Source organism: Streptomyces sp. NPDC001544, from assembly GCF_042894285.1.
Taxonomy (GTDB): Bacteria; Actinomycetota; Actinomycetes; order Streptomycetales; family Streptomycetaceae; genus Streptomyces.
The window spans coordinates 1-54128 of the sequence record NZ_JBIAVN010000025.1 but is presented as its reverse complement, the minus strand read 5'-3'; the positions used below and the strand labels follow the sequence as shown (position 1 = coordinate 54128).

At 70.8% G+C, this 54128-nt stretch carries 58 protein-coding genes, 1 pseudogene and 1 riboswitch (1 of these 60 running past the window's edge); of the genes and pseudogenes, 30 read left to right on the top strand and 29 right to left on the bottom strand.

All coding sequences use genetic code 11. The features are described from left to right. From aroA to ACFY0F_RS36890, 3 genes are all read right to left on the bottom strand, one after another. On the bottom strand, window positions 1-545 hold the beginning of the coding sequence (gene aroA, locus ACFY0F_RS36900) for a 3-phosphoshikimate 1-carboxyvinyltransferase (protein ID WP_388804745.1). 805 nt of this gene lie to the left of the window's left edge; 545 of the gene's 1350 nt are visible here — the first part of the coding sequence; its start codon is at window positions 543-545; its stop codon lies beyond the left edge, outside the window. A 64-nt stretch (window positions 546-609) separates the two neighbouring features. Next, a complete protein-coding gene (locus tag ACFY0F_RS36895) occupies window positions 610-1332 on the bottom strand; it encodes a M50 family metallopeptidase (protein WP_388804743.1) in 723 nt (240 codons plus the stop codon). Between the two features lie 202 nt (window positions 1333-1534). Next, a complete protein-coding gene (locus ACFY0F_RS36890; RefSeq protein ID WP_388804740.1) occupies window positions 1535-1996 on the bottom strand; it encodes a LuxR C-terminal-related transcriptional regulator in 462 nt (153 codons plus the stop codon). 74 nt (window positions 1997-2070) lie between these two features. Here ACFY0F_RS36890 and ACFY0F_RS36885 point away from each other — a divergent pair, with 74 nt between their 5' ends. The 13 genes from ACFY0F_RS36885 (at window position 2071) to ACFY0F_RS36825 (ending at window position 14545) form a co-directional block, all read left to right on the top strand. After that, window positions 2071-2391, top strand: a complete 321-nt coding sequence (locus tag ACFY0F_RS36885) for an AzlD domain-containing protein (RefSeq protein WP_388804738.1) — start codon at window positions 2071-2073, stop codon at window positions 2389-2391. 40 nt (window positions 2392-2431) lie between these two features. Further along, window positions 2432-3262, top strand: a complete 831-nt coding sequence (locus ACFY0F_RS36880; protein WP_388804735.1) for a carbon-nitrogen hydrolase family protein — start codon at window positions 2432-2434, stop codon at window positions 3260-3262. Between the two features lie 209 nt (window positions 3263-3471). Then, a complete protein-coding gene (locus ACFY0F_RS36875; protein ID WP_388804732.1) occupies window positions 3472-3975 on the top strand; it encodes a 4'-phosphopantetheinyl transferase family protein in 504 nt (167 codons plus the stop codon). Between the two features lie 173 nt (window positions 3976-4148). Further along, complete coding sequence (locus tag ACFY0F_RS36870; protein WP_388804729.1) at window positions 4149-4964, top strand: SOS response-associated peptidase; 816 nt, start codon at window positions 4149-4151, stop codon at window positions 4962-4964. A gap of 442 nt (window positions 4965-5406) precedes the next feature. Then, a complete protein-coding gene (locus ACFY0F_RS36865; protein WP_388804726.1) occupies window positions 5407-6036 on the top strand; it encodes an alpha/beta family hydrolase in 630 nt (209 codons plus the stop codon). 256 nt (window positions 6037-6292) lie between these two features. Then, complete coding sequence (sigR, locus tag ACFY0F_RS36860) at window positions 6293-6976, top strand: RNA polymerase sigma factor SigR (RefSeq protein WP_388804723.1); 684 nt, start codon at window positions 6293-6295, stop codon at window positions 6974-6976. Then, on the top strand, window positions 6973-7284 hold the full coding sequence (rsrA, locus tag ACFY0F_RS36855; protein ID WP_388804720.1) for a mycothiol system anti-sigma-R factor: 312 nt from the start codon (window positions 6973-6975) through the stop codon (window positions 7282-7284). The genes sigR and rsrA overlap by 4 nt, the downstream gene beginning before the upstream one ends. Before the next feature lie 154 nt (window positions 7285-7438). Next, complete coding sequence (locus ACFY0F_RS36850; protein ID WP_388804717.1) at window positions 7439-8755, top strand: HD-GYP domain-containing protein; 1317 nt, start codon at window positions 7439-7441, stop codon at window positions 8753-8755. Then, the gene (locus ACFY0F_RS36845; protein WP_388804714.1) at window positions 8752-10002 is read left to right on the top strand and encodes an HD-GYP domain-containing protein; all 1251 of its coding nucleotides are present in this window, start codon (window positions 8752-8754) and stop codon (window positions 10000-10002) included. The genes ACFY0F_RS36850 and ACFY0F_RS36845 overlap by 4 nt, the downstream gene beginning before the upstream one ends. A 100-nt stretch (window positions 10003-10102) precedes the next feature. Then, the gene (locus ACFY0F_RS36840) at window positions 10103-11107 is read left to right on the top strand and encodes a tetratricopeptide repeat protein (protein WP_388804711.1); all 1005 of its coding nucleotides are present in this window, start codon (window positions 10103-10105) and stop codon (window positions 11105-11107) included. A 90-nt stretch (window positions 11108-11197) separates the two neighbouring features. Beyond that, window positions 11198-11848: a peptide deformylase gene (def, locus tag ACFY0F_RS36835; RefSeq protein ID WP_388804708.1), complete on the top strand. Its 651-nt coding sequence runs from the start codon at window positions 11198-11200 to the stop codon at window positions 11846-11848. A 244-nt stretch (window positions 11849-12092) separates the two neighbouring features. Next, window positions 12093-13178: an epi-isozizaene synthase gene (cyc1, locus tag ACFY0F_RS36830; RefSeq protein WP_388804705.1), complete on the top strand. Its 1086-nt coding sequence runs from the start codon at window positions 12093-12095 to the stop codon at window positions 13176-13178. Beyond that, window positions 13175-14545 carry a cytochrome P450 gene (locus ACFY0F_RS36825; protein WP_388804702.1) on the top strand — a complete coding sequence of 457 codons (1371 nt, stop codon included), beginning with the start codon at window positions 13175-13177 and terminating at the stop codon, window positions 14543-14545. The genes cyc1 and ACFY0F_RS36825 overlap by 4 nt, the downstream gene beginning before the upstream one ends. A 79-nt stretch (window positions 14546-14624) precedes the next feature. Here ACFY0F_RS36825 and ACFY0F_RS36820 read toward each other — a convergent pair whose 3' ends face one another. From ACFY0F_RS36820 to nagB, 7 genes are all read right to left on the bottom strand, one after another. Further along, window positions 14625-15638, bottom strand: coding sequence for a ribonucleotide-diphosphate reductase subunit beta (locus tag ACFY0F_RS36820; RefSeq protein ID WP_388804699.1), 1014 nt, complete (start codon window positions 15636-15638; stop codon window positions 14625-14627). Then, window positions 15638-18031 carry a ribonucleoside-diphosphate reductase subunit alpha gene (locus tag ACFY0F_RS36815; RefSeq protein ID WP_388804696.1) on the bottom strand — a complete coding sequence of 798 codons (2394 nt, stop codon included), beginning with the start codon at window positions 18029-18031 and terminating at the stop codon, window positions 15638-15640. The genes ACFY0F_RS36820 and ACFY0F_RS36815 overlap by 1 nt, the downstream gene beginning before the upstream one ends. Before the next feature lie 142 nt (window positions 18032-18173). After that, window positions 18174-18262, bottom strand: a riboswitch (cobalamin riboswitch). Window positions 18263-18339: 77 nt separating this feature from the next. Next, on the bottom strand, window positions 18340-18846 hold the full coding sequence (locus tag ACFY0F_RS36810) for a GNAT family N-acetyltransferase (RefSeq protein WP_388804693.1): 507 nt from the start codon (window positions 18844-18846) through the stop codon (window positions 18340-18342). A 73-nt stretch (window positions 18847-18919) separates the two neighbouring features. Further along, window positions 18920-20548 carry a monocarboxylate uptake permease MctP gene (mctP, locus tag ACFY0F_RS36805; RefSeq protein ID WP_388804690.1) on the bottom strand — a complete coding sequence of 543 codons (1629 nt, stop codon included), beginning with the start codon at window positions 20546-20548 and terminating at the stop codon, window positions 18920-18922. After that, window positions 20545-20811: a DUF3311 domain-containing protein gene (locus ACFY0F_RS36800; RefSeq protein ID WP_388804687.1), complete on the bottom strand. Its 267-nt coding sequence runs from the start codon at window positions 20809-20811 to the stop codon at window positions 20545-20547. Before ACFY0F_RS36800 ends, mctP begins: the two co-directional genes overlap by 4 nt. A 137-nt stretch (window positions 20812-20948) precedes the next feature. Beyond that, complete coding sequence (locus ACFY0F_RS36795; protein WP_388804684.1) at window positions 20949-21713, bottom strand: GntR family transcriptional regulator; 765 nt, start codon at window positions 21711-21713, stop codon at window positions 20949-20951. Between the two features lie 166 nt (window positions 21714-21879). Further along, window positions 21880-22665 carry a glucosamine-6-phosphate deaminase gene (gene nagB, locus ACFY0F_RS36790; RefSeq protein WP_388804681.1) on the bottom strand — a complete coding sequence of 262 codons (786 nt, stop codon included), beginning with the start codon at window positions 22663-22665 and terminating at the stop codon, window positions 21880-21882. Between the two features lie 482 nt (window positions 22666-23147). On the opposite strand from nagB, the gene ACFY0F_RS36785 reads away from it, so the two are divergent. Continuing rightward, window positions 23148-24614 carry a sensor histidine kinase gene (locus tag ACFY0F_RS36785; RefSeq protein WP_388804817.1) on the top strand — a complete coding sequence of 489 codons (1467 nt, stop codon included), beginning with the start codon at window positions 23148-23150 and terminating at the stop codon, window positions 24612-24614. Between the two features lie 201 nt (window positions 24615-24815). Here ACFY0F_RS36785 and ACFY0F_RS36780 read toward each other — a convergent pair whose 3' ends face one another. Further along, window positions 24816-25073 carry a WhiB family transcriptional regulator gene (locus ACFY0F_RS36780; protein WP_016639615.1) on the bottom strand — a complete coding sequence of 86 codons (258 nt, stop codon included), beginning with the start codon at window positions 25071-25073 and terminating at the stop codon, window positions 24816-24818. Window positions 25074-25393: 320 nt separating this feature from the next. Continuing rightward, window positions 25394-26362: a diacylglycerol/lipid kinase family protein gene (locus ACFY0F_RS36775; RefSeq protein WP_388804678.1), complete on the bottom strand. Its 969-nt coding sequence runs from the start codon at window positions 26360-26362 to the stop codon at window positions 25394-25396. Between the two features lie 116 nt (window positions 26363-26478). Between ACFY0F_RS36775 and ACFY0F_RS36770 the strand changes: the two genes are divergently transcribed. Next, window positions 26479-26928 (top strand): hypothetical protein, encoded by a 450-nt coding sequence (locus ACFY0F_RS36770; RefSeq protein WP_388804674.1) that lies wholly within the window; start codon window positions 26479-26481, stop codon window positions 26926-26928. Between the two features lie 42 nt (window positions 26929-26970). Here ACFY0F_RS36770 and ACFY0F_RS36765 read toward each other — a convergent pair whose 3' ends face one another. From ACFY0F_RS36765 to ACFY0F_RS36755, 3 genes are all read right to left on the bottom strand, one after another. Beyond that, on the bottom strand, window positions 26971-28089 hold the full coding sequence (locus ACFY0F_RS36765; protein ID WP_388804672.1) for an RNA polymerase sigma factor SigF: 1119 nt from the start codon (window positions 28087-28089) through the stop codon (window positions 26971-26973). Continuing rightward, window positions 28086-28499: an anti-sigma factor gene (locus tag ACFY0F_RS36760; protein ID WP_006136266.1), complete on the bottom strand. Its 414-nt coding sequence runs from the start codon at window positions 28497-28499 to the stop codon at window positions 28086-28088. Before ACFY0F_RS36760 ends, ACFY0F_RS36765 begins: the two co-directional genes overlap by 4 nt. A gap of 262 nt (window positions 28500-28761) precedes the next feature. After that, window positions 28762-29022 (bottom strand): UBP-type zinc finger domain-containing protein, encoded by a 261-nt coding sequence (locus ACFY0F_RS36755; protein WP_388804669.1) that lies wholly within the window; start codon window positions 29020-29022, stop codon window positions 28762-28764. A 61-nt stretch (window positions 29023-29083) separates the two neighbouring features. Between ACFY0F_RS36755 and ACFY0F_RS36750 the strand changes: the two genes are divergently transcribed. Next, window positions 29084-30679, top strand: a complete 1596-nt coding sequence (locus ACFY0F_RS36750; protein ID WP_388804666.1) for a Na+/H+ antiporter — start codon at window positions 29084-29086, stop codon at window positions 30677-30679. Window positions 30680-30683: 4 nt separating this feature from the next. On the opposite strand, the gene ACFY0F_RS36745 is transcribed toward ACFY0F_RS36750, so the two are convergent. Further along, on the bottom strand, window positions 30684-31586 hold the full coding sequence (locus tag ACFY0F_RS36745) for a 1-aminocyclopropane-1-carboxylate deaminase/D-cysteine desulfhydrase (protein ID WP_388804663.1): 903 nt from the start codon (window positions 31584-31586) through the stop codon (window positions 30684-30686). A 33-nt stretch (window positions 31587-31619) separates the two neighbouring features. Next, window positions 31620-32213: an N-acetylmuramoyl-L-alanine amidase gene (locus ACFY0F_RS36740; protein ID WP_388804660.1), complete on the bottom strand. Its 594-nt coding sequence runs from the start codon at window positions 32211-32213 to the stop codon at window positions 31620-31622. 291 nt (window positions 32214-32504) lie between these two features. On the opposite strand from ACFY0F_RS36740, the gene ACFY0F_RS36735 reads away from it, so the two are divergent. The 5 genes and pseudogenes from ACFY0F_RS36735 (at window position 32505) to ACFY0F_RS36715 (ending at window position 36346) form a co-directional block, all read left to right on the top strand. Then, window positions 32505-33911, top strand: coding sequence for a family 2B encapsulin nanocompartment shell protein (locus ACFY0F_RS36735; protein WP_388804657.1), 1407 nt, complete (start codon window positions 32505-32507; stop codon window positions 33909-33911). 112 nt (window positions 33912-34023) lie between these two features. Beyond that, the gene (locus ACFY0F_RS36730; protein ID WP_388804655.1) at window positions 34024-35169 is read left to right on the top strand and encodes a family 2 encapsulin nanocompartment cargo protein polyprenyl transferase; all 1146 of its coding nucleotides are present in this window, start codon (window positions 34024-34026) and stop codon (window positions 35167-35169) included. Between the two features lie 182 nt (window positions 35170-35351). Next, window positions 35352-35759, top strand: a pseudogene (locus tag ACFY0F_RS36725) (dihydrofolate reductase family protein); the annotation flags it as partial. Window positions 35760-35785: 26 nt separating this feature from the next. Further along, window positions 35786-36004 carry a hypothetical protein gene (locus tag ACFY0F_RS36720; RefSeq protein ID WP_388804653.1) on the top strand — a complete coding sequence of 73 codons (219 nt, stop codon included), beginning with the start codon at window positions 35786-35788 and terminating at the stop codon, window positions 36002-36004. A gap of 9 nt (window positions 36005-36013) precedes the next feature. Continuing rightward, a complete protein-coding gene (locus tag ACFY0F_RS36715; RefSeq protein WP_388804652.1) occupies window positions 36014-36346 on the top strand; it encodes a DUF952 domain-containing protein in 333 nt (110 codons plus the stop codon). A gap of 57 nt (window positions 36347-36403) precedes the next feature. Here ACFY0F_RS36715 and ACFY0F_RS36710 read toward each other — a convergent pair whose 3' ends face one another. The 5 genes from ACFY0F_RS36710 to ACFY0F_RS36690 form a co-directional block, all read right to left on the bottom strand. Beyond that, window positions 36404-36820, bottom strand: a complete 417-nt coding sequence (locus ACFY0F_RS36710; protein WP_388804651.1) for a VOC family protein — start codon at window positions 36818-36820, stop codon at window positions 36404-36406. A gap of 37 nt (window positions 36821-36857) precedes the next feature. After that, a complete protein-coding gene (locus ACFY0F_RS36705) occupies window positions 36858-38186 on the bottom strand; it encodes a Clp protease N-terminal domain-containing protein (protein ID WP_388804649.1) in 1329 nt (442 codons plus the stop codon). Further along, window positions 38186-39496, bottom strand: a complete 1311-nt coding sequence (locus ACFY0F_RS36700; protein ID WP_388804647.1) for a tetratricopeptide repeat protein — start codon at window positions 39494-39496, stop codon at window positions 38186-38188. The genes ACFY0F_RS36705 and ACFY0F_RS36700 overlap by 1 nt, the downstream gene beginning before the upstream one ends. Window position 39497: 1 nt before the next feature. Continuing rightward, complete coding sequence (locus ACFY0F_RS36695) at window positions 39498-39872, bottom strand: hypothetical protein (RefSeq protein ID WP_388804645.1); 375 nt, start codon at window positions 39870-39872, stop codon at window positions 39498-39500. Between the two features lie 84 nt (window positions 39873-39956). Next, window positions 39957-40355, bottom strand: coding sequence for a helix-turn-helix domain-containing protein (locus tag ACFY0F_RS36690; protein WP_388804643.1), 399 nt, complete (start codon window positions 40353-40355; stop codon window positions 39957-39959). A 104-nt stretch (window positions 40356-40459) separates the two neighbouring features. On the opposite strand from ACFY0F_RS36690, the gene ACFY0F_RS36685 reads away from it, so the two are divergent. From ACFY0F_RS36685 to ppk2, 3 genes are read left to right on the top strand one after another with little or no spacing between them, the layout of a single operon-like run. Then, on the top strand, window positions 40460-41614 hold the full coding sequence (locus ACFY0F_RS36685; RefSeq protein ID WP_388804641.1) for an anion permease: 1155 nt from the start codon (window positions 40460-40462) through the stop codon (window positions 41612-41614). Window positions 41615-41629: 15 nt separating this feature from the next. Next, the gene (locus ACFY0F_RS36680; RefSeq protein WP_388804639.1) at window positions 41630-41863 is read left to right on the top strand and encodes a hypothetical protein; all 234 of its coding nucleotides are present in this window, start codon (window positions 41630-41632) and stop codon (window positions 41861-41863) included. Between the two features lie 40 nt (window positions 41864-41903). Beyond that, window positions 41904-42806: a polyphosphate kinase 2 gene (gene ppk2 / locus ACFY0F_RS36675; RefSeq protein WP_388804636.1), complete on the top strand. Its 903-nt coding sequence runs from the start codon at window positions 41904-41906 to the stop codon at window positions 42804-42806. Window positions 42807-42885: 79 nt separating this feature from the next. Here the strand turns inward: ppk2 and sodN are convergent, their stop codons facing one another. Beyond that, entirely contained in the window at window positions 42886-43281 is a 396-nt protein-coding gene (gene sodN, locus ACFY0F_RS36670; RefSeq protein WP_388804633.1) for a superoxide dismutase, Ni, read from the bottom strand. 145 nt (window positions 43282-43426) lie between these two features. Between sodN and sodX the strand changes: the two genes are divergently transcribed. After that, the gene (gene sodX, locus ACFY0F_RS36665) at window positions 43427-43861 is read left to right on the top strand and encodes a nickel-type superoxide dismutase maturation protease (protein WP_388804814.1); all 435 of its coding nucleotides are present in this window, start codon (window positions 43427-43429) and stop codon (window positions 43859-43861) included. Here the strand turns inward: sodX and ACFY0F_RS36660 are convergent. Then, window positions 43765-44394 (bottom strand): CGNR zinc finger domain-containing protein, encoded by a 630-nt coding sequence (locus ACFY0F_RS36660; RefSeq protein ID WP_388804631.1) that lies wholly within the window; start codon window positions 44392-44394, stop codon window positions 43765-43767. The genes sodX and ACFY0F_RS36660 overlap by 97 nt on opposite strands. A 107-nt stretch (window positions 44395-44501) precedes the next feature. On the opposite strand from ACFY0F_RS36660, the gene ACFY0F_RS36655 reads away from it, so the two are divergent. Continuing rightward, window positions 44502-45260 (top strand): class I SAM-dependent methyltransferase, encoded by a 759-nt coding sequence (locus ACFY0F_RS36655; RefSeq protein WP_388804628.1) that lies wholly within the window; start codon window positions 44502-44504, stop codon window positions 45258-45260. Window positions 45261-45338: 78 nt separating this feature from the next. On the opposite strand, the gene ACFY0F_RS36650 is transcribed toward ACFY0F_RS36655, so the two are convergent. From ACFY0F_RS36650 to ACFY0F_RS36640, 3 genes are read right to left on the bottom strand one after another with little or no spacing between them, the layout of a single operon-like run. Continuing rightward, the gene (locus ACFY0F_RS36650) at window positions 45339-46139 is read right to left on the bottom strand and encodes an amino acid ABC transporter ATP-binding protein (RefSeq protein WP_388804626.1); all 801 of its coding nucleotides are present in this window, start codon (window positions 46137-46139) and stop codon (window positions 45339-45341) included. Beyond that, window positions 46136-47065, bottom strand: a complete 930-nt coding sequence (locus ACFY0F_RS36645) for an amino acid ABC transporter permease (protein WP_388804623.1) — start codon at window positions 47063-47065, stop codon at window positions 46136-46138. Before ACFY0F_RS36645 ends, ACFY0F_RS36650 begins: the two co-directional genes overlap by 4 nt. 30 nt (window positions 47066-47095) lie before the next feature. After that, window positions 47096-48064, bottom strand: coding sequence for an ABC transporter substrate-binding protein (locus tag ACFY0F_RS36640; RefSeq protein ID WP_388804620.1), 969 nt, complete (start codon window positions 48062-48064; stop codon window positions 47096-47098). 505 nt (window positions 48065-48569) lie between these two features. Between ACFY0F_RS36640 and ACFY0F_RS36635 the strand changes: the two genes are divergently transcribed. The 4 genes from ACFY0F_RS36635 to ACFY0F_RS36620 all read left to right on the top strand — a co-directional run bounded on the left by ACFY0F_RS36635 (window position 48570) and on the right by ACFY0F_RS36620 (window position 51774). Further along, window positions 48570-49793 carry an NADP-dependent malic enzyme gene (locus ACFY0F_RS36635; RefSeq protein ID WP_388804617.1) on the top strand — a complete coding sequence of 408 codons (1224 nt, stop codon included), beginning with the start codon at window positions 48570-48572 and terminating at the stop codon, window positions 49791-49793. Between the two features lie 139 nt (window positions 49794-49932). After that, a complete protein-coding gene (locus ACFY0F_RS36630; protein ID WP_388804614.1) occupies window positions 49933-50898 on the top strand; it encodes a zinc-binding dehydrogenase in 966 nt (321 codons plus the stop codon). 109 nt (window positions 50899-51007) lie between these two features. Next, entirely contained in the window at window positions 51008-51217 is a 210-nt protein-coding gene (locus ACFY0F_RS36625) for a helix-turn-helix domain-containing protein (protein ID WP_040248424.1), read from the top strand. Further along, complete coding sequence (locus ACFY0F_RS36620) at window positions 51217-51774, top strand: Clp protease N-terminal domain-containing protein (protein ID WP_388804611.1); 558 nt, start codon at window positions 51217-51219, stop codon at window positions 51772-51774. The genes ACFY0F_RS36625 and ACFY0F_RS36620 overlap by 1 nt, the downstream gene beginning before the upstream one ends. A gap of 31 nt (window positions 51775-51805) precedes the next feature. On the opposite strand, the gene ACFY0F_RS36615 is transcribed toward ACFY0F_RS36620, so the two are convergent. Further along, on the bottom strand, window positions 51806-52849 hold the full coding sequence (locus ACFY0F_RS36615) for a helix-turn-helix transcriptional regulator (protein WP_388804608.1): 1044 nt from the start codon (window positions 52847-52849) through the stop codon (window positions 51806-51808). Between the two features lies 1 nt (window position 52850). Then, window positions 52851-53807, bottom strand: coding sequence for a DUF4097 domain-containing protein (locus ACFY0F_RS36610; protein ID WP_388804605.1), 957 nt, complete (start codon window positions 53805-53807; stop codon window positions 52851-52853). Window positions 53808-54128: the final 321 nt, after the last annotated feature.

Here is a 54128-nt window from a genome sequence, read left to right as displayed (position 1 = left end):
TCGATCGAGACCGGACCGCCGTCCAGCGCGCCGCCGCCGTGCACGGTCAGCGGCAGCGCCCCCCGGCCGTCGTCGTCGATCCGGGCGCCGAGGACACGCAGGGCGTCGATCACACCGTGCAGAGGGCGCTCGTACGACCTCGGGTCGCCGTCGAACCGGACGGGGCCGTCGGCCAGCGCGGCGACCGGCGGCAGGAAGCGCATGACGGTGCCGGCGTTGCCGACGTCGACCGTGGCCGGTCCGTGCAGGCCCGTCGGGAGCACACGCCAGGCCTCGCCCGTGCCGTCCGGGCCGCCCCCGGGAGCCGAGCTGGACGACACGGTCTCCTCGATCTCCACGCCCATCGCGCGCAGGGCGCCCGCCATCAGCAGAGTGTCGCGGGAACGCAGCGGGCGGCGCAGCCAGCCGGGCTCGGAGGCGAGGGCGGCGAGCACGAGGGCGCGGTTGGTGACCGACTTGGACCCGGGCACGTGGACCGTCGCGTCGACGGCTCCGCTCGCGTGCGGGGCGGGCCAGAGGTCGGTGTGTACGGGGTTAACGGCCATGGCCCCACTTTAGTGGCGGTCGGCCCTGCCGGTTTCGGTCAGGCGGCCCGGGGGCCCGGGGCGGTCACAGGCCGAGCAGCCACCGACCCCCGCCGATCAGCGCACTCAGCGACACCACGTGGAACAGGAACAGCCACAGGCCTGCCGGGACGTGGGTCAGCCGCGACAACTGGTCGGCGTCCGAGTCGCCCGCGCCGCCCCGGGACCGTTTCGCCTGCAGTTCGAAGGCCGGGCGGACCCCGCCGAACAGCAGGAACCACACCACCGCGTACGCGAACGCCGCCTGCACCTGGGGCCCGGCCAGCCAGGACACCAGCAGGAAGGTGCCCCCGGTCACGATCACGGTGAGCGCCCCGTAGGCGTTGCGGATCATCACCAGCATCGCCACCAGCAGGGCGGTCGCCACCCACAGCAGCAGCGTGATGTGCCCGGCGGCCAGCAGGGCCGCGCCGCCCAGGCCCAGCAGCGGGGGAGCGGTGTAGCCCGAGGCGGCGGTGAGGATCATGCCGATGCCGTGCGGTTTGCCCCGGCTCAGGGTGAGCCCGCTGGTGTCGGAGTGCAGCCGTATGCCGGTGAGCTGCCGCCCGGTGAGCAGGGCGACGAGTCCGTGACCGCCCTCGTGGGCGATCGTGATCGCGTTCCGGGAGACGCGCCACAGGGTGTGCGGGACGACCACCGCGAGCGCCGCGCCCAAGGTGGCGAGCACCACCCACAGATCGGGATCGGGCTGGGTGCCGATGAGACGGTCCCAGAGGTCGGGCAGCGCGGTGGCGGCGGTGCTCTGCATGTTCGGCGGTCGCTCCCTTTCCCGGTGCGGAGTGAGGCAGTGTGGCACGTCTGTGCGGACGGTGTCTGAGACGCCGACGCAGCAGCGATCGTTCCGGGAGGGAATCGGCAGGTCACAGAGCTGGAGCCCCGGAGTCGTCCGGGGCTCCGGCGTTGTCCGTGCCGACTGTGGGCCGACCTGGAGGCGCCTGTGGGGCCGAGGATCAGCTCAGGACCTCGGGGGCACTCCGTTCGTTCTGCCGGTGGCCGGAGGTGTCGGGCCGTGAGGGCAGGGGGGCCAGCCCCTGCGGAGTGTCGGGAAGCGGTCGGTTGAGCAGGTCGTGCTGCGAGATGAGGTAGCCGGCGTGGAGCCGGTTCCGCGCGCCTATCCGGTTCATGATCTGTGCGACGTGTCGCTGGCAGCTGCGCAGGGACAGTCCGAGGCGTGCGGCGATGCGCCGGTCCTCCTCGCCGGTGACCAGGAGGCGCATGATGCTGTGCCTGACGTCCTCCGAGGCCTCCCGGACCTCCAGGTGGTCGTAGGCGATGCGGAACGGAGTGGCGGCGACCCAGGCGCGTTCGAACGCGGCCACGGCGAAGTCGACGATGCCGGGATCGCTGACCAGCGTCGCGCCGCCGGACCGGTCGTCCAGCGGCACGAGCACATGACGCCGATCGAAGATCATGAGCTGGGGGAACACCGGCCGCACGAGGAGCCGGACTAGCTGAACGAGGACAAGCTGCAGGAGGAGAACCTGGCATGACGATGGCGTTGTTGATTCTGGGCATGGGCCTGTGCAGCTTCCTGCCGCGCTATCTGCCCCTGGTTCTCCTCGCCGACCGGGAGATGCCCGCGGTGGCCAAGTCCCTGCTGGGCTACACCCCGCCGGCGGTGCTGGCCGCACTGGTCGTCCCGGAGATGCTGATGCCCGGCGGACACGCCGTGCAGCTGAGCGTGTCGAACCCCTACCTCATCGGTGGCGGCGTGACCTTCGTCGCCGGCCTGTGCTCGAAGAAGTTCCTGCTGGTGACCGCGATCGGCATCACCGCCTTCTATCTGAGCCGCTGGCTGCTCGGCTGACCGAACCCTCCCCACGACCACGATCACCTTGGAGTCGAACATGACCAGCACCGAAACGTCCTTGCGTGCCCCGCTGCGGGTGGCGGTCGCGCAGACGCAGGCCCGGCCGGGCGACACCCTGCACAACGCCACCGAGGCGGCGGCGATCATCGTCCGCGCGGCGGACGCCGGGGTCCGGGTCGTCCAGTTCCCGGAGCTCTCCCTCACCGGGTACGAGCCCGGATGGCTCACCGCGCACCTCCCCGCCGGTGCCCTGTCCCTGGACGGCCCCGAACTGACCGCGGTCCGTGAGGCGTGCCGGACCACCGGTGTCACCGCTGTGGTCGGCGCCCCGACCCCCGCGGGCACGAAGTCGGCGATCTCGGCGATCGCCGTCGCGGGAGACGGCGGGATCCTGGCCGACTACCGCAAGAGCCGGCTGGAGGAGCACGAGCGACGGCTGTTCGTGCCGGGCACCGGGAGCCGCATGCTCACCGTGGACGGCTGGCGGCTGGCCCTGGGCGTCTGCTACGACGCCAGCTTCCCCGAGCACCCCCGGGCCGCGGCGCGCGCCGGCGCGGATGCCTATCTGTGCGGCGGCGCGTTCGTCCGGGGGGACTCCGACCACCGCCGTTCGGTGTACTTCCCGGCCCGTGCCCTGGAGAACACGTTCTATGTGCTGTTCTCCAACTTCGTCGGCCCCCAGGGACCCTGGGACTTCTGCGGCCGCAGCGCGGTCTACGGACCGGACGGCCGCACCCTGGCGGAAGCGGGCGACCGGCAGGCGGAGCTCGTCGTGACCGACCTCGACGACTCGGCGCTGGTCGAGACCCGTCGCGGCCTGACCATGCTCCGCGACCTGGAGTGTGCCGCGGGTGCGTGTGTGGTGTGACGTCGACAGCCGGTCCGGTCTCCCCGTTCACCGTGCCGGAGGACCTCGGGGACGCGCCCGCTCCACGGCTGCCTGCCGCAGGGCGCCCGGTCGTTCGGCTCGTGGACGCGGACGAGAGCTCCGCGGCCGCCGCCCGGCACGCACCACGGCTCCTGGGCCCCGACGAGTGGGCCCGGGCCGTCTCTCTGCGCAGCGGTGCGGATCGTGAGGTGTACGTCACCGCCCATGTCGCCCTGCGCATCCTGCTGGCGCGGCTGCTGAGGCGTCATCCCGGTGATCTGCCGTTGGAGCGAGAAGCCTGCCACGGGTGCGGCGCACCTCACGGTCGGCCGGTGGTGCGGGGAGGACGGCCGCATTTCTCGCTCTCGTACAACGGACGCCTGGTCCTTGTCGCCCTCGCTGTCGAACCCGTCGGTGTCGACATCGAGCAGATCCCTTCGCGTCAGGTGGTGGAGCAGACCAGCGGCGCACTGCACCCCGCCGAGCGCCAGGAGCTGGACGCGCTTTCCGAGGCCTGCAGACCTCGGGCGTTCGCCGAGATATGGACCCGCAAAGAGGCCTATCTGAAAATGCTGGGCACCGGGCTCCTGCGGGACACCTGCCTTGCCCGGGTGGGAACGGGGCGACCGGGAAGTACGGGTGTCGCCGGGGCGCGACTGGCGTCCGTGCCCGTGCCGTCCGGCTATGCGGCGGCCTTGTGCCTTCCTTCCTGATCATCCGGGCCGCCCGCCGGTCCGGGCGGGCGCCCGGACCGCTACGCTACGGGGCTGGGTGGTCTGCGGTCGGTCGCCTCACGGACTGCGACACCGCGACGACGCGACCGCGCCCGATCGGGTCTGCCACTCTTGGGTCACCGATGGGGCGCAGGTCGGAGGGGTGGTCCCGTATGTGCGGACGGTATGCGGCGAGTCGTAGGCCCGAGGATCTCGCGGGCATCTTCGAGATCGAGAAGTGGGAGTCCGAGGAGGCCCTGGAACCGGACTACAACGTGGCCCCGACCAAGGAGGTCCACGTGGTCCTGGACCGCCCTTTGAAGGACGCGGACGACCGGCGCCCGGTTCGTCAGTTGCGCAGGCTCAAGTGGGGCCTGGTCCCCTCCTGGGCCAAGTCGCCCGAGGGCGGCGCGCGGATGATCAACGCGCGCGCGGAGACCGTGCACGAGAAGCCGTCCTACCGTCGCGCCTTCGCCGCCCGGCGCTGCATCGTGCCCGCCGACGGCTACTACGAGTGGGTCACCGGCACGCAGGAGCGGGACCTGGAGGTCGAGGGGAAGAAGAAGCGTCCGCGCAAGCAGCCGTACTTCGTGCTGCCCGCCGACGGGTCGGTCTTCGCCATGGCCGGGCTGTACGAGTTCTGGCGGGACAAGACCCTGCCCGACGACCATCCGCGGGCCTGGTGGGCGACGTGCTCGGTGATCACCACGGAGGCGGAGACGACGCCGCTGGCCGTGGCGCCGGCCGAGGGGCCGCGGTCGCTGGCGGACATTCACCCCCGGATGCCGCTGATGCTCACGGCGGACCGGTGGGACGCGTGGCTGGATCCGTCCCGTACCGATGTCGAGGATCTGCGGTCGTTGCTGGCGCCGCCTCCTGCGGGGCTGATGCGGGCGTATCCCGTCTCGACCGCGGTCAGCAACGTGCGCAACAACGGTGCCGAGCTGCTCAAGGAGCTGGACGGGCCGGAGGTGGGGACGCTGTTCTGACCGGGGCTCGACGGGCGCCCGGGGCCGGTGCCGGGGCGGAGGGCTGCGCGGCCCGGCGCGACGAGGTGCCGCTGCGCCCACCCGTGCCGCCCCAGCGGCACGACTGCCCGCGGCTGCGCCGGCATGGGGCTGCCCGTGGCTGAGGCGGCGCGTGGCTGCGGCGGCATGGGGTTGCCCGGGGCTGCGGCGGCGCGTGGCTGCGGCGGCATGGGGCTGCCCGCCGCCCCGGCGGCACGACTGCCCGCGGCTGCGGCGGCGCGTGGCTGAGGCGGCGCGTGGCTGCGGCGGCATGGGGTTGCCCGGGGCTGCGGCGGCGCGTGGCTGCCCGGGGTTGCAGTGGCACGTGGTTGCCCGTGGCTGCGGCGGCATGGGGCTGCCCGCCGCCCCGGTGGCACGACTGCCCGCGGCTGCCCGTGGCTGCGGTGGCCGATACCGTGCATTCGTGACCCTTACCGAGACCGTCGAGACCGATGCCGGGACCGCACGTGTCACCTGGCGCCCGGCCGAGAAGCCGAGGCTCGTGCTGGCCGTCAGCCACGGGGCGGGCGGTGGCGTGGAGGCCCGTGACCTCCAGGCACTCGCCGGGGTCCTCCCGGGCCACGGAGTGACCGTCGCGCTCGTCGAGCAGCCCTGGCGGGTGGCGGGCAGGAAGGTGGCGCCCGCGCCGAAGACGCTCGACGTGGGATGGCGCGGAATCTGGCCCGTGCTCGGCAAGCCGGGGCTGCCGGTGGTCTCCGGCGGGAGGAGCGCCGGGGCGCGCGTCGCGTGCCGTACGGCGGTCGAGCTCGGCGCGCACGCCGTCCTCGCGCTGAGCTTCCCGCTGCATCCGCCGGGCCGGCCCGAGAAGTCCCGGGCCGACGAACTGCTGGGCGCCGGGGTGCCCACGCTCGTCGTGCAGGGCGGCAACGATCCGTTCGGGAAGCCGGAGGAGTTCCCCGAGGGGACGGACATCGTCGAGGTGCCGTACGGCGATCACGGCTTCGCCGTGCCCAAGCGGGCGGAGATCGGTCAGGAGCGCGCACTGGAGATCATCACCGACGCGGTGGCGGAGTGGAGCTCGTCACTCGGCTGACCGCCGGGAATGCCGGGCCGCCCCTCGCTGTTGTGGCCGACAGAAGTGCTGAGGTACCAGCACGGATGTCGTAGGAGAGGAAGTCCGCCGCATGGGTTCGACCTACTGCCCGAGCCGCAGCAGCCGCGCCGACCTGGAGTGGACAGTGCTGCACGCGGCGAAGGCCGCTCCTATTCGAGCGGCGGCAGGCACCGGTCGTCGTCTATCCTCCGAATCGAGTGGGTCCGGTTTCGGCCTCACGCACGATCTTGAGGAGGTGGGTCCGGTCACTGGGACGGACGCAGGGACCGACAACGGCCAGGCGGAACTGCCCGAGGGCCGGGGCGACGGCGCGGAGTCGACCGCGGAGCGCAGCGCGCGCTTCGAACGGGACGCGCTCGAATTCCTCGACCAGATGTACTCGGCGGCCCTGCGCATGACGCGCAATCCGGCCGACGCCGAGGACCTGGTGCAGGAGACGTACGCCAAGGCGTACGCGTCCTTCCACCAGTTCCGCGAGGGCACCAATCTCAAGGCCTGGCTGTACCGGATCCTCACGAACACCTTCATCAACTCCTACCGCAAGAAGCAGCGCGAGCCCCAGCGCAGCGCCGCGGAGGAGATCGAGGACTGGCAGCTCGCCCGTGCCGAGTCGCACATGTCGACGGGTCTGCGCTCCGCCGAGTCGCAGGCGCTCGACCACCTGCCGGACTCGGACGTGAAGGAAGCGCTGCAGGCGATCCCCGAGGAATTCCGCATCGCCGTCTACCTCGCGGACGTAGAGGGCTTTGCGTACAAGGAGATCGCGGACATCATGGGGACACCCATCGGTACGGTGATGTCCCGGCTGCACCGGGGTCGCCGCCAACTGCGCGGCATGCTCGAGGACTACGCCCGCGATCGTGGGCTGGTTCCGGCCGGCGCCGGGGAGTCGAACGAAGCGAAAGGCTCGGGCTCATGAGCTGCGGAGAGCCGCACGAGACTGACTGCAGTGAGGTACTCGAACACCTGTATGAGTTCCTCGACAGTGAGATGCCGGACGTCGATCGCGACAAGTTCCAGCAGCACTTCAAGGAGTGCTCGCCGTGCCTGGAGAAGTACGGACTCGAACAGGCCGTGAAGAAGCTGGTCAAGCGCTGCTGCGGGCATGACGACGTGCCGACCGACCTGCGTGCCAAGGTCATGGGCCGGATCGAGCTGATCCGCTCCGGCCAGGCGGTGCCCGAGCACGACGTGACGGCCGCACCGGTCACCGGACAGGAATCCTGAACCGCTCCTGACCCCCGGTACCCTCGGCACCCCTGGGTATCCCTCGGTCATCACCCGAACGTGCTAATCCCCGGGTCATGAACCCTCGTACCCCCCGGCGACCGCCCTAGGCTCCAGAAGCCTGGAAGGGCGTCGGGGGAGGGGTCGAGGGGTCATGGAGGCGGTTCCCGCACGGACACGCGGCTACGTGGCCTGTGTCACCCTGCTCGCGCTGCTCTGTCTGCGGCCGCTGCCCTCGCTCCCGACCCCCTGGGGGGCCCTCGCCCTGCTCGCCACGGTGTACGCCGCCTGCGAGCAGGCCGTCCGGCGCCGTTTCGCGGGCACGTTCCACCCCGTCTACCCCGTCCTGCTCGCCGGGGCGTTCCTGCTGCCCCCGCCCGCCGCCGCGCTCGTACCGCTGCCGGGCGCCCTGCTGGCCCGAGTGGAGCAGCGGCCCGGAGGCGTGCGGCGGGTCTGGCGGGCCGCGCGACTGACGCTCGCCGTGTGGGGCGCGGCCTGGGTGCACCGGGCGCTGGGCGGCGGTGACGCGGTCGCGGCCTCGGACTTCCCGTACGCCCTGCTGCCCGCCGTGGCCGCCGTCCCGGTGTTCTGCCTGGTGCTGGCCGCGCTCGACGGCGGGATGCTCGCCGTCACGGAGCGGTTGCCGGCGCGCCGGGCCTGGCGGGGGCTGCTGGCACGCTCCCTGGCACCGCTCGGGGTGCACGGGCTGGCCGGGCTGATGATGGCGGTGCTGTGGCGCAGCCCGTACGGGCCGGTCGCCGCGCTGCTCGTGCTGCTGCCGATGTACGTCTCCTGGTGGGTGTTCGCCCAGTACCACCGCGAACGCGCCGCGCACCAGGCCACCATCCGCGCGCTGGTGCAGGCCGTCGACATCAAGGACGGCTACACCCGCGGGCACAGCGAGCGCGTCGGACAGGCCTCCGTGCTGATCGCCCGCGAGCTGGGCATGGCCGACGAACGCGTCGAGGTGCTGCGCTTCGCCGGGATCCTGCACGACGTCGGCAAACTCGGCGTGCCCACGCGCCTGCTCCGCAAGGACGGACCGCTCACTCCCGAGGAGCGGCGGATCATCGAGCTGCACCCGGAGTACGGCCACGAGATGGTGCGCGGCATCTCCTTCCTCGGCGAGGCGCGCGCGGCGATCCTGCACCACCACGAGCGCATGGACGGCAGCGGATACCCCTATGGGCTGGTGGGCGGCCAGATCCCGGAGTGCGCCCGGGTCGTCGCCGTCGCGGACGCCTTCGACGCGATGACCTCCACCCGGTCCTACAGCAGGGCCCGTCCGGTCCAGGCCGCCGTGGCGGAGCTCCAGCGGTGTGCGGGCACGCAGTTCGACCCCCGGATGGTCACCGCGCTGGTCCGGGCCCTGGGGCGGCACGGCTGGCACCCCGCCGTGACCGCCGACGAACCGGAGTGCGCCACGGCACCGCCCGGCCCCGTCGACGGCCGGACCGGAGCGCGGCGATGACCGCGTTGCGCCTCATCCACGCCTCGGCCGCCCTCGTCGCCGCCGCCTCCCTCGCCGACACGCTCTGGACGGGCCTCGACGAACGCGGCGCAGCCCTCGCCTTCGGTGTCCTCGTCACGGTCGGCGAACTCAGCCGCTGGACCGGCGCCCAGGTGCGGGAGGCCGCCCCCCTCGGCGCCGCCGGTGCGCTGGCGTACGCCCTGCTCGGGGAGGACGCGGGACACGCCGCCCGGCACGACGCGCCCCAGGTCGTCGCCGTCGTCCTCGCCGCCTCCCTGCTGGGCAGCGTGCCGCACGTCTGGAGCGGGCGGACCCCGACCCTCGACCACCTGGCCCGCCGGGTCCTCACCGTCGGCTTCGCCGCCGTCTGCTTCCAACCCCTGTACCGCCGGGGCGTGTTCGAGAGCTGGGGCGGACCTGCCTACGCCCTGCTGCTGCTCGCGCTGCTCTCGCTCACCGCGCTGTGCGACGCCGTGCTGGCCGCCGCGCTGGCGCACTCCCGCAGCCGGTGGCCGTTCGGCCCGCTCCTCAGGGACGAACTGCGGGGACTCGTCGGCATCGGGTCCGCCGTGTGCGCGACCGGGGCGGTGATCGCCCTCGGGGTCGCCGTCGCGGGGCTGTGGGCGCTGCCCGTCTTCTGCCTGCCCCTGCTGCTCACCCAGCAGTCGCTGCGGCGCTACGCGGCCGTGCGCGCCACCTACCGGCAGACCATCGCCTCGCTCGCCCGGGCCACCGAGATAGCCGGCTACACCCCGGCCGGGCACGCCCACCGGGTCGCCGCGCTCAGCCGCGCCGTCGGCCGCGACCTGGGGCTGACCCGACCCGAGCTGACCGTGCTGGAGTACGCGGCGCTCATGCACGACATCGGCCAACTCAGCCTCGTCGACCCGGTGCCGGCCGGGGCCACCGCCGTGCTGCCCGCCGAGGAGCAGCGGCGCATCGCCCTGCTCGGCGGGGCCGTCGTACGGCAGACCGGGGTGGACGCGGCGGTCGCCGTGGTCGTGGAACGGCAGGCCGACCCCTGTCCGGAGCAGCCGCTCGCCGCGCGGATCGTCCGGGCCGTCAACGCCTACGAGGAGAAGGTGCGCGACGCCGGGCCCGGTGGCCCGCTGCAGGCGCTGGAGGAACTACGGCTCGGCACGGCCGGGGAGTACGCGCCCGAGGTCGTCGAGTCGCTCGCGCGCGTGCTCTGCAATCGAGGGGGCGGCGCGTCTGACCCTGCCCCGGGCTGGGTAACCCATGGGTAATGAGCGCCCGTCCCTGCGTACGTGGTTGGATGCGAGGGAGAGGGTGTCCGGGGGCAGCGGCCAGCCCACTGCGCGGAACTGGAACTGGCAGGCGGGAATCGTGAGGATCTTCGGCAAGGGACGGCACCGGCCCTCCGCCTCCTGGCGGCAGGCCACCGACCGGGCGTTCACGCTGATCGGCGACGGCCGGTACGAGGACGCGGGCGAGCTGCTGACGCGCGCCGCCGATCTGGAGCCCTGGCTGTCGGAGTCCTGGTTCAACCTCGCCCTGCTGCACAAGTTCCGGCACGACTGGGAGCAGGCCCGGGCGGCGGGCCTCAGGGCGGTGGCGCTGCTCGAGAAGGAGACCGGGGCGCCCGACTGGTGGAACGTGGGTATCGCCGCCACCGCTCTGCAGGACTGGCCGTTGGCCCGGCGGGCCTGGCAGGCCTACGGTCTCAAGGTGCCCGGTGGCACCTCCCGGCCGAAGGCCGGGTCGGGGGCCGGTGCCGGGGAGCCGCTCGGGATGGACCTGGGCAGTGCGGCCGTACGGCTGTCACCGGAGGGCGAGGCCGAGGTCGTGTGGGGCCGCAGGCTCGATCCGGCGCGGATCGAGGTGCTGTCCATCCCGCTTCCCTCGTCCGGACGGCGCTGGGGCGAGGTCGTGCTCCACGACGGGGTGCCGCACGGTGAGCGGACCACGGCCGCCGGGCACGCCTACCCCGTGTTCGACGAGATCGAGTTGTGGGCGCCCTCGCCCGTGCCCACCTGGGTGGTCCTGCTGGAGGCCGCCACCGAGGCAGACCGGGACGCCCTGGAGCAGCTCGCCGCCGACGCCGGCTTCGCGGCGGAGGACTGGTCCTCGTCCGTGCGGCTGCTGTGCCGGATGTGCTCCGAGTCCCGGATGCCCTCCGACGAGGGCGACGGCGTCCACCTCGACCCGCACGACCACAGCGAGCCGGGGCACCCCGGTCCGCTGGGCCACCGTACGGACGGGCAGCTGTGGGTGCCGGAGCGGGAGTGCGGCGTCGCCGCGCCCGCCTCGCTGGTGAGGGGGCTGCTGGACGGCTGGGTGGCGGACAGCCCGGACTCCCGGGACTGGCGGGATCTGGAAGAGGTCTGCTGAGCGTTCGGCATACCCTGTATCAGCACCACACCTCTGTTTCGACCCCGGCGGTCTCGGCCCCGGTTTTTGCAAGGAAGGCGTACGTCGGTCATGGCGCAGCAGGACACCGATCAGCAGCACGGAGGCGTGCTCCCCGTCGACGAGGAGGGCTTCGTCGTCGACACGGAGGACTGCGAGGAGCGCGAGACCGCCTGGCGTGAGCGCGGCACCTCGCGGCCGATCACGGTCGTCGGCAACCCGGTGCTGCACAAGGAGTGCAAGGACGTCACCGAGTTCGGCGAGGAGCTCCAGCAGCTGGTCGCGGACATGTTCGCCAGCCAGCGCACCGCCGAGGGCGTGGGCCTGGCCGCCAACCAGATCGGCGTCGATCTGAAGGTCTTCGTCTACGACTGCCAGGACGACGAGGGTGTGCGGCACGTCGGTGTGGTGTGCAACCCGAAGCTGGTGGACCTGCCGGCCGACCGGCGCCGTCTGGACGACAGCAACGAGGGCTGCCTGTCCGTCCCCACGGCCTACGCGCCGCTCGCGCGGCCCGACTACGCCGAGGTGACCGGGCAGGACGAGAAGGGCAACCCGGTCAAGGTGCGCGGCACCGGCTACTTCGCACGCTGTTTGCAGCACGAGACCGATCACCTGTACGGCTACCTCTACATCGATCGTCTGTCCAAGCGGGAACGGAAGGACGCCCTGCGGCAGATGGCCGAGAACGAGCCACGCTATCCCGTGGTCGCCAACGACTGAGACCGTGCTCCGGACGTACGGGAACCGTACGAGAGCAGCGACGACGCCCGGTCGGGATCTTCCCGCCCGGGCGTCGTTCGTTTGTTCGTCGCAAGATTTCCGGCATCTTTGGGTGGTGAGTGGAGTAAATCCGTTCCCAGACCGGTCAGTTGTGGTGCTGAATGGAAGTGCGGGGATACGCAACGGCGCACGCCTGGTATCGCCGGAGGGGCGTGCGTTCCTGGCGGCTGAGAGGGGCTTGTTCGTGCATGCTTTCCCACACAGCACCACATCGACACCGACGGCGCTCGCGGTTCCACCCTCGCTCGCCCTTCCGGTGATCGAGGACGCGTTTACCCGGCATCTGCACCCGTATTGGCCAAAGCTTCAGGAGAAGACCCGCCTGTGGCTGCTGGAAAAACGGCTCATGCCGGCCGACAAGGTGGCGGAATATGCCGACGGACTGTGCTACACCGACCTCATGGCGGGCTACTACCTCGGTGCCTCCGACGAGGTGCTCCAGGCCATAGCCGACTACTCCGCGTGGTTCTTCGTCTGGGACGACCGCCACGACCGTGACATCGTCCACGGCCGCGCGAGCGCCTGGCGGCGGCTCCGGTCCCAGCTCCACTCGGCCCTCGACCGTCCCGGGCGCCACCTGCGCCACCCGGACCCCGTGGTGGCGGGGTTCGCGGACAGCGTGCTGCGGCTCTACTCGTTCCTGCCGAGCACCTGGAACGGACGGTTCGCCCGGCACTTCCACGCGGTGATCGAGGCGTACGACCGGGAGTTCCGCAACCGCACCGAGGGCCGCATCCCCCGGGTCGAGGAGTACCTCGCCCTGCGGCGCCTGACGTTCGCCCACTGGATATGGACGGACCTGCTGGAACCCAGCGCGGGACGCGAACTCCCGGACGCCGTCAGGAAAGACCCGGCATACCGGCGCCCGGCCCTGCTGAGTCAGGAATTCGCCGCGTGGTACAACGACCTCTGCTCGCTGCCGAAGGAAATCGCGGGCGACGAGGTGCACAACCTCGGCATCAGCCTGATCACCCATCAGGGAATGACCCTGGAAGAAGCCATAAAGGAAATCAGGCGGCGCGTCGAGGAATGCGTCACCGAATTCCTGACGGCCGAGCGGACCGCCTTACGGTTCGCCGACGACCTCGACGACGGCACCCTGCGCGGAAAGGAACTCGGCGTCACCGTGCGCGCCTGCCTCGGCAACATGCGGAACTGGTTCGCCTCCGTCTACTGGTTCCACCACGAGTCCGGCCGGTACATGGTCGACAGCTGGGACGACCGGTCCACGCCCCCGTACGTAGACAACGAAACGGCAGGTGAGAAATGACCGTCGAATCCGTGCGCCCCGCGGCACCCGAGGCGTCCGAGCCGAACGAGCCGCCCCTCGCCGGGGGCGCCGTCCCGATGCTCGGCCACGGCTGGAAGCTGGTCCGAGATCCGCTGGCCTTCATGGCCCGACTACGCGACCACGGCGACGTCGTACGCCTGAAACTGGGCCCCAAGACGGTGTACGCCGTCACCACGCCCGAACTCACCGGCGCGCTGGCGCTCAGCAACGACTACATCATCGCCGGGCCGCTGTGGGAGTCCCTGGAAGGGCTGCTCGGCCACCAGGGCGTGGCCACCGCCAACGGCTCCCTGCACCGCCGTCAGCGGCGCACCGTCCAGCCCGCCTTCCGGCTCGACGCCATCCCCGCGTACGGGCCGGTCATGGAGGAGGAGGCGCACGCGCTCACCGAGCGCTGGCGGCCCGGTGAGACCCTCGACTGCACCTCGGAGTCCTTCCGGGTCGCCGTGCGCGTCGCGGCCCGGTGCCTGCTGCACGGCGAGTACATGGACGAGCGGGCCGAGCGGCTGTGCACCGCCCTCGCCACCGTCTTCCGCGGCATGTACCGCCGGATGGTCGTCCCGCTCGGCCCGCTCTACCGGCTGCCGCTGCCGGCCAACCGGGAATTCAACCGGGCTCTGGCCGATTTGCATCTGCTGGTCGACGAGATCATCGCCGAACGCCGGGCATCCGGTCAAAAGCCGGACGATTTGCTGACGGCATTGCTGGAGGCGGAGGACGAAAACGGCGACCCCATCGGAGAACAGGAGATCCACGACCAGGTGGTCGCGATACTCACGCCCGGCAGCGAAACAGTCGCCTCCACGATCATGTGGCTCCTCCAGATCCTCGCCACACACCCGGAACAAGCCGCCAGGGTCCGCGCCGAGGTCGAATCCGTGACCGGCGGCCGGCCGGTGGGATTCGAGGACGTGCGCAGGCTGACCCACACGAACAATCTCGTCGTCGAAACGATGCGTTTGCGCCCCGCCGTATGGATATTGACACGGCGCGCGGTGACCGAAACCACGCTCGGCGCCTATCGCATTCCGGCCGGGGCGGACATCGTCTACAGCCCCTACGCCATCCAGCGCGACGCGCGTTCGTACCCGGACCACCTCGCGTTCGACCCCGACCGCTGGCTGCCGGACCGCGCCAAGGACGTGCCGAAGTACGCGATGAGCCCGTTCGGCGTCGGCAACCGCAAGTGCCCCAGCGACCACTTCTCCATGGCCCAGCTGACCCTGATCACCGCCGCCGTGTCGGCGAAGTACCGTTTCGAGCAGGTCGGCGGGTCGAACGACGCCACGCGGGTGGGCATCACGCTCCGCCCGAACCGGCTGCTGGTGCGACCCGTGCGCTGGTGACCGGGTGAGGTGACCGGGTGAGGTGACCGGGTGAGACGCCGCCACCGGCGGCGTCTCACGGACTACCGGCCGGGGCGGCTCAGAAGTCCTCGTCCAGGTCGACGGTGCCCTCCACCGCCACCTGGTACGCCGACGGACGCCGCTCGAAGAAGTTGGTCAGCTCCTGGACACCCTGGAGCTCCATGAAGGAGAAGGGGTTCTCCGAGCCGTACACCGGGGCGAAGCCGAGGCGCGTCAGACGCTGGTCGGCGACGCACTCCAGGTACTGCCGCATCGAGTCGGTGTTCATGCCCGGGAGGCCGTCACCGCACAGGTCGCGCGCGAACTGCAGCTCGGCCTCGACGGCCTCCCGCAGCATGTCGGTGACCTGCTGCCGGAGCTCGTCGTCGAAGAGGTCCGGCTCCTCCTTGCGCACGGTGTCCACGACGTCGAACGCGAACGACATGTGCATCGTCTCGTCGCGGAAGACCCAGTTGGTGCCGGTCGCCAGGCCGTGCAGCAGACCCCGGCTGCGGAACCAGTAGACGTACGCGAAGGCGCCGTAGAAGAACAGGCCCTCGATGCACGCGGCGAAGCAGATGAGGTTCAGCAGGAAGCGACGGCGGTCCGCCCTGGACTCCAGACGCTCCAGCTTCTCGACCTCGTTGATCCACTTGAAGCAGAACCCGGCCTTCTCGCGGATGGAGGGGATGTTCTCCACGGCCGCGAAGGCGGCGGCGCGGTCCTCCGGATCGGGCAGATAGGTGTCCAGCAGGGTCAGGTAGAACTGGACGTGCACGGCCTCCTCGAACAGCTGCCGGCTCAGGTAGAGCCGCGCCTCGGGGGAGTTGATGTGCTTGTAGAGGGTCAGCACGAGGTTGTTCGCGACGATCGAGTCGCCCGTGGCGAAGAACGCGACCAGCCGGCCGATCAGGTGCTGCTCCGCCGGCGTCAGCTTCGCGAGGTCGGCGACGTCCGAGTGGAGGTCGACCTCCTCCACGGTCCAGGTGTTCTTGATGGCGTCCCGGTAGCGCTCGTAGAAGTCCGGGTAGCGCATGGGACGCAGGGTCAGTTCGAAGCCCGGGTCGAGCAGGTTTTTGGCTTCGGTGGTCATTACTGGCAGGCCTCGCAGGACTCGGGGTTCTCAAGGGAGCAGGCGACCGCGTCGGGGTCGGCGGCCTGCTGGACGGGGATCGGCTTCTGGGACTGCGCCTGGCCCTGGGCGGCGCGGGCGATCCGGGTCGCCGGGCGGGAACGCAGGTAGTACGTCGTCTTCAGACCCTGCTTCCAGGCGTACGCGTACATCGAGGAGAGCTTGCCGATCGTCGGCGTCTCCAGGAACAGGTTCAGGGACTGGGCCTGGTCCAGGAACGGGGTGCGCGCGGCGGCCATGTCGATCAGGCCGCGCTGCGGGATCTCCCAGGCCGTGCGGTACAGCGCCCGTACGTCGGCCGGGATCCAGGCGAAGTCCTGCACCGAGCCGTTCGACTCGCGCAGCGCCTCACGGGTCCGGGCGTCCCACACGCCCAGCTCCTTCAACTCCTTCACCAGGTACGAGTTGACCTGCAGGAACTCACCGGACAGCGTCTCGCGCTTGAACAGGTTGGAGACCTGCGGCTCGATGCACTCGTACGCGCCGGCGATGGAGGCGATGGTGGCGGTGGGGGCGATGGCGAGCAGCAGCGAGTTGCGCATGCCGGTCGTCGCGATCCGCTCGCGCAGCGCGGCCCAGCGCTCCGGCCAGGCGAACTCGACGCCGTAGTGGTCCGGGTGCAGCACACCGCGCGCCGTACGGGTCTTCTCCCAGGCCGGCAGCGGACCGTTGCGCTCGGCGAGGTCGGCGGAGGCCTCGTAGGCGGCGAGCATGATGCGCTCGGCGACACGGGTGGAAAGCTGCCTCGCCTCGGGGGAGTCGAAGGGCAGCCGCAGCTTGAAGAAGACGTCCTGCAGGCCCATCGCGCCGAGACCGACCGGGCGCCACTTGGCGTTGGAACGGCCCGCCTGCTCGGTCGGGTAGAAGTTGATGTCGACGACCCGGTCCAGGAAGGTGACGGCCGTGCGGACGGTCTCGTCCAGCCGTTCCCAGTCGATGTCGCCGATCGCCGTGTCGACGAAGGCGCCGAGGTTCACCGAGCCCAGGTTGCAGACCGCGGTCTCCCCGTCGTCGGTGACCTCCAGGATCTCCGTGCAGAGGTTGGAGGAGTGCACGACGTGGCCCGGCTCGGCCGTCTGGTTGGCGGTGCGGTTGGCGGCGTCCTTGAAGGTCATCCAGCCGTTGCCGGTCTGCGCGAGGGTGCGCATCATCCGGCCGTACAGGTCACGGGCCGCGACGGTCTTCCTGGCCAGGCCCTCCGCCTCGGCCTTGCGGTAGGCGGCGTCGAACTCGTCGCCCCACAGGTCCACCAGCTCCGGCACGTCCGCCGGGGAGAACAGCGACCACTGCTCGTCGGCGTTGACCCGGCGCATGAACTCGTCCGGCACCCAGTGCGCGAGGTTGAGGTTGTGCGTACGGCGGGCGTCCTCGCCGGTGTTGTCGCGCAGCTCCAGGAACTCCTCGATGTCGGAGTGCCAGGTTTCCAGGTAGACCGCCGCGGCGCCCTTGCGCCGGCCGCCCTGGTTCACCGCGGCGACCGAGGCGTCCAGGGTCTTCAGGAACGGCACGATGCCGTTGGAGTGCCCGTTGGTGCCCCGGATCAGCGAACCGCGGGAGCGGATACGGGAGTACGACAGCCCGATGCCGCCGGCGTGCTTGGACAGCCGGGCGACCTGGTGGTAGCGGTCGTAGATGGAGTCCAGCTCGTCCTTGGGGGAGTCCAGGAGGTAGCAGGACGACATCTGGGGGTGCCGGGTGCCGGAGTTGAAGAGGGTGGGGGAGGAGGGCAGGTAGTCGAGGCGGCTCATCAGGCGGTAGAGCGCGGCGACTTCGTCGACGGAGCGGGGGGTGTCGTCCTCGGCGAGACCGGCGGCGACGCGCAGCATGAAGTGCTGGGGCGTCTCGACGACCTTCCGGGTGTGGGGGTGGCGCAGCAGGTACCGGCTGTGCAGGGTGCGCAGGCCGAAGTAACCGAAGCGGTCGTCGGCGCCGGTGTCGACCAGCGCGTCCAGTCGCTCGGCGTGCAGCCGTACGAACTCGGCGGTTCGGTCGGCGATGAGTCCCTCGCGGTGGCCCACGGCGACGGACCCGGTGAAGGACGTGACGCCCTGCGAGGCCGCTTCGGCGCGGATGGTGAGGGTGAGCAGCCGGGCCGCCAGCCTCGAGTAGGCCGGGTCCTCGGAGATCAGGCCGGCGGCCGCCTCCGTGGCCAGCTCGCGCAACTCCGCCTCGTCGGCCCGCGCCGACCGGCCGCGCAGCGCGGCGGCGGCCACCCGGCCGGGGTCGGCGTCGGGCAGGTCGGCGGTCAGCTCGGTCAGGGTCCGCAGCAGCGCGGCACCGGGACCGTCCGGCTCCACCGGGTCGGCCTCGGTCGCCGGGGTGGCTGAAGCCGGGTCGGCTGGCGCGATGGTCACGTGGGGCACTCCCTCGCTCGGCACGGGGCCTGGCGGAGGGCAGGGGGCAGCACGAGCGCACGCGGCGTCGCGTCCACCGGCCCACTCCACGAGGCCCGGACGTCATGGGCACCCGACCGGACGGCCGGGCACGCTGTCGGCAGGTCCTCGGACTGACCCCCACACCCGTATGCGGGCATACGGGTGCGAGTACACCGTTGCGGGACAGTTCCGGATTCGCACCGGATTCCCCTGCGGCGACAGCGAGCATGAGCATACATCTAGTGCCGGGCTGCGGTGGCACCCCCAGATGTTGTGTCGGGCTGGTTTCAGAGCGTCAGTTGGTAGGTGAGGAGAGTGACGTCGTCCAGATGCGGCACGGGGTTCCAGTCCCGCTCCGGTGTGCGGACGAAGCCCAGGCGTTCGTAGAGCCGGTGGGCGGTGTGCATGGAGCGCTGAGTCGACAGGACGAGGGAGGCGCAGCCCTCCGTGGCACGGGCACGGTCGACGCAGGCCCTGACGAGCGCCTCACCGACGCCTTGGCCGCGGGCGCCGTGGTCGACGGCCAGCGCGCGGATCTCGGCCTCTCCGGGGCCGGCGATGTCGGCCACGGGTCCGCCGTCGGGCACGAAGGTGGCGCCTCCGAGCAGCTCACCGTCGCGCACCGCCACCAGCACCTCGGCGGCGGCGGCTCGTTTCGCGACGTCCTTCAGCACGGGCAGGTACTCGTCCTCCTCGCCGTAGTCGAGCAGGCCGTCATCGAGGTAGGCGCGGGCGGTCAGGTCGCCGAGAGCGGTGTACTCGGCGGGTTCCGCTCGGCGGATCCGGATGTCCATGGCGAGCAGTGTGCCCGACGGGTACGGCAACGGGCCGCCGGGTTTTCCCGGCGGCCCGTCCGGTGCGTACGGTTCAGTGCGCGCTGCCGGCCGTCGCCGGCGGCAGTTCCACCTGGACGCCCGGGTCGCCCGCGTCCGCCGTGTAGTCCTGCGGCTCGGTCTCGTCGACGCCCTCGGGGGCCTTCGCCGCCTTCAGGACGAAGGTCAGGACCACGGTCACGAGGGCGTTGAGGACGAACGCCGTCAGACCGATGTAGCCGATCTCCCCGATGCCCGGGATCTCCTTGGCGTTGCCGCCGAAGTGCGCCTGGGCCGGCGAGGAGATGCCGTACGCGGCGAGCGTGCCGTACACCATGCCGACCGCCCAGCCCGCGAGCAGCGCCCAGCGGTGGAACCAGCGGGTGAACAGGCCGCCGACCAGGGCGGGGAAGGTCTGCAGGATCCAGATGCCGCCGAGCAGCTGGAAGTTGATCGCGACGGTCTTGTCCATGGTGAGGACGAAGACCAGCGCGCCGACCTTCACCAGCAGCGACACGAACTTGGAGACCTGTGCCTCCTGCTTCGGCGTGGCGTCCGGCTTGATGAAGTCCTTGTAGATGTTGCGGGTGAAGAGGTTGGCGGCCGCGATCGACATGATCGCCGCCGGCACCAGCGCACCGATGCCGATCGCCGCGAAGGCCACACCGGCGAACCAGTCCGGGAACATGTCCTCGAAGAGCTGCGGGATGGCCAGCTGCCCGTTGGTGACCTTCACCCCGGCCGCGATCGCCATGAAGCCCAGCAGTGCCAGCAGGCCCAGCATCAGCGAGTACAGCGGCAGGATCGTGGTGTTGCGGCGGATCACCTCACGGCTGCGCGAGGACAGCGTCGCGGTGATCGAGTGCGGGTACATGAACAGCGCCAGCGCGGAGCCCAGCGCCAGCGTGGCGTACGTCCACTGGCCCGCCTCCGCCGGCACCAGCGCGCCGCGCGGCTTCCCGGTCGCCGGATTCACCTTGCTGAACGCGTCGCCCGCCTTGGCGAAGACGTCGTCGAAACCGCCCAGCTTGATCGGGATGTAGATGATCGCGACGGCGATGACGATGTAGATCAGCGCGTCCTTGACGAACGCGATCAGCGCGGGCGCCCTCAGGCCCGAGGAGTACGTGTACGCGGCCAGCACGCCGAAGGCGATCAGCAGCGGCAGGTCCTTCACGAACCAGTTGGTGTTCTCCCCGCCGCCGACCCCCATCACGTCCAGCACGGCCTGGATGCCGACCAGCTGCAACGCGATGTACGGCATCGTCGCCAGGATGCCGGTCAGGGCCACCGCCAGCGACAGCCCCTTCGAGCCGAAGCGGCCGCGCACGAAGTCCGAGGTGGTCACATAGCCGTGCTTGTGCGAGACCGACCACAGGCGGGGCAGGAACGTGAAGATCAACGGGTAGACGAGGATGGTGTACGGCACCGCGAAGAAGCCCGCCGCGCCCGCCGCGTAGATCGCCGCCGGCACCGCGACGAAGGTGTACGCCGTGTACAGGTCACCACCGAGCAGGAACCAGGTGATCCAGGTGCCGAACGACCGGCCGCCCAGGCCCCACTCGTCGAGACTGTGCTCGTCGTCGGCCCTGCGCCAGCGCGCGGCCAGGAAGCCCATGACCGTCACGGCCAGGAAGAAGAAGATGAACACGCCGAGCGCGACGCCGTTCACGCCGTCCTTCATCGCGCCGTACCCCCCTTCGCGTCCTGGCGGGCACGCTGGTCACGCCGCCACAACTGGTATGCGGTCACGGTCAGCGCGGTGGAGATCAGCACCCAGAGCATCTGGTACCAGTAGAAGAACGGGATGCCGATGAACGCGGGGTCCGCCTTGGCGTAGGAGCCGACCCACAGCATCGCCACGAAGGGCGCGATCAGGCAGAGGGCGATGACGGCGCGCAGAGGCGTCACCACCGCCGGTCTTGTCGTATCCGGTGCGTTGGACATCTCTGTCGGCTCCGTCCCCTCACTGATCACCTGGGTAATGCGCAGGCAATCTAGGGGACGGGGTCAGTGCAGTGGAAGACCGCGCCCGCATGTCGGTATGTCGATTCCGGGGTGACGGTGTGAAGACGCCGTCCCGGCTACTCCTGCGGACGCTTCAGCCTCGCCACGAACTTGTAGCGGTCCCCCCGGTACACCGACCGCACCCACTCCACCGGCTTGCCCTCCCGGTCCAGGGAGTGCCGGGAGAGCATCAGCATCGGCAGGCCCACGTCCGTACCGAGCAGACCCGCCTCGCGGGGCGTGGCCAGCGAGGTCTCGATGGTCTCCTCGGCCTCGGCGAGGTGGATGTCGTAGACCTCGGCGAGAGCGGTGTACAGCGAGGTGTACTTCACGAGACTGCGGCGCAGTGCCGGGAAGCGCTTGGCCGACAGGTGCGTGGTCTCTATGGCCATCGGCTCGCCGTTGGCCATGCGCAACCGCTCGATGCGCAGCACCCGGCCGCCGGCGGTGATGTCGAGCAGCTCGGCGAGCCGCTCGTCGGCGGTGATGTAGCCGACGTCCAGCAACTGCGAGGTCGGCTCCAGACCCTGGGCGCGCATGTCCTCCGTGTAGCTGGTGAGTTGCAGCGCCTGCGAGACCTTCGGCTTGGCGACGAAGGTGCCCTTGCCCTGGATGCGTTCCAGCCGGCCCTCGACGACCAGTTCCTGCAGGGCCTGGCGGACGGTGGTGCGTGAGGTGTCGAACTCGGCGGCCAGCGTGCGCTCCGGCGGGACGGGGGTGCCGGGCGCCTGGGTCTCCGTCATCTCGAGCAGGTGCTTCTTCAGGCGGTAGTACTTGGGCACGCGCGCGGTACGGACGGCGGCGCCATTCTCGTTCTCCGCACTGCTGACGTCGGTGCTCATGCTCTGCCTTCCCGGCTCCGGGTGCCCAGGCGGCCGACATGCCCATCGGCCACGGCCCACATCGTGGCACGGCTCAACGCGCCGGGTGCCCACCCGTACGCTCCGTGATCTCCTCTGTATACCGTTGTGACCATCCCTGGTCTAGTCCAGATCTCGGACGCCCGGCTCAGATGCCCTGCCAGTCCGGCTTGTTGGCGTAGGTGTACCGGAAGTAGTCCGCGAGCTTCAGCTTGGAGGCGGCGGCCTCGTCGACGACCACCGTCGCGTGCGGGTGCAGCTGCAGCGCCGACGCCGGGCACACGGCCGCGACCGGTCCCTCCACCGTCGCGGCGATCGCGTCCGCCTTGCCCTCACCGGTGGCGAGGAGCACCAGGTGCCGGGCCTCCAGGATGGTGCCTATGCCCTGGGTGATGACATGGTGCGGCACCTGCTCGGTGTCACCGTCGAAGAAGCGGGCGTTGTCGATCCGGGTCTGCTCGGTGAGCGTCTTGATGCGCGTGCGGGAGACGAGTGAGGAGCAGGGCTCGTTGAAGCCGATGTGCCCGTCGGTGCCTATCCCCAGCAGCTGCAGATCCACGCCGCCCGCCTCGGCGAGCGCCCGGTCGTAGGCCTCGCACGCGCCCTGCACGTCCTCGGCCGTGCCGTCCGGGCCCATGAACGCCTCCATCCCGATCCCGAGGGGGACCAGGACCTCCCGCCGGAGCACGGAGCGGTAGGACTCCGGGTGCTCGGCGGGCAGCCCCACGTACTCGTCGAGCTGCGCGATCCGCGCCCGCGAGGTGTCCACGGCCCCGGAGCTCGCCTTCGCCGCCAGAGCCCGGTAGATGGGCAGCGGGGTCGAGCCGGTGGCCACTCCGAGCAGGGCGTCGGGCTTGCGGCGCAACAGTCGTGCCATGGCCTCGGCGATGAGCTCGCCGCCCGACTTCGCGTCCGGAACGATGACAACTTCCACGCTGGGCCTGCCGATCTGTGGAGCACATAGGGGTGTGTGGTGTAGACCAATCGAACAGCAACAGCATCGTACCTCCAGCACCCCGGTCACGTCAGCGAGCGGACCGCCCCGTGGACGGAGCCGGAGGCGCTCGCGGAAATTGCCATGGCCATCCGGCCCCGTTCGCGACCCGGGCGGGCTAGGCTTCGAAGCGCCAAGTTGCAACAACTCCCCACGCATGGACACACCAGCTGGTCCAGTCCACAATGCGAGGACACACTCTTCCGCCTTCCCCGCACAGGAAGGCGGACCGAGGAACCGGAGCTCTCTGCCCTGACTGCCCCGGCTCCTCATCCTTCGGCCGACCGGGACCGCACACCCCACGGCCGTTGCTGCTCCGGGCTGCGGTGCCGGGAGGGTTGAGGGTCCCTCCCAGGCGCCGCGGCCCGCGGGTGTTTTCGGCCAGGTAGCAGCCCCCGGGTACGCTCGCAGACGTGCCCTCCATGAACGAACTCGTACGCCAGCACACCGCGCTCGACGACTCCGACCTCGAGTGGCTCCATCTGCTGGTCTCGGAGTGGCAGCTGCTCTCCGACCTGTCCTTCGCGGACCTGGTCCTGTGGGTCCCCACCCGTGACGGCACGCGGTACGTCTCGGTGGCCCAGATGCGCCCCAACACCGGCCCGACCTCCTACCAGGACGACATGGTCGGCCACCTGGTGCCGCGTGGCCGCCGTCCCATGCTGGACGCGGCTCTCGACGAGGGGCGGATCGTGCGCGAGGGCGATCCGGAGTGGCGCGAGGAGGTCCCGGTCCGGGTCGAGTCGATCCCCGTCCGCCGGGACGGGCGGGTCCTCGGAGTCATCGCCCGCAACACCAACCTGCTGACCGTGCGCACCCCGAGCCGCCTGGAGCTGACCTATCTCCAGAGCGCCTCCGACCTGGCGCAGATGATCGCGGCCGGCTCCTTCCCGTTCCCCGACCAGCAGGTCGACATGGATGCCTCGCCGCGCGTCGGTGACGGCCTGATCCGGCTGGACGCGGACGGCGTCGTCCAGTACGCCTCGCCCAACGCGCTGTCCGCCTACCACCGTCTCGGCCTCGCCGCCGACCTGGTCGGACAGGAACTGGGCACGACCACCGCCGAGCTGGCTCCGACCCGCGGCCCGGTGGACGAGGCGCTGGCGAAGGTCGCGAGCGGCTGGGCGCCGCGTGAGTTCGAGATCGAGGCCAGCGACGGGGTGATCCAGTTCCGGGCGATCCCGCTCAAGCCCAAGGGCACGCGTATCGGTTCCCTGGTGCTGCTCCGGGACGTCACCGAACTGCGTCGCCGGGAACGTGAGTTGATCACCAAGGACGCCACCATCCGGGAGATCCACCACCGGGTGAAGAACAACCTCCAGACGGTGGCGGCGCTGCTCCGGCTCCAGGCCCGGCGGATCGAGTCCGAGCGCGGCCGGGAGGCGCTGGAGGAGGCCGTGCGGCGGGTCGGCTCCATCGCGATCGTGCACGAGACCCTGTCCCAGAACCTGGACGAGCGGGTGGAGTTCGACGAGATCGCCGACCGGGTGCTCGCCATGGTCGCGGAGATCTCGCCGGGCAAGGTCACCGGCCGGCGCAGCGGCCGCTTCGGGATACTCGACGCCGAGGTCGCGACCCCCCTGTCCATGGTGCTGACCGAGATCCTGCAGAACGCCCTGGAGCACGGCTTCCGTGAGGGCGACACGGGCACCGTCGAGGTTTCCGCGGTCCGCGGCGGCACCACCAAGGAGGCCCGCCTCCTGGTCACCGTCCAGGACGACGGGGTCGGCCTGCCGGAGGGCTTCGACCCGCACCGCTCGGGCAACCTGGGCCTGCAGATCGTACGCACCCTGGTCGAGGGCGAGTTGAGCGGCACCTTCGACATGGTTCCGGCGCCGGGGCGGGGGACGAGGGTGATCCTCGACATTCCGGTCCAGGCGCAGAAGTAGGTCCCCGGAAGCCCGGGAGAAGGTCCCTAAGGCCCGGGAGAAGGTCACCGAAAGCAAAGAGCCCCGGACCGGAATCGGTCCGAGGCTAGTCGCTCGTTGCTACTAAGCGCATCGGGGGTACTGCGCGCTGCGGCTCGGGGGCGGGAGATGCGTGCTCGCTGCACGCGCCGCCAAGCTCAGGCTGTCAGCAGGGGTGGGTTGTCAGGCGGAGGCCTGACGAGCCCGGTTGCGAGCGGCGCGGCGCTTCATCGCGCGGCGCTCGTCCTCGCTGAGACCACCCCAGACGCCGGAGTCCTGGCCGGACTCGAGCGCCCACTGCAGGCACTGCTCCATGACGGGGCAGCGACGGCAGACGGCCTTGGCTTCCTCGATCTGCAGCAGCGCAGGACCGGTGTTGCCGATGGGGAAGAACAGCTCGGGGTCTTCCTCGCGGCAAACGGCGTTGTGACGCCAGTCCATGGCTGCTACCTCTCCTTGGTATTACGTGCTGATTGCTTGTGAATGTGAACGCTTTCACGAATCCCTCAACAAGTGAAGGGCCGACCGCCGAGTCTCCCCGGCGTGGTCCTGATGATTGAAGAGGGGTTCTGGTGATCAGTGGAGGCCGATGTTGCGGGCCGTCCCGATCGCCACGTAGAGACTCGCAAACCTCAGCGGCGGATACAACCCCTTCCGGAAAGTTTTTTTTGATTCCTCGGTGTCGACTAGGTCACAGCCGTACTTCCATGGGGTGGATCCTGGCCTAAACGTTCGAGTGAAAGGACTTTAGCCCGTTCCGCTCACACAATCACACGCAGTGCACGGCGTACGCCTGTGAACGTCACGCTGGTGCGTACCCCGAGGTGGTCGCCGTCCATCTGGAGGGGGAGAGGCACCTTCGAATGCAAGGTGAACCGGTCCAGATCGTGCAGGGAGGTGGCGTGCTTGCCCTCGGGTCCGCGCTCGGGGGACGAAGTGAGCAACTGGGTGCCATACCGGGCAACCGCGGCCGTGGACAGACGGCTGAGACCGAGCAGGTCGAGGCCCTTGTCGAACGAGGCCTTAGGCGACGTGTACATCGGGCGATTGCCGAGATAGGTCCAAGGCGACGTGTTCGAGACTATCGCCACGACAAGATCGGTTATCGGGTCCGCGCCGGGCTGTTCGAGCGTGATGGTGCCGTGTCGGCGGTGCGGCTCGCCGAGGAACTGCCGGACGACCTGACGGACGTACAGCGCGTGCGTCGACTTCTTGCCGCGCTCGCGCTGTTGCTCGACCCGGCCGACCACACCCGCGTCGAAGCCGAGACCCGCGTTGAAGGTGAACCAGCGGGACGGGACGGACTCGTCCTCGGTGCCCGGCGTGCCCGAGGTCAGGCCGAGGCCGACGACGCGTTCGCGCCCCTCGCGCAGGGCGTCCAGCAGGGCGCCGGTGGCCTCGACGTTGTCGTTGGGCAGGCCGAGGGCGCGGGCGAAGACGTTGGTGGAACCGCCGGGCACCACGGCGAGACCGGGCAGGCGGTCGGGGTCGGGGCCGTTGTGCAGCAGTCCGTTGACGACCTCGTTGACGGTGCCGTCACCGCCGAGGGCGACTATCAGGTCGATGTCGTCGCTCTCCGCCGCCTGCCGGCCGAGGTCGCGGGCGTGACCCCGGTACTCGGTGGTCACCGCCTCGAGCTTCACCTCGCTCGCCAGCGCGTGGATCAGCACGTCACGCCTACGTGCGCTTGTGGTGGTTGCCGCCGGATTGACCACGAGGAGAGCACGCATGGGTTGCAGGTTACCTACTGGGCGGTACTCGACCCACACCGAGTTAGGGATCCGGTAAGAGAAGGTGACGTGAGCCTGGACACTCCCGGCATCGGGGCGAGGGCTACCCTTCAGGGGTGAGCAGTGAGCAGAACCCCACCCCGAACACCCCTGCGGAAGCCGAGGGCCCGCGTCCGCGCCGGCTGACCTGCGCCGCGGCGCTGGCCGCGCTGGAGGGGGCCGCGTTGGTGGCCGGGGGTGTGTGGCTGCTCGTACTCGGTGTCGCCGGCGAGCCGGACGACCGGCAGCAGGCGGTGACCCTGGCCGTCACCTTCATCGCCCTCGCCCTGCTGCCGCTGCTCGCCGCGCGCGGACTGCTGCTGCGACGCGGCTGGAGCCGCGGGCCCGCCGTCATCACGCAGATCATGGCCCTCCCGGTCGCCTACAGCCTCCTCCAGGCCGACAGCGCCGCGATCCCGGCCGGCATCGCCCTCGCCGTCGTCGCGCTGACCGCGCTGATCCTCCTGCTGAACCCCGCCACGACCAAGGCCCTCGGCATCAAGGGTCCGGGCCGCGCCGAGCGGTAGCCGTCCGGGGGGTCCGGTGGGGCTGTTTCCCAGCCCCGTCGGCTACTCCTCGACCAGCAGCTTCTCCCGCAGCTGGGCCAGGGTGCGGGCCAGGAGACGGGAGACGTGCATCTGGGAGATGCCGACCTCCTGGGCGATCTGGGACTGGGTCATGTTGCCGAAGAACCGCAGGAGAAGGATCCGCTTCTCCCGGGGCGGGAGATCCTCCAGCAGAGGCTTGAGGGACTCGCGGTACTCGACGCCCTCCAGGGCCTCGTCCTCCGCGCCGAGGGTGTCGGCGACCGCCGGGGACTCGTCGTCCGTGTCCGGGACGTCCAGCGAAAGCGTGGAGTAGGCGTTCGCCGACTCCAGGCCCTCCAGGACCTCCTCCTCGGAGATGGCGAGCTTCTCGGCCAGCTCGTGGACCGTCGGGGAGCGCCCGTGCTGCTGGGACAGCTCGGCCGTGGCCGTGGTGAGCGACAGCCGCAGTTCCTGCAGCCGGCGCGGCACCCGGACCGCCCAGCCCTTGTCGCGGAAGTGCCGCTTGATCTCGCCCACGACGGTCGGGGTGGCGTAGGTGGAGAACTCCACACCGCGGTCCGGGTCGAAACGGTCGACCGACTTGATCAGACCGATGGTCGCGACCTGGGTGAGATCGTCCAGCGGCTCACCGCGGTTGCGGAAGCGGCGCGCGAGATGCTCGACGAGCGGCAGGTGCATGCGGACCAGCTGGTTGCGCAGCTCCGCGTACTCCGGGCTGCCGTTGCTCAGCGCCCGCAGCTCGACGAACATCGCACGCGCCCCGCTGCGGTCATGCTGGTCGTGCTGCGCGCCCTGCAGGGCCGGCACGGCCTGCGCGTCCAGCTCGTCGTCGTCCCGTTCGTGCTCGCTCATCGTCCCGCCCGTCGCCATTCCCCGAGCCCTCGCCTCCGTCCGGGCCGGGGAAACCCCGCTCCGCCCCTCCAGAGGCGTGCTCTGCACGGCACCGTCTCGATCCCGCTGCCCCTCGTCCGGGCGGCCGGCCTCCGCGGAGTGGTCCTCCGGGTGCGGCCTGGCCTGCTCGGGGATCCCGTCGATGCCGTCCCGCATGCGTGGGGAACCGGCCGGAGAGTCCGCGCCTCCGATCGGCAGCCCCCGTGTGCCGCGCTCTTCGTCCCGCACCGGACCGTCCCCGTTCCTCACGCCGGCCCGGGTCCCGCGCCGCGCTGTTTGTAGAGGCTGATCGAGACGGTCCGGTCCTCGTCGACGGCCGAGGAGACCTTGCCCGCCAGGGCCGACAGCACGGTCCAGGCGAAGGTGTCCCGTGAGGGAGCGTGCCCGTCCGTGGTCGGTGCCGAGACCGTGACCTCGAGCGAGTCGTCGACGAGCCGGAAGACACAGCTCAGCACGGAGCCGGGCACGGCCTGCTGGAGCAGGATCGCGCAGGCCTCGTCCACCGCGATGCGCAGATCCTCGATCTCGTCCAGGGTGAAGTCCAAGCGGGCGGCGAGACCGGCCGTGGCCGTCCGCAGCACCGACAGGTAGGCACCCGCAGCCGGCAGCCGGACTTCCACGAAGTCCTGGGTCGCGGGCTCGCCTGCGATCTGGGACACCCTCACCTCCATGGTGGTACAAGCTTTACGGGGCCGAGGGTCGCCCCTCGGGGTAACGCGATACGTGTTTCAGCGGTGACGCTATCGCGCTCCGAACGTTTCTGTCCCCGGGACCCCAACCCCCTGGCGTCACTCACAGTAAAGCTGTGGATACGCTCCGTGTCTAGAGGTCCGGCGGTCTCAATTGGGAAGAGCGCGCGCCGGATTGACGTACCCAGACGTCAGACGGTCGAACCGTCCGGCTCCACGCCTGCATACAGGGTTACACGAGGACGTGGTCGACGAAGCACCAGCGCCAGTTCTCACCCGGCTCGAAGGTCCGCATCACCGGATGACCGGACTTCTCGTGATGCCCCGTGGCGTGCCTCCCGGGCGAGGAGTCGCAGCAGCCGACGTGGCCACAGGTCAGACACAGGCGCAGCTGCACCGGGTGCGTACCGTTCGCGAGACACTCCGGGCAGGTCTCGTTCTGCGGCTCGGGCTCCGGGTGCGGCAGCGCGTCGGCGTGCGTGCACTGTTTCATGATTGCCAGATTACGACGGGCGTGCGGGTGACCGCGCGGAAAAAGAGGGCGGGCGAGGACGATGGACGTGATGCCGCTGCTGCTGCTGGTGGCGGGGAGCGCCGCGATCGCCGGGGCGGCCCGGCGGACGCCGGTACCGGCTCCACTGCTGCTGGTCGCGGCCGGGCTGCTGGTCTCCTACGTGCCGGGGGTGCCCGACTACACGCTCGACCCCGATGTCGTCCTGCCTCTCCTGCTGCCCCCGCTGCTGTACACGTCGGCGACCGACAGCTCCTACCTCGACCTGAGGGCGCAGCTGCGTCCGGTGGCGCTGCTGTCGGTGGGATACGTGCTCTTCGCGACCTTCGTCGTGGGTTGGGCCGTCTACCGGATCGTCCCCGGGATACCCCTGCCCGCGGCGCTCGTACTGGGCGCGGTGGTGGCGCCGCCTGACGCGGTCGCGGCCACGGCGGTCGCCCGCCGCGTCGGGTTGCCCTCGCGGATCACCACGATCCTCCAGGGGGAGTCCCTGCTGAACGACGCCACGGCGATCACCGCCTACAAGGTCGCCCTCGCCGCGGCCGTCGGCGAGGGCGCCACCTGGATGGGCGGGGTCGGCGAGTTCCTGCTCGCCGCGGTCGGCGGCGTCGGCGTCGGCCTGGTCCTGATGGTCCCCATCCACTGGCTGCGCACGCACCTCAGGGAGCCGCTGCTGCAGAACACCCTCTCGCTGCTCATCCCGTTCGTCGCGTACGGCGTCGCCGAGCAGCTGCACGCCTCCGGTGTGCTGGCGGTCGTGGTCGTCGCCCTCCACCTCGGGCACCGCGCGTGGGAGGTCGACTTCGCCACCCGGCTCCAGGAGGAGGCGGTGTGGAAGATGGTCGCCTTCGTGCTGGAGTCCGCGGTCTTCGCGCTCATCGGGCTGCAGCTTCCGGTCGTCCTCAAGGGCCTCGGCGCGTACCAGGGCGCCGACGCCGCCTGGTACGCGGTGGCCGTCTTCCTCGTGGTGGTGGTGACCCGGTTCGTGTGGGTCTACCCGGCGACCTTCCTGCCGCGCCTGGCGTCGTCGCGGATCAGGGAACGCGAGGCGAACCCCACCTGGAAGGGCGCGATGGTCACCTCCTGGGCCGGGATGCGGGGCGTGGTCTCGCTGGCCATCGCCTTCTCGATCCCGCAGACCGTGCACGGCGGCGGCCCCTTCCCGCAGCGCAACATGGTCCTGTTCCTGACCTTCACCACCGTCATCGGGACGCTGGTCGTGCAGGGCCTGACGCTGCCCCCGCTGATCCGCCTGCTGAAGTTCCCCGGCCGGGACGCGCAGGCCGAGACGCTCGCCGAGGCCAACGCCCAGGCCCAGGCCTCCCGGGTCGCGGAGCAGCGCCTGGACGAACTCCTGTCCGACGAGCGCAACTCGCTTCCCCCGCCGCTCGCCGACCGTCTGCGCATGGTCCTGGAACGCCGCCGCAACGCCGTCTGGGAACGGCTCGGCGCGGTGAACCCCGTGACCGGCGAGACGGTCGACGACACCTACCGCCGGCTGTCCCGGGACATGATCAGCGCCGAACGCGACGTGTTCGTCCGGCTGCGCGACCACCGGTACATCGACGACGAGATGCTGCGCACCCTGCTGCGCAGGCTGGACCTGGAGGAGGCGGCGGCGTACCGGGAGGCGGCGTAGGCGGTCAGCAGAACGGGCGGCCGGTGATGACGGCGGCGATCGTCGTTCCGGGAGGGAAGGCGCCCTCGTCCGTGAGGGCGGCCAGGGCGTAGAGCAGCTTGGCGACATACAGCCGCTCCACGGGAAGGCCGTGGCGGTCCTCGAAGTCCTCGGCGAAGGCGTCGAGTTCCTTGGTGGTGCGGGCGTAGCCGCCGAAATGGAAACGGTCGTCCAGCGACCAGGTGCCCCGGCGGGCACCGAAGGCGCGCTCCTGCAGGGCCTGTATCCCGGTGGCGAGGAAGCCGCCCTTGAGGACGGGTATGCCGAGGGCGCGCTGGTCCGGGGCCAGGCCGGCGGCGGTTCCGGCGAGGGTGCCTCCGGTGCCGCAGGCGAGGGCGACGACGTCGACGCGGGCGTCCTGGCCGCGCAACTCCCGGCCGAGGGCCTGGCAGCCACGGACGGCCTCGGCGTTGCTGCCGCCCTCCGGGACCACGTAGGCGTCCGGCGCGTCGACGCTGCGCAGGATGGTGTCCAGGGTGCCGGCTTCGGCCTTACGGCGATATGTCGACCTGTCGATGAAGTGCAGGCGCATGCCGTCGGCCTCGCACCGGGCCAGGGACGGATTGCGAGGCCGGTCGGCGAGCTCCTGGCCGCGGACCACACCGACGGTGTCCAGACCCAGGAGGCGGCCCGCGGCGGCGGTGGCCCGCAGATGGTTGGAGTACGCGCCGCCGAAGGTCACGATCGTCCGTCCGGCCGCCGCCTCGAGGTTCGGGGCCAGCTTGCGCCACTTGTTGCCGACCAGGTCCGGATGGATCAGGTCGTCCCGCTTGAGCAGGAGACGGACGCCGCGCCCGGTGAACCGCTCGTCGGAGACCTCCCGCAGGGGGGAGGGGAGACGGGGAGCGAGGGTGTCGGGGCCGGTCACGGGTTCATTGTCGCCCGGGAGCGGCCCGGGGCGTCACGCCTTCAGGCGTTCCCCGATCCGCTCCCGCAGCCACTTCATCGTGAAGCCCCGCGGGTCCACCTTCCCCGGCTGCCACTCCAGGTGGCCGATGACCGAGCGCTCCGTCCAGCCGTGGTGGCGGCAGACGGCGGCGGCCGCCTTCTCGACGGCGTCGAGCTGCACCTCGGGCCAGGGGTCCTTGCCGTCACCGAGGTTCTCGCACTCGAAGCCGTAGAAATACCGGTTGCCGTCGGTGTCCGCCTCGTTGTCCGGCGGCAGCCCCTTCTCGGCGATCACGGCGCGCAGCACGTCGTCGTCGCCGAGCCCGGCGTGATTGGCGCGGCCGTAGCCGACGAGGTGGACGGTGCCGTCCTTGGTGATCACGCCGTGGCACAGCGGGCCCGGCAGATCGGCGGTGCCCTCCCGGCACAGGGTGACCGTCCGCTCGCCGCCCGTGGTCGCCGTGTGGTGGATCATCACGCCGTGCACGGGACCCCACGGGCCCTTGTGGTTGCGGTTGTGGTGCTCCCAGTCGCCGACCTCGACGACGGTGAGCCCTTGTGCTCTCAGGGCGTCGAGGAAGCCGCCCGCGGACATGGGTGAGGCCATGATCGCCTCCTTCGTGCTGCGCTGGGCGGTGACCGATCGTGACCGCCTCGTACAGCAGCTACTACCGAAACGGGGCTTCTCGGACACATCGTTCGTACGCTGTGCGAGTCGATCCGGACAGTGCGTGATCCCGGCAGGCGAGACGCGGTCCTCCTGTCTGCCCAGTAGTGCGATGATCCAATCCCGCTCTTTCGGGTAATGGCAGCGGCACGGTGCGTGATGAGAGCGTGGTCGCGAGATCGATGCACGGCGCAGTTCGGCGCCGGAGCATGACCGGGAGGGCAATTCTCTATGTCGGTAGGCGAAGAGGTCCGCGAGGAACAGAACAGGCCGCAGCAGAGTCTGAACACCGCGGCCGCGCGGAACCTGGCCACGACCACCAAGTCCGCGCCCCAGATGCAGGAGATCAGCTCCCGTTGGCTGCTGCGGATGCTGCCATGGGTGAACGTGCAGGGCGGCACGTACCGGGTCAACCGGCGACTGACGTACGCGCTCGGCGACGGACGCATCACCTTCGTGAAGACGGGGGACCGCGTCGAGGTCATCCCGGGCGAACTGGCCGAGCTGCCGGCCCTGCGGTCGTACGACAACCAGGAGGTGCTCTCGGAGCTGGCCCAGCGCTGCCACCGGCGGGACTTCGCCCCGGGAGAGGTGATCGCCTCCTTCGGCAGCCAGGCCGACAAGGTCTATCTGCTGGCCCACGGCAGGGTCGAGAAGGTGGGCACGGGTCCGTACGGCGACGACGCGGTCCTGGGCGTCCTCGCCGACGGCGCGTACTTCGGCGAGGACGCGCTGCTCGATCCCGACGCCATCTGGGAGTACACCGCGCGCGCGGACACCGCCTGCACGGTGCTGATCCTCTCGCGTCCGGACTTCGAGCAGGTCGCCGAGCGTGCCGACTCCCTGCGCGAGCACCTCCGCAAGCAGCGCTCGATCCCCCGGCAGCGCACCAACAAGTACGGCGAGAAGGAGGTCGACCTCGCCGCCGGCCACAGCGGCGAGCCGGACATCCCGCACACCTTCGTCGACTACGAGGCCAGCCCGCGCGAGTACGAGCTGAGCATCGCGCAGACCGTGCTCCGTATCCACACGCGCGTGGCCGACCTCTACAACCAGCCGATGAACCAGACGGAGCAGCAACTCCGGCTCACGGTGGAGGCGTTGAAGGAGCGGCAGGAACACGAGCTGATCAACAACCCTGAGTTCGGCCTGCTCAGCAACTGCCAGTACGACCAGCGGCTCCAGCCGCACGACGGTGTGCCCAGCCCGGACGACATGGACGAACTGCTCAGCCGCCGGCGCGGCACCAAGCTGTTCCTCGCCCATCCGCGCGCGATCTCCGCGTTCGGCCGCGAGCTGAACAAGCGGGGACTCGTCCCGGAGACCATCGACATGGGCGGCAACCGCATCCCGACCTGGCGCGGGGTGCCGATCTTCCCGTGCAACAAGATCCCGGTCAGTGAGGCGCGGACGAGCTCCATCATCGCCATGCGACTGGGGGAGGAGGACCAGGGCGTCATCGGGCTGCGCCAGTCGGGCATCCCGGACGAGATCGAGCCCAGCCTGTCCGTGCGCTTCATGGGCATCAACGAACAGGCCATCATCAAGTACCTGGTCACGGCCTACTACTCGGCGGCGGTCCTGGTGCCGGACGCGCTGGGTGTGCTGGAGAACGTCGAGATCGGCCGGTGGAGGTGACGTTTCCGCACTTCGCCGCCGTGTCCCCGGCCGCCGGGGCGGGTAGACCCTCCCGGTGCGCGCTCAGCGGGGAAGGAAGCGCCACCGTCCGCGTGCTTCGCGAGGGGGATCCATGGCCGAGTCCATGACGGAGACCAAACAGCGCTCAGGGGCACCGCCACCGCCCGACGGGACGCGTGAGCCGCCGCGGCGAGCTCCCGCCGGGGACGGTCTGACGGGCCCGCTCGACGGGCACGAGGCCGCGGTGATCCTCGACCGCGCCCGTGCCTCGGTCGATCCCGAGCTGCGCGCCGCCGTCGAGTCGCTGCCCGGATCGATGCGGCGCATCGCGCAGTACCACTTCGGGTGGCGGCACGCGGACGGAACCCCCGCGGCCGCCAACGCGGGCAAGGCCATACGGCCCGCGCTCGTCCTGGCGGCGGCCGACGCGCTGGGCGGCCCGAGGGCGCGGGCGGCGTCCGTGCGGGCCGCGGCGGCGGTGGAACTCGTCCACAACTTCACGCTGCTGCACGACGACGTGATGGACCGCGACACCTCCCGCCGGCACCGGCCCACGGCGTGGACCGTGTTCGGCGACGCCGACGCGATCCTCGCCGGGGACGCCCTGCAGGCGCTGGCCCTCCGGCTGCTCGCCGAGGATCCGCATCCCGCGTCGGGGGCGGCGGCCGCCCGGCTCACCGGCTGCGTCGTCGAACTGTGCGCCGGTCAGCACGCGGACACGGCCATGGAGCGGCGGGCCCCGGACGAGGTCACCCTCGACGAGGTCCTCGTCATGGCCGAGGCCAAGACCGGTGCGCTGCTGGGGTGCGCCTGCGCACTCGGCGCGTTGTACGCGGGGGCGAGCGCGGACGACGTGGCGGCGCTGGACGCCTTCGGCCGGCAGGCGGGGCTCGCCTTCCAGCTGATCGACGACGTCATCGGCATATGGGGAGACCCCGAGCGCACCGGCAAGCCGGCCGGCTCCGACCTCACCGCCCGCAAGAAGTCACTACCCGTGGTGGCGGCCCTCACCTCGGGCACCCCGGCCGCCGCCGAACTCGCCGAGCTGTACGGGACGCCGTACGAGGAAGGGGACACCGAAGGGATCGCCCGGGCGGCGCAGGCCGTGGAGCGGGCCGGTGGACGGGACTGGGCGCAGGCCCAGGCGGCCGACCGGATGGCCCTGGCCATGCAGGAGCTGACCCGGGCCGTCCCGGACCCGGAGGCGGCCGGCGGGCTGCTGGCGCTGGCCGAGTTCGTCACCCGGCGCAGCAGCTGACGCCGACGGCCGTCGGCCGTGGAAGACCCCGGGGCCTCCGGGTCCGTGCGGCTCCTGACCCCGCACGGTCACCGGGGGCTCCGGCCCGGCGGGCCCCGCACCTCCCCACGGCGTGCGGGGCCCGCCGTTCGTCTCCACCGGTCCGGCGGGTCGCAGGGGGCCGGCGCGGGGCCACCTCGACCTACCCGGAGACCATCGCCCCGGGGACGCGAGGCGCTGGGGGTCCAGGATGCTGATAACCGCCACTTCGACACCGTGGTCCAGGGCCGCGCCGGCTACCGGCTCGCCCTCGACGCCGGCGTCACCAGCCCCTACGGCCACCTGCGCGAGTACGTCGCCCCGCGCACCCTCGGCTACGCGAGCTGAAGGCCGAGGACGACGGCCTCGGTATCCGGCTCTGCGGCGGCTCGCAGATCGCCGGCGCACTGCTCGACGAGATCGACGAGCTGGTCATCAAGACCTACCCGCAGGTGCACGGCTCCGGAACGCCGATGTTCGCCGCCGGGTTCGCCGTCACGGACTTCCGCCGGGAGTCGGTGCGCACGTGCGACAACGGGGTGCTGGTGCGGACGTACAGCAGGGAGCGCTGAGCCCCCGCCCGCCCTACCCTGGAGGCATGGGCGGCGAGGAACACGTCTGTCGGGTGTGCGGACAAGCCGTCGAGACGGTCATCCGGCGGCACAAGACGCTGGGCGCCTGGGTGCCGGTGTGGGTGGCCGGGCCCTGCCGCAACCCCGACTGCACGGCGGCTGCGGAAGCCGCGCCCGGCGGGCGGCGCAGGCCCCCGGCCGCGCACGAGGGAAACGACGCGACGCGGCGGGAAACCGGCCCGTAGCGTGGCCGCATGACGAAACTGCCGTACATCCTGCACATCACCGAGCGCTCCCTGTGGGACGCGGCCCGGGAGCGCGGCACCTTCGAGGTGTCGACCCGGGGCCGCACCCTCCAGGAGGAGGGCTTCATCCACTTCTCCACCCGCGACCAGCTCCCGCGCGTCGCCGCCTTCCTGTACGGCTCCTACGACGGCCCCGACGACCTGGTGGTGCTGGTCGTCGACCCCGGCCGGCTCGGCGTGCCGGTGAAGTACGAGGCCGTGGAGCCGGGCGGCGAGGAGTTCCCGCACGTGTACGGGCCCGTACCGGTCGATGCCGTGGTGGAGGTGGAGACCTGGGGGTGACCGGGCGGAGCCGGGTGACCGGGCCCTACGCGACGAAGGCGTACGTCCGGCGGACGGTCACGCGTCCGCCCGCTCGATGAACCGCAGCATGTTCCCGGCCGGGTCCCGTACGGCGCAGTCGCGCACGCCGTACGGCTGGTCCATCGGTTCCTGCAGCACGTCGCCGCCGGACTCCCGGACCCGCTCGTACAGGGCGTCGCAGTCGCGGGTGGTGAAGATGACCCCGCGCAGCATGCCCTTGGCGAGCAGTTCGGCCATCGCCTGCCGGTCGGCGGGCGAGGCGTCCGGGTTCATGCCGGGCGGCTCCAGCACGATCTCCACGTCCGGCTGGAGCGGCGAGCCGACGGTCACCCACCGCATCCCCTCGAAGCCGACGTCGTTGCGGACTTCCATGCCCAGGACGTCGACGTAGAAGTGGAGCGCCTTGTCGTGGTCGTCGACGGCTATGAAGCACTGCTTGAGTTTCAGGTCCATGTGCTCACGCTAGTTCCGGGGCGCCGGGAGCGCTGCCTCAGCTCATGGCCCAGACGGAAGGGTCGTGTTCGGCGGGGGCGGGTGGTGTGGCGCCGCGGGGGGACGTCCGGATGCCGGAGTAGGCGGCGAGCGCCATGCGGACATGGTGCTCCATGACGGGCTGCGGTGCCCCGTCCGGTGGTGTGTCCGAGCGTGCGGCCTCCATCCGTACCAGCGCCGCGGCCTCGTCCAGCAGACCGATCGCCGAACCGGGCAGGGGCCGGTCGGGTACGTGGTCCCGTGCGAGGGTGGCGGCGGCCTCCAGGGCGTCGGTGAAGAACAACACGCCGTGGTGGTTCTCCAGGCGCCTGCATACGTCACGCAGGATGTGCCCCACGTCCTCGTCGGACGGCTCCGTGACGACCACCGGCTGGACGATCCGGTCGAGGCCGGGGTCCCTTGCCCGCTCGTACTGGGCCCGTCCGCAGTCACCGAGGACGAAGACACCGGGGGCGTGGAGCACGGGGCGGAACAGGTCCAGGGGTGTGGTGACACCTTCGGACAGGTGCAGGGGGGTGAGGGCGCCGTCGAGGTGCAGGACGATGCGCGGGCTGCTCCTGAACTCGTCGATCAGGTCGGCGATGAGGGCGCCGCCCCGGGCCCGGTGCTGCGGGTCGGCGAGGACGGTGCCGAGGTCCAGCGCGCGGACGGTGTGGTCACGCAGGACCGCGGGCAGGCGCCCCTGCGCGATCGCCGAGGCGACCCCGACGGCGATGGTCTTCTTGCCGACGCCGGGCTCGCCGACGAGCAGGGGGACGTTGCGGTGCCGACGGGTGAGTACCCGGATCACCTGGTCGATCTCGGAGGCGCGGCCGATGACGGGGCCCGGGACGACGACGCGGGTCACGGCCTCGATGAGGCCGGGTGTTCCGGCCGGTTCCGGGTGGCCGTTCTGCCGGGCCCCGATGACCGAGTGTCGTACCCGGTCGAGATCCACCCCGTTCGCGCGCAGCACGTCGACCCCGGTCCCGGCGTCCACGGTGGTCAGAGCGAGGAGAATGTGCTCGGGCTCCGCTCCCCGCAGGCCGAGCCTGCCCGCCTCCTTGGACGCCAGGTCGAGTACGGCGAGGGCCTCCGAGCTGTAGGGCAGCACCCGGGGCGAATCGCCGACGCCCAAGCCACGCACCCCGACGACCGCACCACGGATCTGTGCCGACGAGATGCCGAGGAGGGCCTCCAGGTCCCTGCCCGTGCCGGCCCGGTCGGCCGCTTCGACCAGGCCCAGGAGCAGGTGTTCCGTGCCGATGTACTGGTGTTTGGCCGTACGGGCGTGACGTTCGGCGTAACCCACGACGAGCCGTGCCGCGTCGCTGAGACCCTCGGGCATCATCCCTCCTCCCCGACCCCGGCCAGGTCCTCCCGGGCCCTCCGTGTGTGCGGATGCTCCACGCCCAGCACCCGCTCCCGCTCCGCCACCAACTGCCGCAGCAACGCCACCGCCTCGTCGCGGGCGCCGGTCAGCGCGAGGTTGCGGGCCAGCATGTGCCGGGTGCGCAGGGTGTGCGGGTGCTCGGCGCCCAGCACCCGGCCCCGGTCGGCCAGCAGCACCCGGAGCATGCCGATGGCCTCCTCGCGGTGCCCGGCCTCGCCGAGGTTGACGGCGAGGAACTGCCGGGTGCGGAGGGTGTCCTCGTGATCGGGCCCGAGGAGCCGCAGTTGGTCGGCCAGTAGCTGCCGGAGCAGCCCGGCGGCCTCCACGGGGGTGCCGGCACCGCCCAGGCTGTGCGCGTAGGACTGGCGGGTGCGCAGGGTGTCGGGGTCGTCGGGACCCAGGATCCTGGTCTGCTCGTCGAGGATCTTCTGCAGCTGACCGGCCGCGCCCTTCCAGTCCCCGGCCTTGCCCTGCTCCACCGCGGCGACGTGCCGTCTGCGCAGATCGGGTCCGGCGGTCGCGGCGAAGGCACGGTTGATGCCCAGGGCGATCCGGTGCGCGGTCCCGGCGCCGCGGTTGAGCGGGGTGGGCAGTCCCTCGGCCTCCATGATCGCCCGCAACCGCCGGTAGAGGTCGTCGACGGTGAGCAGCTCGGGGCCGCCGACCACCCCCTCACGCAGCAGCCGCATGAACCGGCCGGAGAACGCGGTGTGCTCCTCCTCCGGCAGGGCCAGGGCGACCTGGTCGCGCTGCGCCGAGGTCAGCACGTACGTGCCCGCCACCTCCAGCTGGCCGATCCGCTCGGCCCCGCCCCCGGAGAGGGAGTCGGAGACGGCCCGGCCGGAGAAGCAGCAGTCGAGGACGACCACTTTGGTCTCGGCGGGGCTGTCGAGCACGGCGTCGCGCAGCTTGTCGTACTCGAGGGAGTTGAACTCCGGCGCCGCCCACTCGCTGTCGGGCAGCGCCAGGTACAGCTCGTGGCGTCGGCCGCTGACCAGCCCGTGCCCCGCGTAGTAGACGAGCAGCAGGTCCTCCGCCTCGGCCACGGCCGCCCGCAGCCGGCCGCCGACCGTCCTGAGATCGCCCTCGTCGAGCAGCATCGTGCAGTGGCTGTCGGGGACCAGTCCGTAGTACTGGTCGGTGAAGAGGCCGGCCAGGTCGGTGATGGTGCGGTGCACCGCCGGGAGGTCGGGCAGGGCCGGGTCGGAGTAGTGTCCGGCGCCGATCAGCACGACCCGGGAGCGGTGGGGGTCGGGAAGGCGCACGTCAGTCCCGCGCGTCCTGGTCCGGTCCCTCCTCGCGGGCCTGCCGCAGGAGCCGTTCCACGTCCTCGGCGTCGACCCGCTTGGCGTCGATCTCGACGACTCGCCCACCGTCCAGCTCGACCTTCAGGCGTACGTCGCTGCGGCGCGGCTGGGTGATCCAGGCGCGCAGACAGGACGCGAGCACGGTCAGCGGGCCGCCCGCCCCGAGCAGCACGGTCACCGTGTCCAGGGCGGTGCCCAGTTGTCCCGGCCGCGGGGCGCCCCCGGTCAGCCGGACCTTCCCGGCGAGCGCCGGTTCGCCTCTGAGCCAGTCGGTCAGGGACTCGGCGTCCCTGACCGGGTCCTCGCTCCGGACGGAGATGAGTGCGGTCGCCACGGCTCCCCCGATTTCCTCAATGACCCTGCTGCGCAACGCTGTTGGGAAAGGACCAGTGTAGGGCGGGCGAGCGGGGAGCGCCGGTCAGTAGGGGCGGCGCCGGGGCCGGGTGAAGGTACGGGCCACGCAGGACGGGATCACCGCGCTCTCCTCGTGCGGGCGCGCCCGGTACGCGCTCGGCGTCTCGCCGACCAGTTCGGTGAAGCGGGAACTGAACGAGCCCAGGGAGGTACAGCCCACGGCGAGGCACACCTCGGTGACGCTGAGGTCGCCGCGGCGCAGCAGTACCTTGGCGCGTTCGATCCGGCGGGTCATGAGGTAGCTGTACGGCGTCTCCCCGAAGGCCTTGCGGAAGCTGCGCTGGAAGTGGCCGGGGGACATCAGGGCGGTGCGCGCGAGCTCGGCCATGTCGAGGGGCTCGGCGAACTCGCGGTCCATACGGTCGCGGGTCCGGCGCAGGCGGACCAGGTCTTCGCGCGTCACCCCGACAGCATGGCACGGCGGGTGCGACCCCGGTGCGTCTCACTTCGACGGACCCTTCGCCTCCAGTTCTCCGGCAGTTGGCCCGCGCTTGCTTCCCTCAAGGCATGGACCACATCACGTTACTCGTGGCGGTCGTCATCGTCACGGCTCTGGCCTTCGACTTCACCAACGGATTCCATGACACGGCGAACGCGATGGCCACGTCCATCGCCACCGGCGCGCTGGGGCCGAGAACCGCGGTGCTGGTGAGTGGTGCCCTCAACGTGGTCGGCGCCTTCCTGTCCACGGAGGTCGCCAAGACGATCTCCGGCGGGATCGTGGACGACAGCCTGGTCAGCCCGGGGATGATCTTCGCGGGCCTGGTCGGGGCGATCCTGTGGAACCTTGTGACCTGGCTGGCGGGGCTGCCGTCGAGCTCCTCGCACGCGCTCTTCGGCGGGCTGACAGGCGCCGTCTGGGTCGGTGCGGGATCCCATGGCGTGCACTTCGACAAGGTTGTCGAGAAGGTACTGATCCCGGCCGTGGCCTCACCCGTGGTGGCCGGCCTGGCGGCGCTGATCGCCACCTACCTCGCGTACAGGCTCACCCAGCGGGCCCGCAAGGACTCGGTCACCAAGGGCTTCCGGCTCGGCCAGATCGCCTCGGCCTCGCTGGTCTCGCTCGCGCACGGCACCAACGACGCGCAGAAGACCATGGGCGTCATCACGCTGACCCTGATCTCGGCGGGCGCGCTGGGCCATGACGCCGGACCGCCGGCATGGGTGATCGGCTCGGCGGGGCTGGCCATCGGCCTGGGCACCTACATCGGCGGCTGGCGGATCATCCGCACGATGGGCAAGGGTCTCACCGAGATCCAGTCCCCGCAGGGCTTCGCCGCCGAGACGGCCTCCACGACCGTCATCCTCACCTCCGCGCACCTCGGCTTCGCCCTGTCCACCACCCAGGTCGCCTCGGGCAGCATCCTCGGCGCGGGCCTCGGCCGGCGTCTGGCGGAGGTCCGCTGGGGCGTCGCGGGCCGGATGGTGGTCGCGTGGCTGATCACGCTGCCCGCCGCCGCTGTGGTCGGCGGGCTCGCCGCGAGCGTCGTCACGCACGGCGGCGACATCGGCACCATCGTCGTGGCACTGGTCGGCGCGGCCCTCGCCGCCGGCATCGTCGTCATCTCGCGCCGCAACCCGGTGCACGCGGGAAACGTCAACGACCACCACGAGGTCAACGTCCGCACCACGGCACCGGCCCACGTCGGCACGGCCGCCTGACCCAGGAGACCCGGAATGCATCTGGACTGGAACGCACTCGGCCAGGTCACCGCGGTGAGCATCGGCGTCACCGTCGCGGTGGTCGTCGTGTTCGCCCTCGGCGTCCTGGGCCTCGCCCGCTTCGAGGGCGCCCGCGAGGACGGCGCCGGCGCGCCCGCCATCGGCATGGCCCAGGCAGGCCTGTGCTTCCTCGCCTGCGCGGCCGTGGTGGCGTACGGCATCTATCTGATCGTGCCGCAGTTCCACTGATCGACCGAGACGGAGCAAGGACGACGAGACGGGAGCAAGGGTGACGACGCATTCCCTGCTGACCGAAGCGGCCGACCTGAAGGTCGACTACACCGACCCCGACGACCCGGTGCTCATCCGCCCCGACGGCAGTCCGATCGACACGTGGCGGGAGAACTACCCGTACGCACACCGTATGGAGCGCAAGGAGTACGACTGGCACAAGCGGCTCCAGCAGATCGAGTTGCTGAAGCTGCAGAGCTGGATCAAGGAGACCGGGCGGCGGCTGGTCATCGTCTTCGAGGGACGGGACGCGGCCGGCAAGGGCGGCACCATCAAGCGCTTCACCGAGCACCTCAACCCGCGCGGCGCCCGGGTGGTGGCGCTGGAGAAGCCGACCGAACGCGAGCGCGGGCAGTGGTACTTCCAGCGGTACGTGCAGCACCTGCCGACCGAGGGCGAGATCGTGATGTTCGACCGCTCCTGGTACAACCGGGCGGGTGTCGAGCGCGTCATGGGCTTCTGCACGGACGACGAGTACCGGCGCTTCATGCGCCAGGCCCCCCTGTTCGAGCGGATGCTCGTGGACGACGGGGTCGACCTGGTGAAGTTCTGGTTCTCCGTCTCGCAGAGCGAACAGCGCACCCGCTTCACCATCCGCCAGGTCGACCCCGTACGGCAGTGGAAGCTCAGCCCCATGGACCTCGCCTCGCTGGACCGCTGGGACGACTACACCGCCGCCAAGGTCGCCATGTTCCGTGAGACGGACACCGAGCACGCCCCCTGGACCGTGGTGAAGAGCAACGACAAGAAGCGCGCCCGCGTCGAGGCCATGCGCAGCGTCCTCGCCCGCTTCGACTACACCGACAAGGACGAGGAGGTCGTCGGCCACCCCGACCCGCGCATCGTCGGCGCCGCGGCGGGCCTGCTGGAGGCCGGGGAGGACGACGAGGGCGAGGGCTGAGGACGCCGAAGGGGCCCGTCGGGAGGTCGTCCCGGCGGGCCCCTTCTCGAGGCTTGGTGACTGCGGACCTGCGCGGTCGTCAGGCCTTCTTGGTCTCCCAGAAGATCTTGTCGATCTGGGCGATGTAGTCAAGCGCCTTCTGGCCCGTCGCCGGGTCGGTGGAGCCCTTGGCGGCCGAGAGGGCCTTCAGGGTGTCGTTGACGAGCTGGTGCAGCTCCGGGTACTTCTCGAAGTGCGGGGGCTTGAAGTAGTCGCTCCAGAGCACGGAGACGTGGTGCTTGGCGAGCTCCGCGCGCTGCTCCTTGATGACGGTGGCACGCGCCTGGAAGTGCGGGTCGTCGTTGGCGGCCATCTTCTCCTGGATGGCCTTCACCGACTCCGCCTCGATGCGGGCCTGGGCCGGGTCGTACACACCGCAGGGCAGGTCGCAGTGCGCGCTGACCTTGACCTTGGGGGCAAACAGGCGGGAAAGCATGGAGCATTCCTTCCTCGTGATCGTCTTCTCAGGTGGGACATTACTCCCTGCGGGACCGGTTTTCGCGAGTGCCCCCTTGGGCTTAGGACAAAAGTCCGGGGCGAGACTGGGACTGGTGGATGAACGGACCGGGGAGGTGCCGGGGATGCCGGAGCTGTCGCAGGAGACCGAACGGGGGAGGGGCGCCGCGCCCTTCGGGCTGGCCGAGGTGACCGGGCCGTCCATGGTGCCCACGCTCTACCAGGGGGATCAGCTGGTGGTGCAGTACGGGGCCCGGATCAGGCCGGGGAACGTGGTCGTCCTGCGCCATCCCTTCCAGCAGGACCTGCTGGTGGTCAAGCGCGCGGTGGAGCTGCGCGAGGGCGGCTGGTGGGTGCTCGGGGACAACGCGTACGCGGGAGGGGACAGCACCGACTACGGGGCCGTGCCGGAGGAGCTGATCCTCGGGCGGGTCCGGCTGCGGTTCCGGCCCCTGAGGGCCGATCAGCGCTCGCCGCTGGCGCTGGTGCGCTGGGCGCTGTCGGCGGCGAGGCCGGTCTTCTCCGGCCGGTCGGCCTCCAGACGTTTGCGGGCGCGGTAGGCGGCCACGTTGGCGCGGGTCGCGCAGCGGTCCGAGCAGTAGCGCCGGGAGCGGTTGGTGGAGGTGTCGAGGTAGGCGTTGCGGCAGGGGGCCGCCTCGCACAGGCCGAGGCGGTCGACGCCGTACTCGGTCAGGTGGAACGCCAGACCCATCGCGGCGGTCGCCGCGTAGCCCGCGGTGACGTTCGAGGGATGCTCGGCCAGATGCATGTGCCACAGCGGGCGGCCGTCCTCGTCGCGGTAGTCGTGCCCGGAGATCTGCGGGCTCACCGGGAACTCCAGCAGCAGGGAGTTCAGCAGGTCGACGGCCAGGGTCTCGTCGCCGGTGTCGGCCGCCTCGAAGACCGCGCGCAGCCGGGCACGGACCGAGCGGAAGCGCGTGACGTCCGCGTCGGTGGCCCGGCGGGCCGCGGAGGAGTTGGCGCCGAACAGGTCGCGGACCGCCTCGACCGACGTCAGGGTGTCCTTGCCCCGGACCGGCTCCTCGCTGTTGACGAGACGCACGGCGTAATCCGAGTAATAGGCCAGTTCCACTTGTAGTCCTTACGGGGGCGCTCTATGGTTTCCGGTGCGGTCGGGTAACAGACGGTCGTGCTTCCAGGGTATTACTCGTGCGAGCGAAGACGGGGGTTGCCGTTTCCATGACCACCAGCACCGGCACCGACTGGACAGCCTGGCAGGAGAGCTGGGACCGGCAGCAGGAGTGGTACATGCCGGACCGCGAGGAACGCTTCCGCATCATGCTGGACATGGTGGAGGCGCTCGTAGGTTCCACGCCGCGGGTCCTCGACCTCGCCTGCGGCACCGGCAGCATCACCGCCCGGCTGCTCGCCCGGTTCCCCGGCGCCACCAGCGTCGGCGTCGACCTCGACCCGGCCCTCCTCGCCATCGCCGAGGGCACCTTCGCCGGCGACGAGCGGGTCACCCTCGTCACGGCCGACCTCAAGGACCCCGACTGGCCGGCGAAGCTGCCGTACGACTCCTACGACGCCGTCCTGACCGCCACGGCCCTGCACTGGCTGCACAGCGATCCCCTCGCGGCCCTCTACGGTCAGGTCGCGGGACTCGTCCGCGACGGCGGTGTCTTCATGAACGCGGACCACATGATCGACGACAGCACGCCCCGGATCAACGCGGCCGAGCGCGCCCAGCGCCACGCCCGCATGGAACAGGCCAAGGCCGCGGGAGCGCTGGACTGGTCCGAGTGGTGGCAGCTGGCCGCCCAGGACCCCGTCCTGGCCGGACCCACGGCCCGCCGCTTCGAGATCTACGGCGAGCACGCCGACGGCGACACACCGCCCGCCGCGTGGCACGCGCGCGTGCTGCGGGAGAAGGGCTTCGGCGAGGCGCGGGCGGTGTGGGCGTCGCCGTCGGACACCCTGCTGCTGGCCTTGAAGTGACGCCGGGGGCGCGGCCCGCGCGCCCATGAGGAAGGGGCGGTACGGACGACCCGTACCGCCCCTCTTCTCAGCGCACCGTCACAGCACCTTGGACAGGAACGACTTCGTCCGCTCGTGCTGCGGGTTGGTCAGGACCTCGCGCGGGTGGCCGGACTCGACCACCACGCCGTCGTCCATGAACACCAGCGAGTCCCCGACCTCCCGGGCGAAGCCCATCTCGTGCGTGACGACGATCATCGTCATGCCGTCCTCGGCGAGGTCCCGCATCACGTCGAGCACCTCGCCGACCAGCTCCGGGTCCAGGGCCGAGGTCGGCTCGTCGAAGAGCATCAGCTTCGGCTGCATCGCCAGTGCCCGGGCGATGGCGACGCGCTGCTGCTGACCGCCGGAGAGCTGCGCCGGATAGTGACCCCTGCGGTCACCCAGACCCACCCGGTCGAGGAGCCGCTCCGCGCGTTCCCGGGCGACCGCCTTCGACTCGCGCTTGACCTGGACCGGCGCCTCCATGACGTTCTCCAGCGCCGTCATGTGCGGGAAGAGGTTGAAGCGCTGGAACACCATGCCGATGTCCCGCCGCTGCGCCGCGACCTCCGACTCCTTCAGCTCGTAGAGCTTGTCGCCCTTCTGCCGGTAGCCGACCAGGTCGCCGTCGACGTACAGCCGGCCGGCGCTGATCTTCTCCAGGTGGTTGATGCACCGCAGGAAGGTGGACTTTCCGGAGCCGGAGGGCCCGATCAGACAGAACACCTCCCGCGGATTCACCTCGAGATCGATGCCCTTGAGGATGTGCGCCGGCCCGAAGGACTTGTGCACGCCCTCGGCCCTGACCATCGGCGCGCCGCTGCTCGGCGGCGTGATGTCCTTGCTGAGACCGGTCATCGGGCCACCTCCGGGCGGCGGAACGAACCGAACATGCGGAGGTTCTTCTTCAGGCGCTGCAGCGGGGTCGGCGGCAGGTTGCGCGTCGAACCACGGGCGTAACGGCGTTCGATGTAGTACTGGACGATGCTGAAGATCGTCGTGAGGAACAGGTACCAGATGCAGGCGACGAAGTACATCTCGACCACCGCCAGCGAGGTGCTGGAGATGTCGGTGGCCTTCTTGATCAGCTCGGGGAGCTGGACCGCGTAGGCCAGCGACGAGGTCTTCAGCATGTTGATGAACTCGTTGCCGGTCGGCGGGATGATGACCCGCATGGCCTGCGGGAGGACCACCCGGCGCAGCGTCTGACCCTGGGTCATGCCCAGCGCGTGGGACGCCTCCGTCTGCCCCTCGTCGACCGACTGGATGCCGGCGCGGACGATCTCCGACATGTACGCGGCCTCGTTCAGGCCGAGCCCCAGCAGGGCCGTGAGGACCGGCGTCATCACCTGGTTCATCTCGTCCTTGTAGAACCCCAGGTTCAGGATGGGGAAGACGAGCGAGATGTTGTACCAGAGCAGCAGCTGGACCAGGACCGGGGTGCCGCGGAAGAACCAGATGTAGAACCAGGACACGGTGCTGGTGACCGGGTTGGACGACAGCCGCATCACGGCGAGGACCACGCCGAGGGCCACGCCGAGCACCATGGCCAGCACGGAGATGTACAGCGTGGTCCAGGCGCCGGACACGATGCCCGGATCGAAGAGGTAGTCGGGGATGACGCTGTAATTGATCTTCGCGTTGGAGAACGCGACCACGATCAGCGCCACGAGGGCGACGACCACGACGCCGGACACCCAGCGGCCGTAGTGCCGCACCGGAATGGCCTTGATCTGCTCCGGCGGCAGCGACGGCGCCGGAACCTTGTCGACGATGTCAGTCACGGGGACAGCCCTTCAGTCTTGCGGAGCTGCTCAGGAGCCGCCGTTGATCTTCGACTCGGTGACGGCGCCCTGCGTGACGTTCCACTTCGCCAGGATCTTCCCGTACTCACCGTTCTTGATGATCGCGGCCATGGCGGCCTGGAGGGCGTCCCGCAGCCGGGTGTTGTCCTTGCTGACCGCGATGCCGTACGGACCCGCCTCGATCTGGTCGCCGACGACCTCGAAGTCCTTGCCGCCGCCGGAGGTCTTCGCGTTGTAGGCCGCCACCGGGAAGTCGTTCAGGTCGGCGACGGACGCACCCTGCTTCAGACGGAGCAGCGCCTCGGGGTCGGTGTCGAAGGTCTGCAGGTCGATGGCCTTCTTGCCGTCCTTCGTGCACTTCTTGTTCTGCGCCTTGGCGATGCCCTCGGACGTGGTGCCCTTCTGCAGGGCGACGACCTTGCCGCACAGGTCGTCGAGCGACTTCACGCCCTTCGGGTTGCCCTTCTGGACCAGTATCGAGGTGCCCGCGGTGAAGTAGTCGACGAAGTCGACGCCGTTGCCGACCTTGTGGCCGTTGTCGGAGTCGATGCCGTTCTGGCGGTCCTTGGTGTCGTTCATCGCCGACATGAGCACCTGGTACCGCTTGGCCTGCAGGCCCACGATCAGGTTGTCGAACTTGCCGTTGTCGAACTCGAACCTCACGCCCAGCTGCTTGCCGAGGGCATCGGCGATGTCCGGGTCGATGCCGACGGCCTTGCCGCTCTGCATGAACTCGACCGGCGGGTACGCGATGTCGGATCCCACCTTGACGACGCCGGCCTTGCGGACGTCCGCGGGCAGCTTGGCGGCCAGGGGGGCCGAGGAGGACCCGGAGCCGGAGCTGGAGCTGTCCGAACCGCTCTTGTCGGTGTGGTCACCGCAGCCGGTGAGCAGCAGGGCGCCTGCGACCGCGATCGCACCGACCGCGGCCAGACGGGGGTGCGCGGCGGTCGTACGACGGGTGGAGCTTGCGGTCATTGTGGGTTCCTCCGGCGGATGGGTGGAGTGCCGATGGGTCGACGGGAGCACACGGCTTCGGGTGTCGCGACCTCGTGGGTTTTACCGCATCTTGCCATTCGGACTACGCCATTCAGGTGTTTGACTTTGTCAAAATCGGATAACGGGGGAACCCCAAATCGCATCAGGTCCGCTTATATTCGTCACGATCCGGTCGTGTATCTGCGGAAATCAAGCCATCTGGCCGGAAAATCTTCCGGCCGTCTCACGATGTGGCCGCCGTTTGAGTCTTCGTCGAGCCCTCGTCGAGAGCACGGGTGTGACCTTGGACCTAATGGACTCGTCGTCGGTGCCGCCGTCCGGTATGAAGGTTCTTTACACCCCTCATCCGGGGCTCAGGGTGCGTGTGCGGCGCGCCCGTCGCGTATGCCCGTACGTATCAGTGAACCGGGCCGTACGCGGTCCCGCCCACCCCTCACCAGGAGTGGCAACCCTCAACCATTGAATACTTAAGGGGTAAAACGAAGTGGCAGCGGAGATCGTCAATCCTCGCAGCGACGGTAAAGCGGACCAGGACGGCGGGGCCGAGCCCCTCGATTCCTTCGATCCGGCGTTCGCGCTGCACCGCGGCGGCAAGATGGCCGTGCAGGCCACCGTGCCGGTCCGTGACAAGGACGACCTGTCCCTCGCGTACACGCCGGGTGTCGCGCGCGTGTGCACCGCGATCGCGGAACAGCCCGAGCTGGTCGACGACTACACATGGAAGTCCTCGGTGGTCGCCGTCGTGACCGACGGTACGGCCGTCCTCGGCCTCGGGGACATCGGCCCCCAGGCCTCCCTCCCGGTGATGGAGGGCAAGGCCATCCTCTTCAAGCAGTTCGGCGGCGTGGACGCGGTGCCGATCGCGCTCGACTGCACGGGCGTCGACGAGATCGTCGAGACCGTGGTCCGGCTCGCCCCGTCCTTCGGCGGAGTGAACCTCGAGGACATCTCGGCGCCGCGGTGCTTCGAGATCGAGCGGAAGCTGCAGGAGCGCCTGGACATTCCCGTCTTCCATGACGACCAGCACGGCACGGCCGTGGTGACGCTGGCGGCGCTGCGGAACGCGGCGCGGCTCAGCGGACGCTCGCTCGGCGACCTGCGGGCCGTCATCTCGGGCGCCGGCGCGGCCGGTGTCGCCATCGCGAAGATGCTGGTCGAGGCGGGGATCGGGGACGTCGCGGTCGCCGACCGCAAGGGCGTGGTCTCCGCCGACCGCGAGGACCTCACCTCCGTCAAGCGCGAGCTGGCCGGATTCACGAACAAGGCGGGCATCACCGGGTCGCTGGAGGACGCACTGGCCGGCGCCGACGTCTTCATCGGCGTCTCCGGCGGCACGGTCGCCGAGGAGGCCGTGGCCTCCATGGCCGAGGGCGCCTTCGTGTTCGCCATGGCCAACCCGAACCCGGAGGTGCACCCCGAGGTCGCCCACAAGTACGCGGCGGTCGTCGCCACCGGGCGCTCGGACTTCCCGAACCAGATCAACAACGTGCTGGCCTTCCCGGGGATCTTCGCGGGAGCGCTGCAGGTGCGGGCCTCCCGGATCACCGAGGGCATGAAGATCGCGGCGGCGGAGGCGCTCGCGGCGGTCGTCGGCGACGACCTCGCCGCCGACTACGTGATCCCCTCGCCGTTCGACGAGCGGGTCGCTCCGGCGGTGACCGCCGCCGTCGCTGCCGCTGCCCGGGCCGAGGGCGTCGCCCGTAGGTGAACTGTGAATGGTCCCGTCCGTCTGGGCGGGGCCATTCATTTGCCCACGGGCATGTCCGGCTGGTCCGAACTGGCAAGAGGGCATGTGTCACAGGGTGCCGTGGTTCCGCCGGTCCCGCCGGGAACCTATCGTCGAGCCCATGTTCGCTGTCTACGCCGCCCGAATCGACCGCGACCAGCCGCTCAACGGCCTTGAGCTGGGGGAGCGTCCGGCCCCCGAGGCCCGCCCCGGCTGGAGCACCGTCGACGTCAGGGCCGCCTCCCTCAACCACCACGACCTCTGGTCCCTGCGCGGCGTCGGCCTCGCGGAGGACAAGCTGCCGATGATCCTCGGCTGTGACGCCGCGGGAGTCGACGAGGACGGCAACGAGGTCGTCCTGCACTCCGTCATCGGGCAGACGGGCCACGGCGTCGGCCCGAACGAACCGCGTTCCATCCTCACCGAGCGCTACCAGGGCACCTTCGCCGAGCGGGTCGCCGTGCCCACCTGGAACATCCTGCCCAAGCCCAAGGAGCTCTCCTTCGCGGAAGCCGCCTGTCTGCCCACCGCCTGGCTGACGGCGTACCGGATGCTCTTCACCAACGCCGGGGTGCGGCCCGGTGACTCGGTCCTGGTCCAGGGTGCCGGCGGCGGTGTCGCCACGGCCGCGATCGTGCTCGGCAAGGCAGCCGGGCTGCGGGTCTTCGCCACCAGCCGGGACGAGGCCAAGCGGAAGCGGGCCCTGGAACTCGGTGCCGTCGAGGCGCTGGAGTCGGGGGCCCGGCTGCCGCAGCGGGTGGACGCCGTGATCGAGACCGTCGGCGCGGCCACCTGGTCCCACTCGGTGAAGTCCCTGCGGCCCGGGGGCACGATCGTCATCTCCGGTGCCACCAGCGGCGACCGTCCCTCGCACGCGGAACTGACCCGCATCTTCTTCCTGGAGCTGAAGGTCGTCGGTTCCACGATGGGCACCAAGGACGAGCTGGAGGACCTGCTCTCCTTCTGCGCCGCCACCGGTGTGCGTCCCGTCATCGACGAGGTGCTCCCGCTCGACCGGGCCCGCGAGGGCTTCGAGCGGCTGGAGTCCGGCGACCAGTTCGGGAAGATCGTCCTCACCAACGGCTGATCCGCACACTCGCACGGCTGTCCGACGGCCGGTCCGGGATTCCGGGCCGGCCGTCGCCGTTTGTCAATCAGGGTTGACGGCGGGCGGGCTGTCAACCTAAGTTGACGTCATGACCGAAGCAACGGATCTGGCCGAGCGTGCGGGCGACCGCGATCCTCGGATCGGGCTGCGGGCCGTCGCCGCCCTGCGAAGGCTGCTGGAGCAGCTGGAGGCGGTGCAGGTGCGCAGCGCACGCAATCAGGGCTGGTCGTGGCAGGAGATCGCCGCCGAACTCGGCGTCAGCAGGCAGGCCGTGCACAAGAAGTACGGGAGGCAGTGATGTTCGAGAGGTTCACCGACGACGGGCGTGCCGTGGTGGAGGGCGCCGTCGCACAGGCCGAGCGACTGGGGGACGGCAGGGTCGAAGAGCCCCACGTCCTGCTCGCCCTGCTGGAGCGTGAGGGAAGCCGGGGCTCGTTCGCCCTGGCCTCGCTCGGACTGTCGGCGGGGCGGCGGGAGGCGGTGGTGCGGGCGCTGGCCGAGGCCCGGCGCCGCGGCGGCCTGTCGCGGGCCGACGCGGACGCGCTGTCCGGGCTGGGCATCGATCTGTCGCAGATCGTGCACCGGGTCGAACAGACGCACGGCCAGGGGGCGTTGGCGGGGACGCGGCGACGCCTGTCCGGACGGCGGCCGTTCAGCCGTGGTGCCAAGGAGCTGGTGGTCGAGTCCCTGCGTGTCGCGGTCGCCCGCCGGGACCGCCACATCGGCGACGAGCACCTCCTGCTCGCCCTCACGGCCCGCCCGGGCGTACCCGCCGAGGTCCTCGCCGACCATGGCGTGACCTATGAGTCGCTGACGCGGGTGCTGTACGGCGACGGCGAGGCGAAGGCGGGCTGACGCCTGCCTTCGCATCCGCCCCGTCGGACGCTCAGACCCCGGGGTGGCGCAGTATGACGCCGATGTGCGCCGCCGCCGTCGACAGGTGCCGGCGGGCGTCGCGGAGCTGTTCGGCCGTGACCCCGTGGTCACGGGCCGCGTCCCGGATGTCGTCCCGGAACCGGTCCAGCAGGCGGTCCAGGTCCCGGGCCGGGTCACCGGTCGGGTCCTCATGGGCCCAGGCCGGTTCGTAGTCGGCGGGGAAGTCCTCCGGGGTGTCGGAGTACTCCGGGGTAGGGGCGGACTTGGCGGTCCGGGTCCCCGGCTCGGAGCGCCCGAAGCCGAAGTCCTTGCCGAAGTCCCTGCCGAACTCCTTGGCGAGTTCGGCAAGGCCTTCCCTGACCCCCGTCGGCCAGTCGCCCCGCGCGAAGTGGTCCTGGACGTGCTCCTGCACGCGGCGGGCGACGCGCTGGATCTCCTCCTGTGCCTGGGCCCGCGCCCGCGACTGGGCCTCCTCCGCCTGCCGCCGAGCCCGCTGGGCCTCCTCGCGGGCCCGGCGGCTCTCGTCCTTGGCGCGGCGGGCCTGCTCCTTCCATTCCTGCTTGACCCGGCGCATCTCGTCCCTGGCGAGTCGCCAGGCCTCCTTGTCGCCCGGCTCGCCGTGCTCCCCGAAAAGGCCGCGGTCCCCGGTGTCCGCCTTGCCGTCGCGCCGCGCCTCGGAGGCCGCCGCGCGCATCTCCCGCCGCAGGTCGCCGGCCGCGCCGCGCACATCGGCCCTTATCTCGGCGGCGAGCTCGGCGACCGACTCGCGGATCTCCAGCTCCAGGTCGGCCAGCTCACCACTGCGGTCGGCGAGTTCGGCGCGGCCCGCGTCCGAGATGGCGTACACCTTGCGGCCGCCCTCGGTGGTGTGGGTGACCAGGCCCTCGGCCTCCAGCTTGGCCAGCCGGGGGTAGACGGTGCCGGCCGACGGCGCGTACAGCCCCTGGAAGCGTTCCTCGAGGAGGCGGATCACCTCGTAGCCGTGGCGTGGGGCCTCGTCGAGCAGCTTCAGCAGGTAGAGGCGGAGGCGGCCATGGGCGAAGACGGGGGGCATGTCAGAGCACCTTCTTGTCGGTCGTGCCGTCGGCCGGGGCGCTGCCTGCGTCGTCGCCCGGGCCGGAAGCGGAATTGTCCCCCGAGTCCTGATGCGGTGCGGCCGGCGGGGCCGCCGGCGCGGTGTCCCACGGGGCGTCCTCCTCCTCGTCCTCCCTGGGCGGGCGGCGCAGCAGGGCGATCGAGCCGGAGACCGTGGTGGCCCTGAGCTTGCCGGTGCCCGCGCCGAGGCGACCGGTGACCTTGTGGGCGCCCCACGGGCCGTGCACCCTCAGACCGTCGAAGGCGTTGGAGATCACACCGCTCGCGGTGTTCGCCTCGACCTCGGCGTCGGCGGGGTGCGGGAGCCGGATGGCGATCTCACCGGAGACACTGGTGAGCCTGACGTCGGTCGGGCCGTCCGGATCGAGGTCGACGATCATCGAGCCGCTGACCGAGTCGGCCCGTACGGAGGAGCCCGAGGCCTCGACGACGGTCAGGTCCCCGGAGACGGAGTTGAACCGCAGATCGCCCGTGACCGCCTGGGCCTCGAGGTTGCCGGACACCGTTTCCGCGCGCACCGGGCCGGAGAGGGCGACGAGCGTGGTGTCGCCGGTGACCCCCTTGACCACGGAGGGGCCCCGGAGCCCGGACACGACGGCCCCGGCGCCTATCACGCCCACCTCCACCCGGGTGTCCGCAGGGACCGCGAGGGAGACGACCGCACTGCGGCGCCAGCCCTTGCGGTCCAGCCATTTGAGGAACCCCTTCCAGGGCAGGTCCTCGTAGGCCACCGTCAATGTCCCGCCCTGCTGGGTGACTACGAGGGGTGGTCCCTCGACGTCGGTGACCTCGAGGCGGGCGGAACCTTCGTCGGTGCCCACGACGTTCACCGTTCCGTTCACGATGCGTACGTGCAGGTCGCTGACGGGGGTGTCGAAGGTGAGCTTCGCGGGCTCGGCTACGGACCACTCGGGCATGGGAGCCCTCCTCGGGCAGGATGCGACACGCCATATCGCGTCTTCCGGGACTCACGATATATCGTGGCGCCCCGAAGTCAAGACACCCGTTCGTGGGCATGACGGAAGCCGGGCCGCCTCCTCGGCGGCCCATCGGTGGGGGAGGGCGCCCCGCGGTGCGGGGGCGCGGCGTCGGTGCGGGCCGGGTCCGCGGCTAGGGCCTGTCCGGCGGATCAGGTCGCAGGGCACGGGCGGTGCCTCATCGGTGCTGGTGAGCGGGGCGAATGGGGGTGCCCCCGCGCGAGCTCATTCGAGCGTGGGGGAGCGTCCGGCTGCAAGGCG

What these genes read in the sequence shown, in the direction of transcription:
- ACFY0F_RS36895 (WP_388804743.1), bottom strand. Translation starts at nt 1,332, where the DNA reads ATGCAGAGCACCGCCGCCACCGCGCTGCCCGACCTCTGGGACCGTCTC.
- ACFY0F_RS36890 (WP_388804740.1), bottom strand. Translation starts at nt 1,996, where the DNA reads ATGATCTTCGATCGGCGTCATGTGCTCGTGCCGCTGGACGACCGGTCC.
- ACFY0F_RS36885 (WP_388804738.1), top strand. Translation starts at nt 2,071, where the DNA reads ATGACGATGGCGTTGTTGATTCTGGGCATGGGCCTGTGCAGCTTCCTG.
- ACFY0F_RS36880 (WP_388804735.1), top strand. Translation starts at nt 2,432, where the DNA reads ATGACCAGCACCGAAACGTCCTTGCGTGCCCCGCTGCGGGTGGCGGTC.
- ACFY0F_RS36870 (WP_388804729.1), top strand. Translation starts at nt 4,149, where the DNA reads ATGTGCGGACGGTATGCGGCGAGTCGTAGGCCCGAGGATCTCGCGGGC.
- rsrA (WP_388804720.1), top strand. Translation starts at nt 6,973, where the DNA reads ATGAGCTGCGGAGAGCCGCACGAGACTGACTGCAGTGAGGTACTCGAA.
- ACFY0F_RS36850 (WP_388804717.1), top strand. Translation starts at nt 7,439, where the DNA reads ATGGAGGCGGTTCCCGCACGGACACGCGGCTACGTGGCCTGTGTCACC.
- ACFY0F_RS36845 (WP_388804714.1), top strand. Translation starts at nt 8,752, where the DNA reads ATGACCGCGTTGCGCCTCATCCACGCCTCGGCCGCCCTCGTCGCCGCC.
- def (WP_388804708.1), top strand. Translation starts at nt 11,198, where the DNA reads ATGGCGCAGCAGGACACCGATCAGCAGCACGGAGGCGTGCTCCCCGTC.
- ACFY0F_RS36825 (WP_388804702.1), top strand. Translation starts at nt 13,175, where the DNA reads ATGACCGTCGAATCCGTGCGCCCCGCGGCACCCGAGGCGTCCGAGCCG.
- ACFY0F_RS36820 (WP_388804699.1), bottom strand. Translation starts at nt 15,638, where the DNA reads ATGACCACCGAAGCCAAAAACCTGCTCGACCCGGGCTTCGAACTGACC.
- ACFY0F_RS36810 (WP_388804693.1), bottom strand. Translation starts at nt 18,846, where the DNA reads ATGGACATCCGGATCCGCCGAGCGGAACCCGCCGAGTACACCGCTCTC.
- mctP (WP_388804690.1), bottom strand. Translation starts at nt 20,548, where the DNA reads ATGAAGGACGGCGTGAACGGCGTCGCGCTCGGCGTGTTCATCTTCTTC.
- ACFY0F_RS36800 (WP_388804687.1), bottom strand. Translation starts at nt 20,811, where the DNA reads ATGTCCAACGCACCGGATACGACAAGACCGGCGGTGGTGACGCCTCTG.
- ACFY0F_RS36795 (WP_388804684.1), bottom strand. Translation starts at nt 21,713, where the DNA reads ATGAGCACCGACGTCAGCAGTGCGGAGAACGAGAATGGCGCCGCCGTC.
- ACFY0F_RS36785 (WP_388804817.1), top strand. Translation starts at nt 23,148, where the DNA reads ATGAACGAACTCGTACGCCAGCACACCGCGCTCGACGACTCCGACCTC.
- ACFY0F_RS36780 (WP_016639615.1), bottom strand. Translation starts at nt 25,073, where the DNA reads ATGGACTGGCGTCACAACGCCGTTTGCCGCGAGGAAGACCCCGAGCTG.
- ACFY0F_RS36775 (WP_388804678.1), bottom strand. Translation starts at nt 26,362, where the DNA reads ATGCGTGCTCTCCTCGTGGTCAATCCGGCGGCAACCACCACAAGCGCA.
- ACFY0F_RS36755 (WP_388804669.1), bottom strand. Translation starts at nt 29,022, where the DNA reads ATGAAACAGTGCACGCACGCCGACGCGCTGCCGCACCCGGAGCCCGAG.
- ACFY0F_RS36750 (WP_388804666.1), top strand. Translation starts at nt 29,084, where the DNA reads ATGGACGTGATGCCGCTGCTGCTGCTGGTGGCGGGGAGCGCCGCGATC.
- ACFY0F_RS36740 (WP_388804660.1), bottom strand. Translation starts at nt 32,213, where the DNA reads ATGGCCTCACCCATGTCCGCGGGCGGCTTCCTCGACGCCCTGAGAGCA.
- ACFY0F_RS36735 (WP_388804657.1), top strand. Translation starts at nt 32,505, where the DNA reads ATGTCGGTAGGCGAAGAGGTCCGCGAGGAACAGAACAGGCCGCAGCAG.
- ACFY0F_RS36730 (WP_388804655.1), top strand. Translation starts at nt 34,024, where the DNA reads ATGGCCGAGTCCATGACGGAGACCAAACAGCGCTCAGGGGCACCGCCA.
- ACFY0F_RS36720 (WP_388804653.1), top strand. Translation starts at nt 35,786, where the DNA reads ATGGGCGGCGAGGAACACGTCTGTCGGGTGTGCGGACAAGCCGTCGAG.
- ACFY0F_RS36715 (WP_388804652.1), top strand. Translation starts at nt 36,014, where the DNA reads ATGACGAAACTGCCGTACATCCTGCACATCACCGAGCGCTCCCTGTGG.
- ACFY0F_RS36710 (WP_388804651.1), bottom strand. Translation starts at nt 36,820, where the DNA reads ATGGACCTGAAACTCAAGCAGTGCTTCATAGCCGTCGACGACCACGAC.
- ACFY0F_RS36705 (WP_388804649.1), bottom strand. Translation starts at nt 38,186, where the DNA reads ATGCCCGAGGGTCTCAGCGACGCGGCACGGCTCGTCGTGGGTTACGCC.
- ACFY0F_RS36685 (WP_388804641.1), top strand. Translation starts at nt 40,460, where the DNA reads ATGGACCACATCACGTTACTCGTGGCGGTCGTCATCGTCACGGCTCTG.
- ACFY0F_RS36680 (WP_388804639.1), top strand. Translation starts at nt 41,630, where the DNA reads ATGCATCTGGACTGGAACGCACTCGGCCAGGTCACCGCGGTGAGCATC.
- sodN (WP_388804633.1), bottom strand. Translation starts at nt 43,281, where the DNA reads ATGCTTTCCCGCCTGTTTGCCCCCAAGGTCAAGGTCAGCGCGCACTGC.
- sodX (WP_388804814.1), top strand. Translation starts at nt 43,427, where the DNA reads ATGCCGGAGCTGTCGCAGGAGACCGAACGGGGGAGGGGCGCCGCGCCC.
- ACFY0F_RS36655 (WP_388804628.1), top strand. Translation starts at nt 44,502, where the DNA reads ATGACCACCAGCACCGGCACCGACTGGACAGCCTGGCAGGAGAGCTGG.
- ACFY0F_RS36650 (WP_388804626.1), bottom strand. Translation starts at nt 46,139, where the DNA reads ATGACCGGTCTCAGCAAGGACATCACGCCGCCGAGCAGCGGCGCGCCG.
- ACFY0F_RS36640 (WP_388804620.1), bottom strand. Translation starts at nt 48,064, where the DNA reads ATGACCGCAAGCTCCACCCGTCGTACGACCGCCGCGCACCCCCGTCTG.
- ACFY0F_RS36630 (WP_388804614.1), top strand. Translation starts at nt 49,933, where the DNA reads ATGTTCGCTGTCTACGCCGCCCGAATCGACCGCGACCAGCCGCTCAAC.
- ACFY0F_RS36625 (WP_040248424.1), top strand. Translation starts at nt 51,008, where the DNA reads ATGACCGAAGCAACGGATCTGGCCGAGCGTGCGGGCGACCGCGATCCT.
- ACFY0F_RS36620 (WP_388804611.1), top strand. Translation starts at nt 51,217, where the DNA reads ATGTTCGAGAGGTTCACCGACGACGGGCGTGCCGTGGTGGAGGGCGCC.
- ACFY0F_RS36615 (WP_388804608.1), bottom strand. Translation starts at nt 52,849, where the DNA reads ATGCCCCCCGTCTTCGCCCATGGCCGCCTCCGCCTCTACCTGCTGAAG.
- ACFY0F_RS36610 (WP_388804605.1), bottom strand. Translation starts at nt 53,807, where the DNA reads ATGCCCGAGTGGTCCGTAGCCGAGCCCGCGAAGCTCACCTTCGACACC.